This is a genomic window from Desulfohalovibrio reitneri (assembly GCF_000711295.1).
Taxonomy (GTDB): domain Bacteria; phylum Desulfobacterota; class Desulfovibrionia; order Desulfovibrionales; family Desulfovibrionaceae; genus Desulfohalovibrio; species Desulfohalovibrio reitneri.
In genome coordinates, this window is the sequence record NZ_JOMJ01000004.1 from 450,671 (window position 1) to 507,015 (window position 56,345).

Genomic DNA, 56,345 nt, shown 5'->3' on the forward strand with positions numbered 1-56,345 from the left:
TCAAGCGCACCACCTAGCGCGGCCTAAAGAGGCGGCGGGACGGCTTCCGGCTTGATGCCGAAGCCATCCTGCCGTATCCCAGGGCATCGCCAGGGGCGCGCCCGCCCCTGAAAACGGAGGGATGGCCGAGCTGGTCGAAGGCGGCTGTCTTGAAAACAGCTGGCCCGCAAGGGCCCGGGGGTTCGAATCCCTCTCCCTCCGCCAGATTTTGAAATGACAAAGCCCCCGGCTCATTGAGCCGGGGGCTTTGTCGTCCAAGAGAGATGTTGTCGCTGTCTTCACGCCGCCTCGAACGGCTCGACCACCCCGCCGAAGCCAGTGCGCGCCCGGGCGCGGTAGAGGGCGTCGTCTTCGGGGTGGTTGGGGCGGGTGTGTTTGTCGTAGTCCACTTCCAGCAAAATGCAGCCGGGGTTGTAGATGATCTGGTCCTGGGCTGTGGCGATGGCGGAGAGTTCGGTGTCGCCGAAGTGGCGCTGGTAGCCGGGGAAGAAGAGGCAGTTGCGGTAGAGGCCTTGCACCCAGAAGCGCCGCGCCAGGCCGAAAACCGCCAGGGTGCCGTGGAAGCGGCCGTCGCTGAAGGGCAGCAGGGACTTGCCGCTCTTCTCCAGCATGTCCACCCCGCATTTCAGCCAGCCGTCGCCGGGAAAGACGTCCTGGGCCAGGTAGCCGAAATACTTGGACGACGACTTGGCGAAGATCAGGTTGGCCACCTTGGTGAAGCCGATGCGTTCGGTGTCGTCCACCAGCACCAGCAACCCCGGATGCAGCGCCCGCCTTTGCAGCACCGGCGCCAGCCGGTCCACCTGTTCCCGGTCGATGTGCGGCAGCACCAGCACGGTTGATTCATGCTCGAAGCGGGTTTCCCCGCCGATGTCCGTGACGTCGAGATAGACGGTTTCCAGCATGGCGTCCCCGGTTTTGGGTTTCTCCACGCCGATTGGGATACATGCCCTCGCGCGGGCTGGCAACGCGGGGTGGAAGGGCGACCCGGCGGCCAGCATCGCCCCATTCCTCTCGAAACGAAAAAGCCCCGGCTCCTGGCGGAACCGGGGCCGTTTAAGCGCGGGCCGCCGCCTACAGCATCCGCATGAAGGCCACCAGTGCGGCCTTTTCCTCTTTGGTCAGATCGACTCCGGTGACCAGGTTGAAGAACTCCACGGTGTCCTCCAGGGTCAGGAGGCGGCCGTCGTGCAGGTACGGCGGGGAGTCCTTGATGCCCCGCAGGGTGAAGGTCTTGATGGGACCGGTGGCGTGCACGAACTGGCCGTTGATCATGTCCTCCTTGTGGTAACGCTCCACCTTGAGGTCGTGCATGGTCTGGTCCATGTAGTAGGGCGCGGGGTGGCAGTCGCCGCACTTGCCCTTCTCGAAGAAGACCTTTTGCCCCTTCAGTTCCTGCTCGGTGGCCTTGTCCTCGTCCAGCTTGCCGAAGACGTTCAGCTTGGGCGCGGGCGGGAAGTCGAACATGTTCTGCATCTGTGCCATGAGGGCCACCTGGCTGGTGCGGTCGGGCAGGTGCACGCCCTTCTTCTGGGCGGTGACCTGGTCGCCGTCGAAGTAGGCGGTGCGCTGCTCGAACTCGGTGAAGTCCTCGATGGAGCGCAGGGACCGCTTGGAGCCGTGGATTTGCTGGGCGAACATGCCGCGCAGGCTGACCGTGTCCAGGCGCAGCCGGGCGATGTGCGGCCGGATGTCCGGGTTGAGGTGGAAGGCGGCGTTGGTGTGCCCATTGGTGTGGCAGTCCAGGCAGCTCACGCCCAGGCTGGGTTCGTCCGACTTGCGATCGTCCGTCTGGTTGAACTGCTGCTGCGGGAATGGGGTCAGCAGCAGGCGCAGCCCTTCCATCTGCACCGGGGTGAGGATGCCGTCCATGATGTCGTGGTAGTTCTTGATGGACAGCACCTTGCCCTGGGACACGTCGCCCAGGTCGGGGCGGGATTGCAGGTAGATGGGCGGCGGGAACTCGGGGATGAGGTGCTTGGGCAGGTCGAACTCCACGTCGAACCGCTCAAGGTCCCTGTGCTCCATTTCCTTGATGGCCTTGATGTGGTCCTCGGGGAAGACTTGGCCGCCGGTTTCGTGCTTGACGTGCGGCAGCGGCAGGAACCCCCGGGGGAAGAGGCCCTTCTCCTTGATCTCCGAGGGCTTCATGGAGGCCAGCTCGTCCCAGGTAACGCCGTCCGGCAGCTTGACTCGCACCCCCTGCTGCACGGGCTTGCGCCCGGCGGACATCATCACGTCCGAGGGGGTGTCGGAGAGGTCGTAGCGGCGCTCGAGCAGATTTTGCTGGCGCTGCATAAACTTGTCCTTCTCCTTGACGTCCTTGGCCCGGATTTCCTCGAACTCCGGGGTGACCACGTTGATGTAGGTCTTGTGGATGGGGTCCACGCCTTCGGGGATGCCCATGCGCTCGTTTTCGGTCATCTCGTGCTGCATGGCGCCGGACAATGCGGGGCCGCCGAGCAGCAGGGCGGACACGGCCAGGACGGCTGCGGCCAGGCCCAGTCGAGCGTTTCTCTTGCCTCGTATCATGCCAACCTCCTCGGGTTGCGGAAGCTCTCGCCCTGAGCGGGGAGCGGCGGAGGCGCTTCTGGTTCATTCCGCCGGAATATGGGCAATTCCATGCTGGCAACCGGTGGAGCGAGAAAAAAGACGGGACGCGCCCGACCGGTTCATGGGGGTTCGCCCATGAAGGCAACAGTAAGTGAACGGTGTTCCGTGCGGCAAGTATCGGGCCGGGGAAGTTCCGGGTAAATATCGGCGGACCGGCTGAAGGCGGTCTCGGGGAAACGGTACGATTCGTTGAGCATCCCGCCGTGGCGGCGGCTCACCATCGGGTACGGGGGTTGTACGGAGGGCGGGAGGGAGCGCCGTCCTGCCGCGTCCATTTCCTCCTTGCCCTAGCCCGGTCATTTTGTGCTACATATTCTGTTGCATAAGATCGTTTCCCCGGAAGCGGCCACGGCCGTTCGCGGAAGCGGAACCGAATCAGGAGAGACCGCATGCCAGATATCGCCAGGCTGCAAGGCATGGCCCGACTGCTCAGATACTGGATTCTGACCGCCACCACGCAGGCGGGTTCGGGGCACCCCACCTCGTCCCTTTCCGCAGTGGAACTCATGGCCGGGCTGCTGTGGGGGGAGAAGGGCGGCCGCCGCTTCTTCCGCTTCGATCCCGAGGAGCGCGACCATCCGGCCAATGACAGGCTCATCTTTTCCAAGGGCCACGCCTCACCGCTTTTCTACTCCCTGTGGGCCGGGGCGGGGCAGGTGGATGAGGATGAACTCATGACCTACCGCCATTTCGGCAGCCGCATGGAGGGCCATCCAACGTCCTCATTCCCCTTCACCGAGGCGGCCACCGGCTCGCTTGGGCAGGGGCTGGCCGTGGGCCTGGGCATGGCCCTGGACGCCAAGCGGGTGGACGGACTGCCCGCCAATGTTTTCGTGTTGCTGGGCGACAGCGAGATGGCGGAGGGATCGCAGTGGGAGGCCATGCAGCTCGCGGCCCACTACGGGCTGGACAACCTTGTGGGTGTGCTGGACGTCAACCGGCTGGGCCAGCGCGGCGAGACCATGCACGGGCACGACCTGGCCGTGTATGAGCGCAAGGTCGGCGCCTTCGGCTGGGAGGCGGTCGTCGTGGAGGACGGCCACGACCTGGAGCAGGTGGCCGACGCCTACGCCCGCGCCCTGGAGGCCGACCGCCCGGCCATGCTCATCGCCCGCACTGTCAAGGGCAAGGGAGTGGCCGAGGCCGAGGACAAGAACGGCTGGCACGGCAAGGCCCTGGACCAGGAAGCCTGCGACCGGGCCGTGGCCGACCTGGGCGAGGTGGACCGGGACCTGCGGCTGGAGCTTGCTCCCCCCGAATACCGCCGCCCGAACCGCCGCTCTCCCGGCGGGATCGAGCCGCCCGAGTATGGGATGGGCGACAAGGTGCCCACCCGCAAGGCTTACGGCAACGCCCTCAAGCGCATTTTCCCCGCCCACCCGGAGATGGTGGTGCTGGACGGCGAGGTGAGTAACTCCACCAAGGCGGCCGCCTTCAAGGAAGCCCATCCGGAGCGCTTCTTCGAGATGTTCATCGCGGAGCAGGCCATGGCCGGGGCCGCCCTTGGTTTCGCCGCCAAGGGCAAGCGGCCCTTCGCCTCCACCTTCGCCGCCTTCTGGTCGCGGGCCAGCGATTTTATCCGCATGGCCCAGTATTCGGAGCCGTCCATGGTTTTCTGCGGCTCCCACGCCGGGGTGTCCATCGGCGAGGACGGGCCGTCCCAGATGGGGCTGGAGGACATGGCCTTCTTCCGAACTTTGCTTGGTTCTGCCGTGCTCTACCCCTCGGACGCCATGTCCTGCGAGCGGCTGGTGGAGGAGGCGGCCGGTTTTGAGGGCATGGCCTACATCCGCACCACGCGCGGCGGCACGCCGGTCATCTACGGACCGGAGGAAACTTTTCCCATAGGCGGCTGCAAGGTGCTGCGCCGCACCGCCGCGGACAAGGCCGCCCTGGTGGCCGCCGGGGTGACGCTGCACGAGGCCCTGGACGCGGCCGCCGAACTGGCGGAGGAGGGGATTTCCGTGCGGGTCATCGACCTGTACTCAGTCAAGCCCGTCGACCGGGACACCCTGCTGGAGACGGCCGGGGAGGTCGGGGCGATCATCACCATCGAGGACCATTACGCCGCCGGCGGGCTGGGCGAGGCGGTGCTCTCCGCCCTGGCCGGGCATCCCTGCCCGGTGCATTCGCTGGCGGTGACCAAAAAGGCGCGCAGCGGCCCCTCGCGGGAGCAGCTGGAGCACCAGGGGCTGTCCAAGGACGCCATCATCCGGAAAGTAAAGGAGGTCGCATGAGGCCGGAAGGACTGACAACGCAGATATTCGTGGACGGAGGCGACCCGGAGGAGACCCGCCGGGTGAAGGACAAACTGGGCTTTCTGGACGGCCAGACCACCAACCCCAGTTTCGTGGCCAAGAACCCGGAGGCCAAAAAGCGGCTGGAGAAAGGCGAGCGGTTCAGCGAGAAGGAACTGCTGGCCTTCTACCGCGACACCATCGTCAAGGAAATCGAGAAGGTCATCCCCGGCCGCTCCATCTCCATCGAGGTGCACGCCGACGACTCCACCCCGGCCGAGCGCATGCTGGAGCAGGCCAGGGAGATGGCCACCTGGACGCCCAACGCCCAAATCAAGTTCCCCACCACCACCACGGGCATCGAGGCGGCCGTGCGGGCGCTGCAGGAGGACATCCCCGTGAACATGACCCTGTGCTTCCAGCAGGCCCAGGCCGCCGCGGTGCATTCCGCCACGCGCGGGGCCAAGAAGGGGGACGTGTTCGTCTCGCCCTTTGTGGGGCGGCTGTACGACCGGGGCGAGAACGGCATGGACCTCATCGCCAACATCCGCCGCATGTACAACAAGGTGGACAGCCACGTGCTGCTGCTGGCCGCCAGCCTGCGCGACCTGGACCAGCTGCTGCAGTCCATCCTGCTGGGCGCGGATATCGCCACCTGCAAGCCGGAGACGCTCATGCAGTGGGCGGACGAAGGCATGCACATGCCTCCCCAGGATTTTTCCGTGGCCTATGAGGGGGCCAAGGCCATCCCCTACCAACACCTGGACCCGGAAAAGGACTGGCGGAGCTTCGACCTGAGCCACCCCAAGCTGGACGAAGGGCTGGAGAAGTTCAGCGCCGACTGGACCAAGCTGCTGAAATAGCCTGGACTCTTGCCGAGAACGAAAAAGGGGGCGCGGTTCAACCGCGCCCCCTTTTTCGTTGGCGGGAACGGCCGCGCCAAAAGGGATACCCCCTTTATCCCTTTTCCGTCCCCTTGGTCTCGACCGGGTTTCCTTTAACGGTGGCATGAGTGAAAAACTCTGGAGTTCCCATGACCCGAGGGACGGCTCTCATTCTCGTCTACATCCTTCTGGCTGTTCTGCCCGCCACCCTGGCCGTCTTTCTGGTGGAGCAGCCCTATCCCATCTTCCTGCGGGAGCTCGCCAAGATGCTGGCCCTGACCGGGGCGGCCATCCTCATGCTGCAACCCGTGCTGGCGGCCCGATTCCACTTTATCGAGCGGCCCTTCGGCCTGGACATGGTGCTGCGTTTCCACCGCAACATGGCCGTTCTGGCGCTGGCCATGCTGCTGGCGCATCCGGTGCTCATCGCCCTCAGCGGGGCTGGCTGGCGGCTGCTCTATTCCCTGGACCTGCCCTGGTACATCTGGACCGGCAAGATCGCGCTGGCCCTCCTGGTCCTCAACGGCTTGGCCAGCCTGCTTTTTTCCCGGCTGCCCCTGTCCTGGGAGAACTGGCGGCTTGTCCACGATCTTCTGGGCCCGGCCATCCTGCTGCTCGTCGTGCTGCACGCCCCCATCCTGGGCGCGGATTTCAACGAAACGCCCCAACAGGCCGTTGCCTGGCTCGTTTTCCTGACCGCGGCCGGGGTGTTCGTTTGGCACCGGTTCGTCCGGCCTTCCAGGCTGCGGTCCAGGCCGTGGAGCGTGACCTCGGTCACCGAGGAGACGCCGGACGTCTACACCGTGGAAGTATCCCCGCCCAATGGGGATGCTCCCCAGCCCCACGATCCCGGCCAGTTCCAGTTCGTCACCTTCCTGCGCGACCGTGGGCTGCCGCGCGAGGAACACCACTGGACAATCTCCTCCTCCCCGGAACGCCCCAACGCCCGCGCCTGCACCATCAAGAAGTCCGGGGACTTCACCGCCACCATCGACCAGATCCGCATCGGCGACAAGGCCATGGTGCACGGCCCCTTCGGCCGTTTCTCCCACGTCCATCACCAGGGGGAGAAGCTGGCCTTCGTGGCGGGCGGCATCGGCATCACGCCGCTGATGTCCATGCTGCGGGCCATGCGCGACCGGGGGGAGCGGCGGGACGTGGTGCTGCTCTACGCCAACAAGACCCTGCATGACGCGGTGTTCGCCGAGGAACTGGCGGCCATGGCCGGGGATGGACAGCAGCCCAGCCTGGAGTTGGTTCATGTCCTCTCCCGTCCCGACAAGGGGTGGGATGGTGAAAGCGGCCGCATCGATGCCGACATGCTCCGGCGGCGGGTGACTGACCATGCCGAGCGGCGCTGGTTCCTGTGCGGCCCCAAGGGGATGGTGGACGCGTTCGTTCCCGCGTTGCGCGCCATGGGCGTGCCGGATAGCAACATGCATCGAGAAATATTCACCTTCCTGGACTGACGGAGGCCGCCATGCGCAGCACCCTGCTCAAACGCACGTCCATTTTGACCGCCCTGGTCCTTGTCGTCTGGTGCCTTGTCCTGGCCCTGATCCGGGCTGGGTGAGGAGTACATGGAAATGAACCAAGCAACCTTCAAACCATTGGAGAGGCCGAAATGAAAATCACCCCAACCCGCCTGACCGCGTTGACGGCGCTGTTTCTGGCGATCCCCCTGCTCATGGGCATGTTCCACGGCGACCATGATAAAGACCTCATGCGCGAACTGGAACAGGGACGGGCCTACACCGCCTGGGAACTGTGGCCGGGAACCGAAAAGATGTACGAGGGGCAGCATCCGCACGGCGCGTATCTGACCACCTACGTCAACGACACCGCCATGCAGGCCATCAAGCGCATGGACGTCCCGCTGCCCGCAGGCTCCATCATCGTCAAGGAGAACTACAACAAGGACAAGAAGCTCATGGCTGTGACCGCCATGGAGAAGATGGACGGCTTCGCCCCGGACTCCGGCGACTGGTATTACATCAAGTACACCTCGGACGGGGAAATCCAGGCCTCCGGCGACGTGGAGTCCTGCCGCACCTGCCACGCCCAGGCCTCGCACCACGACTACCTTTTCTCCTTCGGCAAGATGGACATGAAAGAAATGAGTCACGACCAAATGGAGCACATGAAGGACAAGGGCGAAGAGATGCGGGAGGACATGATGGAGGTCAACGGCTTGGAGGAGTAGAGTCCGGAGTAAGCCGCGCATGATTGTCGGGCCGTGGGAATTCCCCACGGCCCGTTTTCATTGCGCCTCAGCCAGCCGCTTCCATCCTGGCTCGCAACCCGTGCAGAATTCGCTCAGCCTCGTCGTTTCCTTCGCCTTCATCGGCCAGGTGGCTGGATTCCAAGGCCGGGCCCAGGCGCAGGCTGACCTTGGCGGGCCGGATGAGCGCCGAGCCGGGCGGCATGGCCTGGTGCGTGCCGTGGATGCGTGCCGGGACCACCCGGGCGGGCTGGGCGGCCAGGATGCGGCCCAGTCCGGGCTGGAAGGGCTGCAGGCTGCCGTCGCGCGAGCGGATGCCCTCGGGGAACCAGACCAGGGCGCGGCCCCGGGCCAGCACACCCGCGCCCAATGCCAGGCTGACGCCGGGGCGGCGTGCCGGGTCCACGGGAAAGGTCTGCCCGGCCCGGGAAACGAAGCCGAATACCGGATTGGCGAAGGCCGCCCCGGTCCAGCCAGCGAAGTGGGTCCGCCGCAGTAGGGAAAATGGCAGGGCGGCGTCCAGCACGAAGGCGTCAAGGTAGCTGAGGTGGTTGGAGGCGATGACCAGCGGCCCCGAATCCGTGGGCAGGTTCTCCAGCCCTTTGACCTCCAGCCGGAAATAGGCCGTGAAGGCCGCCCGCAGCAGGCCGCGCCCGGCGCGGTGGAATCCCCGCTGCAATCCGTTGGCTGGCTGTATCCAGGCCAGTTCTTCCTCCGTGAGGTACTCAAGCGGCTCCCGCACCGGGTCCGCGCCGCGTCCCCCGCCTTTGGCGGAGGCCACTTCGCGCAACAGGTCGCGCACGGTCTCGAGCCGGGCGATGGCGTCCTCGTCCAGGCTGGTTCCGGTGCGCTGGGACAATTCCAGGGACAGGTCCAGCCAGGCCAGGGAGTCCAGCCCCAGTTCCCCGGCCAGGTCGGAGTCAGGGCGCAGGCCGCGCTTGGGGAATCGTTCGGCCAGCAGGTCCCAGGCGGCCCTGGCGCGGCCGTCCTCCAGCAATTCTCTGTCGGCCGGGTCCATGTCCGCGGGGTCCATGGGCGTCAGATCGGCCCCGGCGTCCTCCCGCCCGGCCTCCTCGAACCGTTCTTCCAGCTTGTGCCGCCGTATCTTGCCCAGCCGGGTGCGCTCCAGGGGGCGGGTGGTGACGCGGTACTCCGTGGGCCGGTGGTGGGAGGGCAGGTCGCGGGCGGCTTCCTGGGCCGAACTGCGGGCGATCTTCTCCAGGTCGGGGTCGCCGCCCTGGCGGATGGCGGGCGCGTCCGCCACCAGCAGCGCCTTGATGGCCCCTTCGTGCTCCAGGACGCCTGATTCCTTGATGAGGCGGTGACGGTCCAAAGCGGCCTCCACCGTCTCCGGCTGCACGTTCTCCCCGCCCGGCGTGACCAGCAGGGTGGAGGCCCGACCGGCAAGCGACAGCCAGCCGTCCTCCAGGCGTCCCAGGTCGCCGGTGCGGTACCAGCCGTCCCCGGTGAACGCCTCGCGCGTTTTGTCCGGCAGGTTGCGGTACCCGGAGAACACCCCCGGCCCTTTGGCCTGCACCTCGCCAGCGCCCTTCGGGGCGTCCGGCGCGCGGCCGATGCGCAGGGAGGTTTCCTCCAGGGGGCGGCCCACGGTGCGGAAGCGCCCCGCGCCCGGCGGGATGACGGTCAGGATGGGCGAGGTCTCGGTCAGGCCGTAGCCCACCACCACCTTCCAGCCCAGCCCCTCCAGCCGCCAGGCGGTTTCCTCCTCCAGCGGCGCGCCGCCCGAGGCGGCGATGGAAACGCCGGGGCCGATGCGCCGGTGCAGGGGGTAGAGCAGGGCCTTGCCCAGGCGCGGGCCGCCAGCCCGGCGCACGCGGGTGGAGAGGGACCACGCCCCGCGCAGCAGCCAGCCCACGGGAAAGGGCATGGCCGCCAGCCGGGAGTCCAGCCCGGAGAGCAGGGCCTGGTAGAGCCGGGGCACGCCGATGATGATGTTGGCCCCGCCCTCGCGCACGGCCCGCACCACCTCCTGCCCGGTCAGCCCGCCGGGCAGGATGACCGGTAGCCCCAGGGCCAGCGGGGTGAACACCCCCACCACGAAAGGATAGACGTGGTGCAGGGGCAGGGGCAGCAGCATGCGCAGGCCGGGCCGCACAAGCTGGGCCCGGATGAGGGCGCGCTGCTGGTAGGCGAGGTTGGCGTGGGTCAGCGGCACCCCTTTGGGCGGGCCGGTGGTGCCGGAAGTGTAGAAGAGGGCGGCCGTGTCCCCGGGCGAGACGCGGGGCAGGTCGCGCTCCGCCTCGCCGTCCCGCTCAAGCTCGGCCCAGGAGCCCTCGCCGCCGGTGTCCGTGCGCAGCGTTTCCGCCTCCGGCGCGGGGTCCAGGTCGGCCACGCGGGCGGCCTGGTCCTTGTTGGCCAGGATGAGGGAGGGCGCTCCGTCGCGCAGCACGTGGACCAGGGTGTCGCCGGAAAGCTGCGGGTCCACGGGCATGGCCACCGCCCCGCACAGCGTGGCCGCCAGGACCAGCAGCACCGTCTCGGGCGCGTTGTCCGCGAACAGGGCCAGCCTGTCGCCGGGCCCCATTCCCCGCGCGGCCAGTCCCCGGGCCAGCTTCTCGGCCCGTTGGAGGCCCTTGGCGCAGGACAGGGCGTTCTTGCCGTCCCGGTCGAACCAGACCAGCATGTCCCGCTCCCTGGCCTCGCCCAGGGCGCGCACAAGCTCCGGCAGCGTCTCGAAATCACGGCTCACGGGGCACCTCCATCCCGCAGGGTACGGCAAAACGGGCGGCGCGTACAGGAGGGCGCGGAAATACGGCTAGAGGTACTTGTCCAGCCGTTCGCGGTAGTAGTCCAGGGTGCGGGAGAGGCCTTCCTTGAGGTCCACCCTGGGCTCCCAGCCAAGCTCGTCGCGAATCCTCTCGAAGCTGGAGTAGTAGTCGCCGATGTCGATGCGCTTGCGCTCGGGCGGAAACTCCTTGATGGCGTACTCCGCACCGGAAAGCTCCGCCAGCATGTCCGCCAGCTCCCGCAGGCTGACCACGGGCTGCCCGCCCAGGTTGTAGACCTGTCCCCGCGCCTCGTCGCGCACGGCGCACAGCAGCATGGCCTCCACGCAGTCGTCCACGTAGGTGAAGTCGCGCAACTGCTCCCCGCCCCACACCTCGAAGGGCTTGCCCTCCAGGGCCAGGCGGATCCAGATGCCCACGAAGGTCTGCCGGGCGTCCTTGACCCGCATGCCGGGGCCGAAGGTGTTGGTCAGCCGCAAGGCGCAGGCCGGGATGTCGTACACGTTATTGTAGAGGATGTGGTACCATTCCCCGGCCATCTTGTTCACGCCGTTGACGTCCGTTGGGCGCAGGAGGTGCTTTTCGTCCACCGGCAGGTAGTCCGGGCGGCCGTATATCTGCCTGGTGGAGGCGAAGACCAGCCGCACCGAGGGATTGGCCCGGCGGCAGGCCTCCAGGATGGCCAGCTGGGCGCGGCAGTTGATGTCGAGGTCGGTGAAGGGGTCGGTCATGGAGTCCAGGTGGGAGGTCTGCCCGGCCAGGTTGAAGAGGTAGTCCTGCCCCTGCACCAGGTACTCCATGGCGTGCTCGTCGCGAACGTCGGCGATGTTCAGCCGCACCATCTCGCCCAGATCCTCGATGTTGGCCAGGTTGCCGCCGTACTCCGGAATGAGGCTGTCCACCAGGGTGACGTACGCACCCAGCCCGGCCAGCCGCCTGGCCAGGTTGGAGCCAATGAACCCCGCGCCGCCGGTGACCAGCACCCGCTTGCCCTGGAAATAAGGCCCGTATTCCATGCGTTCTCCTTTCCCCTTGCGCTCGGCCGGTCTTTCGGGTAGCCAGACCGACCCCGCTTGCTCTACACTTGCTTGCCCGCAAAGGCAAAGGACCCAAGATACCATGCCAGCCACAGTGGCCATAGTCGGACGCCCCAACGTGGGCAAGTCCACCCTCTTCAACCGCCTGCTGCGCCGCAGTGCGGCCATCACCCACGACCGCGCCGGGGTGACGCGCGACCGCCTGGCCTCCCTGGCCCGCCTGGAGGACCGCGAGGTGCTCTTCATCGACACCGGCGGCCTGGAGATGGAGGGCGGCGACGAGATCGACCAGGGCATCATGGCCCAGGCGCGCGAGGCCGTGACCGAGGCCCAGGCCATCCTCCTTGTGGTGGATGGCCGAGAGGGCCTGACAGGCCTGGACGAGCGGGTGGCCGAGCACATCCGCTCCTCCGGCAAGCCCACCCTCATTGCGGTGAACAAGGTGGACGGCCCGGAGAAGGAAGCCGAGCTGACCGCCGAGTTCCACGCCCTTGGCTTCGAACTGGCCCCGGTCTCCGCGGCCCACGGCTACGGCATGCGCGACCTGCGTTTCCGCCTGGTCAACGAGCTGCTGGCGGACATTCCCGGGGAAAAGGAGCCCGAGTACGAGCAGGGGCTCCGCCTAGCCATGCTGGGCCGCCCCAACGCGGGCAAGTCCAGCCTCATCAACCGCCTGGTGGGGGCCGACCGCCTCCTCGTCTCCGACCAGGCGGGCACCACCCGCGACGCCGTGGACGCCACGCTGGTGCGGGGGGAGAAACGGTACACCTTCGTGGACACGGCCGGGGTGCGCCGCCGCGCCAAGGTCACCGATTCCCTTGAGCGGTTCTCGGTCATGCGGGCGCTCAAGAGCGCCGCCCGGGCGAACGTTTCCGTGCTGGTGCTGGACGCCGGGCAGAGCTTCTCCCAGCAGGACAAGAAGCTGCTGGCCTATCTGGAGAAGGAGAAGGTTCCCCTGATCATGGCCGTGAACAAGACCGACCTGGTGCCCAAAAAGGAGCGCAAGCGATTCGAGCGGGCCGTGCGCGAGGAGTTGCGCATCGCCTCCCACGTGCCGGTGGTATTCACCTCCGCCCTGTCCGGCGAGGGGGTGGACCGCATCCTGCCCATGGCCGAGAAGATCATGGAGGAGACACGCATCCGCATCTCCACGGGTAAGCTGAACCGGGTCATGCACGAGGTGCTGACCCGCCACCAGCCGCCGCAGGTCAAGTACCGCCGGGCCAAGTTCTACTACCTGACCCAGACGGAGACCGAGCCGCCCACCTTCGTCTTCTTCGTCAACCAGCCCTCCCTGGTGAAGGAGTCCTACAAGCGGTACGTGGAGAACCAGCTCCGCAAGCAGTTCAACATCCCCCACGCGCCCATGCGCATCCACTACCGGGCCAGCCGCGACTCGCAGCAGAAATGGGGCTGAGCCTTGCCTTGACAGCCAAGGCGGTGCAAATTAGAGGGACTGTTCCTTCGTTCCGGGCAGGGGCGGATCGACATACGGAGAGATGGCCGAGTTAGGCTGAAGGCGCACGCCTGCTAAGCGTGTAACGGTTTACACCGTTCGAGGGTTCAAATCCCTCTCTCTCCGCCATTTTCCAGGGCCGGTTCCCGCACGGGAGCCGGCCCTTTCTCATTCCCTCTCCTTCTTTTCTTTTTCCCCATGGCACCCCCGGGCCGGGCGTGGTAGAGTTCGATATGTCCATACAAAGGAGCGCAGCCATGATTCGACGTTACCTCTCGTCCGCACTCGTCCTTGTGGTTCTGTTGCTGGCCGCCAGCGCCTGGGCGGGGTGGATGGACAAGCTCAAGGAGGCTGGCGAGGAAACCGGGCTCATCGAGAGCGCGGGACTGTCCACCGAGGAGACCGTGGAGGGGCTGAAGGAGGCCCTGCGGGTGGGAGTGGACAGGGCCGTGGGCTTTCTGGGGCAGCCCGGCGGCTACCTCAACCACGAGGACGTGCGCATCCCCATGCCGGACAGCCTGCAGAGCGCGGCCGACGTGGCCCGCACCATGGGCAAGGACGAGGTGGTGGACGAGTTCGTGGTGAGCATGAACCAGGCGGCCGAACGGGCCGTGCCCGAGGCGGTGGACGTCTTCACCGACGCCATCAAGCAGATGACCTTCGACGACGCCAAGAAGATTCTCAAAGGACCGGACGACGCGGCCACGCGCTACTTCGAGCGCACCTCCAGCGACGACTTGACCGCCCGCTTCCTGCCCATCGTGGACGAGGCCACGGATGAGGTGGGCGTGACGCGCAAGTACAAGAACTTCACTGAGAGCCTGGGCCCGGCCACCAGCCTCATGGACATGAAGGCCCTGGACCTGGACGGGTACGTCACGGAGAAGGGGCTGGACGGGCTGTTCCTGACCCTGGCCCGCGAGGAGAAGAAAATCCGCGAAAACCCGGCCGCCCGCACCACGGAGATTCTGAAGAAGGTCTTCGGCTCCAAGCAGTGAGCCGGTGTGGTCCGATTGGGGTAGGGGGATTGCGGGGCCGATTAAGCTAATATTCCGAAATTAATAGAACATCGGCAGTAATATGTTCTGAAAAATTGTGCGAAAAATGAGGACATCTGTGGATTAATGGGAAGTATACGTACAAATTAGTCAACGAATGATTTTGAGAGAAGCGTAGAGAGAAGCTTTTCAATCTCTTCATTTATCAATTTGTACTTGTTCAGGTGTCTTTGTTTCAAATTGTTTGAGTTCTTAATTAAGTCCCACGATCTTTTTATTTGGTCACAATTTTTTTCCTTGTTTTTGTTCAGTTCATCTAGTTTAGTCTTTTCTGATTGTATCGTGTCTTCAAGCCTCCCCATTTCAAATTTTAAAAAAGTAATTTGAGCAGTATATGCGTTCAACAGGTTTGCCTTGTCTTGTTGTTCCTTCTGTTCTTTTAGGGCAGTATATTGATCAATTTGGGCTTTGGTCGATTCTTTTAGTTCCTTTCCTTGTATCAAAACAGCTACTAATCCCAAGACAATTGCCAACGATGAGAACAATCCATCAATGATGGCAATTGAGTCGCCGAGTTCGCTTGTGCTCTCAGGAAGGGATAGCTCGCTGATATACTTAGTCGGCCCTGAAAAACATCTATGACACTGAAAAGAATTAACAAAGTGTAGCATTCAATGTATCATTCTCGACCAGGAACTGTAGTGATTCTGCAAGAAACCGGTCGCGCCGTCACCGGTTCGGGAGTGATGATGAAGGCCAAGCCAGCCAAAAGCGATCAGGGCAATTTCCTCTACGAGGACCTCATCGATCAGCTCAATCCCAAGGACCCGCTGCTCAAGCTTGCAGCGAACATCCCCTGGGAAAGGTTCGAGCAGGAGTTTTCTAGCCTCTATAGTGAGTATGGTCGTCCAGCAAAGCCCATCAGACTCATGGTCGGGCTCATGATCCTCAAGCAGCTTGAAAATCTGAGCGACGAGCGTGTCATTGAGGCTTGGGTCCGGAACCCCTACTATCAGGCCTTCTGCGGTGAGACGCATTTCCGGTGGAGGCTTCCTTGTGACCCCACGGACTTGGTTTATTTCCGCAAACGCATCGGCGAGGGTGGGGCGCGTTTGATCTTCGAGGTCTCGGTGGGTCTGCACGGCGACGACGCCATGGAGCGGGAGATCGCCGTGGACACCACGGTCCAGGAGAAGAACATCACCTTCCCCACTGACGTGAAGCTTCTGACCAAGGTCATCAAGCGATGCAGGGCCATCGCCGAGTTCGAAGGAATCAGCTTGCGCCGCAGTTTCCGCCGTGAATTGCCAGGCCTCCTGCGCCAGCGATTCAAGAGTCGCAAGATCATCAAACGCATTCGGACCATGGCTGGCGTCCTGATCCGCGAACTTGAGCGCAAACTGCCCAGGGATTCGTTGGCCAGGCACAGGGAAGCTATGCAGCTCTTCCGCCGGGTCCATGACCAGAAACGTACCGACAAGAACAAGATCTACAGCCTGCACGAACCGGACGTGCTTTGCATCGGCAAGGGCAAAGAGCACAAAAAGTACGAGTTCGGACGCAAGGCCTCCATCGCCTGGACCAAGACCACCGGTGTGATCGTAGGAGCCATGTCCTTCAAGGAGAACGTTTTCGACGGTCACACCCTGCCGGATGTTCTGGAGCAAGTTTCGCAAATCACGGAATCCTGCCCCGAGGCGGCCATCTGTGACCGGGGTTACAGGGGGCGCAAAAAAGTCGGTGACACGAGCATTCTGATTCCGGGCCGGCCGAAGAAAAGCGACACGCCCTACCAGAGACGAAAGGCCAGGCAACGTTTTCGCAGACGCGCTGGCATCGAGCCGGTGATCGGACATCTCAAACACGACTTCCGCATGGCCAAAAACTTCCTGAAAGGGGCCCTCGGTGATGCGATCAACCTGCTGATGGCCGCAGCCGCGTTCAACTTCAAGAAGTGGATGCGGGGACTGATATCCTGCCCCCAGTTTGAAACAGCCTTGATTTAAGTGGAAGTCCGTGGCTTCTCAACAGGCAGGAGGTTTGCCATGAAGCGACGGAAGTGGACCCCGGAGCAGAAGACTCGGGTCGTCCTCGAAGGCCTTCGAGGACGACCCGTGGGCGAAGTGTGCGCCGAGTACGCCATCTCGCAGAACCAGTACTACAAGTGGCGCGATCAATTCCTTGCCCAGGCGCACAAAGCGTTCGAGACCGAGCACGGCGCACAGCGTACGGCCAAGCTTGAGCGCGAGAACATGAAGCTCAAAAGCCTGATCGGTGAGTTGACCATTGAGCTAAAAAAAAGCGGGCCGTTCGGATGAAGCGTGGACCATATGCAAAGGTCGCCGAGCGCAACGCCGACCTCCTGGCCCGCATTCGCGGCATCAAGGCCGACCATCCGTTCTGGGGATACCGTCGGGTCTGGGCGTTTCTGCGCTTCGTGGACGGCGTAGTCGTCGGCAAAAATCGCGTCTACCGGCTCATGAGCGAGCATGACCTCACGGTGAAGCCCAACCTGCGACTCAAGGCCAAACGCAGGCCGACCGGCGTCAAGCCCCGGCCCACGCGACCCAACGAGTGGTGGGGTATCGACATGACCAAAATCAAGATTGACGGCTACGGCTGGCTGTACGTGGTCATTGTGCTTGATTGGCGCACCAAGAAGGTCGTCGGCCATTACGCCGGCGACCAGGCCAAGGCGTGGCATTGGCTCTCGGCGCTCAACGCGGCTGTCGGCAGGCAGTTCCCCGAAGGCGTGCGCGACGGCGGTCTTCATCTCATGGCCGACAACGGCTGCCAGCCGACCTCGGCGAGCTTCATGAAGGCTTGCCGCGTCATGGACATCAAACTCGCCTTCACCAGCTACAACAACCCAAAAGGCAATGCCGACACCGAGCGCTTCATGCGCACCATGAAGGAAGAGCTGGTCTGGATTAATGAATGGCGTAGCCCGACGGCCTTTTGCCAAGCCTTGGGCTCCTGGATCGAAGAATACAACCAAGGCTACCTGCACTCGGCGCTGGGGTATAAAACCCCGGTGACAACCGAGCAGGAACTGATCAACTCGCGGACTCTCTTAAAAAAGGCTTGCTAAACCGGGGGCAGTACACTGAAGCACTTTTTGTCTCTTTTCGCCCCTTGGCTCTGCTTCGGAACCTGGAGTCGGGGCAGACTAAAGTACGCCTGATTCAATCTGAAAGGCCTTTTTCAGGACCGACTAATATAGTCGTTTTCATGATGAATAATAATTTCCTGTGCAAGTTTTGGCAAAGAGGTACATTTTCAGATCATAATTCAGATGTCAATATAGACATCATGCGGCTATGCTTTCCAGCCGGTCGGCGATGTCTCTGGCCGTGGCCATGGAGGAGGTGAAGGCCGGGGAGATGGCGTTGAGCACGTGCAGGGAGGTCTCGGCCTCCTCCATGACGAAGTCCATGACCAGTTCGTTGGTGCGTGTGTCCACCAGTTGCGGGCGGATGCCAAACTTGGCGCTGGGTTCGACGTCCTCCGGCCGCAGGGACGGCACCAGCTTCTGGGCATCCCGCAGGAAGAAGCGGGTGAGGTACTTGCGCGGTTCGGCCAGGGCCACGGCCCGGAAGCGGGGATTGACCGCGAACAGCCTGGCTTCCCTGGCCAGGATGGAGACCGCCTCCGCGCCGGGGCTGCCCCCGGCCTCCCGCGTCAGGCAGGGCAGGGCGGTGGGGCCCAAATAGACGTCCCCGTCCACCGAGCGGGTGAAGTGCACGCCCAGGAAGGGGTTGCGGATGTCCGGCACCGGGTAGATGGAGGAGCGGCAGAACTTTTCCCGCCCGGAGCGCAGCTTGCGGTAGGTGCCCTTGAAGGGCAGCACCCGGTACTCCCGCCCCGCGCCGAAGAGGTGGGCCAGCTTCTCCGCAAAGGCCCCGGCGCAGTTGATGAGAAGGTCGAACCCCACCAGCTCTCCGTCGGCCAAGCGCAGGCCGGTGTCCCCCCGCCTGTCCGCCACCCTGGCCCCGTGGCGGATGCGCCCGCCCATGGCCTGGATGTCTCCGGCCAGGCTGTGCAGGATGGCCTTGGGCGAAACCACGGCCGTTTCGCGGGAGTGCAGGGCCCGGTCCGTTGTCACGGCGTGGGGCTCCAGTTCGGCCAGCTCCGCCTCGTCGATGGCGGCCACGTCCGCGCCGCAGGCCAGGGCGCGGCGGTGCAGTTCGTCCAGCACGTCCAGCTCGGCCTCGCCGGAGGCCACGATGACCTTGCCGGATTCCTCCAGCGGCAGCCCTTTCTCCCGGCAATACCGCTTCATCAGCCGGTTGCCGCGCAGGCAGGTGGACGCCTTGCGGGAGTCCGGGGCGTAGTAGATGCCCGCGTGCAGCACCCCGGAGTTGCGGCCCGAGGCGTGGACGCCGAGGCCGCCCTCTTTTTCCAGGACCAGCACGTCCCGGCCCCTGCCGAGCAGTTCCCGCGCCAGGGTCAGCCCCAGGATTCCCCCGCCGACGATGACGATTTCCGAGTTGCTCATGACAGGTGTTTGCAGTACACCCGGCCGCCTCGTCCGTCGAGTCCCCCGGGCCGCCCGGCGCGGTGTCCGCGTTGACGCCCGTTCGGGCATGGGATAGACCCGGGCGAGTCCTTGAGGAATCGGGTCCGCCAGCATGCAAGTCGAACCGACAGATGTACCCGGCCTGTTGCGGATTACCCCACGGGTATTCCGCGACGAACGGGGCTTTTTCCTGGAAAGCTACAACGCCGAGGCCTTCGCCGAGGCGGGCGTGGACGCTCGCTTCGTGCAGGACAACCACGCCAAGAGCGCCCCGGCCGGAGTGCTGCGCGGTTTCCATTTCCAGGCTCCGCCCAACGACCAGGCCAAACTGGTCTGGGTGGTGCGCGGGGCTGTCTTCGACACGGTGGTGGACCTGCGGGAAGGGTCGCCCACTTTCGGCCAATGGCGCGGCTTCGTCCTCTCGGAAGAAAACTTCCTGCGGCTTTTCATTCCCCGCGGCTTCGCCCACGGCTACCTCACCCTGCGGCCGGACACCGAATTCATGTACAAGGTGGACGCCACCTACGCCCCGAAAAGCGAGGGCGGCCTGCGCTGGAACGACCCCGACCTGGCCGTGGACTGGCCACTGAGCGAGTTGCCGGACGACGGCCCCATCCTCTCGGAAAAGGACGAGGGACTGCCCCTGTGGCGGGAGTTCGAAACGCCCTTCGGGTTCGCGGGCTGAAGGCCCTGAACCCCGGACATTTTTCCATTTGGAATCCATGAACGAACAGCACGACACCTGCTCCCCCGGCTACGCCATCATCCTGGCAGGCGGTTCGGGAACCCGCCTGTGGCCCCTGTCCCGCACCCTCATGCCCAAGCAGCTCATGCCCCTGGGCGGCGACCTCTCGCTTTTGCAGCAGACCGCCGCCAGGACGCTGGAGGCCTTTCCCTCGGAGCGGGTGCTGGTGGTGACCAACGAGGAACACGTCTTCGAGGTGCGCAAGCAGCTGGCCGAAGTGGACTCCGGTCTGCCTGACAACGTGCTGGCGGAGCCGCTTGGCCGCAATACCCTGCCCGCGGTGCTTCTCGCCCTGACCAGGGTTGACGAGCCCGGCGCCCTGGCAGCTGTCTTTCCCTCGGACCATCTGGTGGGGGACAACGGCGGCTGGAAGCATGGTCTGGGGAAAGCCTTCGATCTGGCCGAAAAGGGCTGGTTCGTCACCTTCGGCATCGAACCGAACACCCCGGAGACAGGGTACGGTTACATCCACCACGGCCGGGAGCTGGATGACGGGGCCTTCGAGGTGGAGGGCTTCCGCGAGAAACCGGACCTGGGCACGGCCAAGGAGTACTTGGCCTCGGGCGATTATTTCTGGAACTCCGGCATGTTCGTCTTCTCCAGGGAGACTTTTCTCGAGGCGGTCGCCGAGCACCAGCCGGAGCTGGCGGCGTGGTTCGAGTCCGTGGACCCTGCCAATCCCACCGAGGACTACGCCGCCCTGCCTGACATCAGCCTGGACTACGGCATAGCCGAGAAGATCGGCCGCCAGGCGGTGGTCAAGGCCCCGTTCAACTGGGACGACCTTGGCAACTGGGAGGCCATCTACCGCCTCTCGGACAAGGACGAGCAGGGCAACGCCACCAGCGGCGAGGTGCTGCAAAAGGGTTGCTCCGGCAGCATGCTCTTTTCCCGGGGCGGCATGCTGGCGGCCGTGGGCGTGGAGAACCTGATTGTCGTCCAGACGCGCGACGCCACCCTGGTCTGCTCCATGGACCAGGTGCAGCGCGTGCGCGAGGTGGTGGACGAACTCAAGGCGCGGGGCTCCCAGCTGGTGGAGGCGCACGTCACCGTGCACCGCCCCTGGGGCAGCTACACCGTGCTGGAGGAGCATCCCGGCTACAAGGTCAAGCGGCTGACCGTGCTGCCCGGCGCCAGGCTGTCCGAACAGATGCACCACCACCGCAGCGAGCACTGGGTGGTCATCCGGGGCACGGCCAAGGCCGAGGTGGACGGCGTGGAGCACCCGCTGGTGGAGAACCAGTCCATCGACATCCCCAAGGGCGGACGCCACCGGCTGTCCAATCCCGGGAAAATGGAGGTGGAGATCATCGAGGTGCAGTCCGGCCCGTACCTGGAAGAGGACGACATCGTCCGCTTCGACGACATCTACGGCCGCACCGGCAAGGACGATGGGGAGGGGGAAGGCGGGGCCTGAGACAGCGGCCCGGCTTTCCGACGGTGCGGATGTTTTTTTGGTTTCCGGCCGGAAAGAACTGCCTTTCCCTCCTTGCCAGGGGGGACAATGGGGAATAGAGCCGGGCGGGTAGGCGCGGGGACGCGAAACGGTCGCTGCCAGACCGGACGTTTCGCGCGACAGGGCCGCGCTTGACCTGCCAGGTCGCACCAGGGCGAATCCGACGATGAAGATTCTATTTCTCTCATTCTACTTTCCGCCGTTCACCGCGCCGGGCTCGGTCCGGGCGGGGAAGATGGCGGAGTATTTTCATCGTCGCGGCCACGACGTGCGGGTGGTTACGGTGAATTCCATTCCGCTGCGCCCATCCCTGTCCACGGACCTGCCCGAGGAGCGCTGCCTGCGTACGCCGTGGCTGGATGTCAACGCGCCCTACCATCTTTTTCGCCGGGATAGCGGCGCATCCGCCTCCGGCCCCGCGTTTGAGGGACGCGGTCTCCTGGGCCGCGTGGCCTCGGCCGGACTGGCCGCGTACAAGAAGCTGGTGCATTTTCCCGATGCCCAGGCAGGCTGGCTGCCGTGGCTTTTGAGCCGGGGCGGAGCGCTCATTGACTCCTTCCAGCCGGACTTGCTCTACGCCAGCTCTTCGCCGCCCACGTCGCTGCTGGCGGCCGCACGCCTGACCAGGGGCAGGAACCTGCCCTGGGTGGCGGAATACCGAGACCTGTGGACCGCCAGCCATTACCATGACCGCCCCTGGCCCCTGAGCGTCCTGGAGCGGCGCATGGAGGACCGCGCCGTGTCCACCGCCTCCGGGCTGGTCAGCGTGTCCGACGACCTCACCCGCTTTCTGGCGAATCGCTACGGCAAGCCGGCGGTGACGGTTATGAACGGTTTCAGCCGGGAGGACTACCCGGACCCCGCGCCCGAGGCCAGAGCCGGACCGGACACCCTGCGCATCGTCTACACCGGCATCATCTACCGCAACAAGCGCGACCCCTCGCCGCTGTTTGAGGCCATTAACCTGCTGGACGAAGACGAACGGAGCAGGGTGCGGGTGGATTTTTACGGCCACCGCCTGCCAGGGCTGCGGGAACTGGTCGAAAACCACGGACTGAACGGCCAGGTCTCCATCAACCAGCAGGTCTCCCACAGGGAGTCCCTGCGCATCCAGCGCGAGGCGGACGCGCTGCTGCTTTTGCTGTGGAATACCCCGGAGGAACGGGGCGTTTACACCTCCAAGCTGTTCGAGTACCTCGGCGCTCGCCGGCCCATTCTGCAAGTGGGACTGGAGCGGGGCGCGGCCGCGGACCTCATACGCGAGCGCGACGTGGGGGCGGTGAGTTCCGACCCCACGGCCATCGCGGACCTGCTGCGCGAGTGGCTGCACCGCAAGCGGGAGGGCGGCCTGCCGGACCTGCCTGAAGAGAAGGTGGCCGATTTTTCGCGGGAGAGCCAGTTCCACGTGCTGGAAGATTTTCTCGAGGGATTGCAGGGCTGATGCCCCAGGGCTTTTTGTCCAATACCTGTACTGGAAGCGAGGCCCGGGGGGTGTCCGGGGCCGTTCATCGCGATGCAGCGGCTGGGGACTGGCGGTCCCTGGCGCTGCTGCTTGCGCTGGCCCTGGGACTGCAGGTCCTCGTGACCCTGCCTGTGGGCCTCTCGGGTCTGCGTGTGGCGGCTTCCGACCTGGCGCTGCCGTTCGTGGCGGCAGCCTGCGCCACGTGGGCCTGGGCGTGGGGAAGGCCTTTGCCCCGCCTGGAAAGTCCGGCGATCTGGCGTTGGTTCATCGGCGCGGGGTGCGTGCTGACTCTTGGTCTGGTTATCTCCTGGTGGCGGCTGGATGAGTTGATCCCATGGGCGCTGTGGAACCGCTGGATCGGTTTCGGCGTGCTCGTGGTCTATTTTCTCGCCGGGGCCTGGATGGGCAACCTGTTCCAGCGGTCAACCCTGCGGAACGGCCTCCGCGTGCTTCTTCTCTTCGCGGCAGTTAGCGTGATTTGGTCCTCGGTGCCGTACGTGGCCTACATCTTGGAAATGAAGAATGGTCTTTTTAGAATGCAGGGTTGGCTGGTCAACCCAAACGCCTTCGGCTGCGCCCTGGCCTTCTTCGCCCTGCTGCATCTTGCTTTCCGGGGAAAGGAACGGCTGTTCCCCCGTTGGCTTGATTTCTCGGTTTCCGCCGTCCTGCTGACCGGCGTTGTCCTAAGCGGATCCAGGAGCGCCTGGCTTGGGCTGGCGGCCGGGGCGGTCTTCCTTCTCTGCGCGCGGTTTTCCGGCCGGATGCTGCTGCGGCTGGCCGTCTCGGGGCTGCTTGGCGGAATCCTGGTGCTGGGGCTGCACGTGGTTCCCAACATGGCGGGAAAACAGCAGCAGGATGATGACGCCGGCGGAAAGATGGGCATTTCCCGAAGCGACGGCAGGGCGGTCTACATCACCCGGGGCGGTATCGTTTTCGACGGCGGGGTGCGGCACAGGCTACGTCTCATGAGCAAGGCGATGAACTATTGGCGGAAAGCTCCGCTACTGGGCAATGGGCTGGGGTATTTTCTGGCCAGGGAGCGTCAAGGTCGGGACGACACCCCGAACACCCTGCACAACACAGCGCTTTGGCTGATCACTGAACTCGGGCTTGTGGGGCTGACGGTCTTTCTCGGTCTGTTCGTCCAGGTGGTGCGTGTGCTCCTGGCCAAGGGAAGGGAACCACCCAGCTTCGATTCCCATCTGGCGCTTGGCGCGGCCGCCGCCGTGGTGTGCATGGCCGCGGCCAGCGCAGGCACCGACCTGCTTTACCAGCGCCATTTGTGGTGGCTGGCCGGGCTGGCCCTGGCCGTTCCGGCCGCGAGGCTTTCCACCAGGCCGGAAATCGGCTAGTCGGCTGCCGAGGGGCGGATCGCAGGCCCCGCAGCGAGTCCGTACATGTTTCGCATAATGCGCTTCGCCCAGCAGCAGATCGCCGCCCTGCCTTTCGGCACCATGCCGGTGCTGCTCTGCACCATGGGGGCGCAAGCCCTGCTGCTGCTGGGCACGCCGCTTCTTACCCGTCTCTACACCCCGGCTGAATACGGCGGCTTCGCCATCTTCCTCTCCCTGACCGGCGTTCTGGGCGTGGCCTCCTGCCTGCGCCTGGAGCAGGCGGTCATGCTGCCCCGCTCTCCGCGAAGGCTTCGCGGCCTCACGGCCGCCTCGTCGGTCCTTTGCCTGGCCGTCGCTTGCCTGGTGCTGGCCGGGGTGGCGTTGCTGACTGTTGCTGCCGAGTGGCGAACCTGGTTTTGGCTACTGCCGGCCGGGGTGCTGCTGCGTGGGCTGACGCAACTGCTGCAAGTCATGGCCAATCGCCGCAGGCTGGTTCGCCTGATGGGCATTTCCCGCATGGGCATGGCTGTCGCAACCCTGGGGTCCCAGGCTGTGTTGGCCTTGACGGGGCTGGGCGCGATGGGCTTGGCGGGAGGGTATGTTGCAGGGCAGGCCCTCGGCGTCGGGGTGCTCTGCCTGGGGGTGGGCGGGGAACTCATCCGCGCCCTGGCGGCCTCGAACCGGCTCGGCATGCTGGCGGCGGTGCGGCGCTACCGCCGCTTCGCGCTCCTGGAGGCACCTGGCGCGCTTCTGAACGCCGCGGCCGTGGAGATCCCAGTCATCCTGGCGGCGGCCTTCTTCGGCGATTCCCAGGCCGGTCAATACGCCCTGGCCGCGCGCGCATCCACTTTCCCCGCGGGCCTGCTTTCCATGAGCGCCGGGCAGATGTTCTACCGCGAGGCGGTGGCGGACGTCAGGCGCATGGGGCGCATCGGCCAGCCTCTCTTCCGCATGGTGCGGTTCAGTCTTGTGGTCGGCGTTCCCGGCTATCTGCTGCTCGCCTTGCTGGCTCCGTGGCTGTTCGGCCCGGTCTTTGGGGCGGAATGGACCGAAGCGGGGCGGGTCACGGCAGTGCTGGCCCCGGCCTGTCTGCTGATGTTCGTGGCCGGTCCAGTATCCACCAGTTTCGCCGCTTTTGAGCGGCAGGACCTGCTGCTGCGCTACCATGGGGCGGCAGTACTGGTCGCCCTTGTTGGTTTCGGGGCGGGACAGTACATGGGCGGACTGCTTTGGGCCACGGCCCTGTTTTCCGCGTTCCAGGCCATGCGCTACGCGGCCATGCTGGTTTCCATCCGCAGTCTTAACCGAACCGGAGCGAACGAAGAAAGGAAAGTGGGATGAGCGGAGAGAAATCACAAGGGCAGGGGTGCCTGAAGCTTTTTTTCACCGACCCCGGGGGCGCGGCGCGTCCGGCCGCCTTTCTGGATCGCGACGGCGTGCTCAATGAGGACACCGGCTACGTGCACCGCCCCGAGGACTTCCAGTGGAAACCGGGGGCGCGGGAGGCGGTCCGCCTGCTCAACCAGCGCGGCTACTGGGTGCTGCTGGTGACCAACCAGTCCGGCATCGCCAGGGGGTATTACGGGCCTGAAGAATTGATCGAGTTAAGCCGCTGGATGCAGGATGAGCTGGCCGCGGCCGGGGCCCGCCTGGACGCTGTCTACGCCTGCCCGCACCACCCTGAAAAGGGCAGGGGAGACTATGGCCGGGTGTGTTCCTGCCGCAAACCGGGTCCAGGGCTTCTGCGGGAAGCGATGACCGATTATCCTATCGATCCCACGGGAAGCTTCCTGGTGGGGGACTCCGAGCGCGACCTTGAGGCGGCGCGAAACGCCGGAGTGGCGGGCTTCTTGTATGAAGGGGGGGACGTGGAGAGTCTTGTGCTGGCCTGCCTGTCAAGCGTATGACGGCCTTGCGCGCGGGACCGGTCAGGGGGCTGTTTTCGGCCAATATACCATACCGTTTTTTTTGGAAATACACCCTCGCCGCACAGCCTGTGAAAAATTTCCTAAGACCTTGACACCCTTTTCGCCTTGAGGATAAGAGGGTCCTGGTTTTACGCGGATGGACCTCCTGGATTTCACGTTCGACAACGAGGCGAGGGTATGGACCGTTCAAGACGATCTGAGCAGGGGGGAATCGCCTTCCTCCTCCTGGGGCTGTTGCTGGGCCTGGGATTCGGCTGGTTCGTCTTCCCGCAACTGCTGTTTAGCGAGGAGACGCAGCCGGTCCAATTCAGTCACCGTGTCCACATGGAAGATGTGGGCATGGCGTGCGACGAGTGCCACTATTACCGGGAGGACGGCTCCTTCAACGGGTACCCCTCCAACGAAGAGTGCGCCATGTGCCACTTCGCGCCCACTGGTGGCGACAGAGAGGCCGATAAGGCCATCGACCACTTCGTCACCGAGTACTACGAAAAAGGCGTCGAGGTGCCCTGGGTCACCTACCAGGAACAGCCAGACAATGTGTACTTCTCGCACATCGCCCATGACGGCTGGGACTGCGCCGAGTGCCACCCGGACATAGGCAACGCGGACGATTCCCCGAAGGCCTACCGCAATCGGCTGACCGGCTACACCAAGACCACCATGAAGATGTGGGAGTGCGAACGCTGCCACGCCCGTAGCGGCGTCAGCAACGCCTGCTACGTCTGCCACAAATAGGGGGCTGCACCATGAGCGTTACTCGCAGAGCCATCCTCTTCGCGCTGGGCGCTGGGGCGGGCGTGACCTTCAGCCCCCTTGCCTGGAAGCTGACCGACGACATCTCCATCTGGACCCAGAACTGGCCCTGGATCCCCCGCCTGCAATACGGCCCCATCGGAGAGAAACCCGCCCTGTCCAAGCTGATCCAGTCCGGCGCGCCCATCAAGGTGGCCACTGCCGGGGAGCGGCCCATTACGGTCAAGGGCAACCCCGACAATCCGCTTTCCAAGGGAAGCATTCCCTCGCTGCCCGCCTCCGAGGTGCAGATGCTCTACAAGCCCGCCCGCGTGCAGGGGCCGTTGAAAAAGAGCGGCGAGGGCTTCGAGTCCATCTCCTGGGACGAGGCGGAGAAGCTCCTGGCCGACAGGATGCGCAAGGCCGGGGCTTCCACGGCCATGATCTCCGGCGACGAAACCGGCACGGCCAACGAGGTCTTTTCCTCGGTGGTGCGCGGGTTGGGCTCGGACGACTACTACGTCATGCCCAGCGAGCATCACTTGGCGGCCGTGGCTTGGCACAGGCACATGGGAGGGCGGGGACACCCCGGCTTCGACATCGACAACGCCGACCACGTCCTCTTCCTGGGGCCCGACGCCCTGGAGTGCTGGGGCACCCCGACCCGCACCGCCAGCGCCTTTGAATCGAGCCATCCCACCGCGCACAAGCCCACCGCCGCGTGGGCCTACTGCGGTCCGGTCAAGAACCGCACCGCTTCGGTCTGCGATGCCTACCACCCCGCGCCTCCGGGAGCCGAGGCCGCCGTGGCCATGGGCATCGCCTATCATCTCATGGAGATGGGCCGCAGTGTGGACGCCCCCGACTTCGGCGCCTTCCGCTCCCTGGTCATGAGCAAGTTCACACCCAGCCAGGTGGAACGCTCCACCGGGGTCTCCGCCGACACCCTCAAGAAGGCCGCGCAGTCCCTGGCCCGCGCCCGCAGGCCCCTGGTGGTCATGGGCAGCGTCACCGGCCAAGGCGGCGAACCCGCGGCCTTCGTGGCCGGCATGGCCGTGAACCTGCTGCTCGGCAACCTGGGCAAGCCCGGCGGCCTGCGGCCTGTGCCGGAACAGCCCGCGGTGGTGCCCGGCGGCATGACCCGCTCCGAGTTGATGGCCACAGACGTGGTGGCTTGGCTGAAACGGGTGGGCAAGGGCGAGAAGCCCGCGCCGGAGTTGCTGCTGGTCTACGAGGCCAACCCCCGTTACGCCCTGCCCGAGGCCGAGGCCATGGGCGAGGCGCTGGACAAGGCGGGCTTCACCGTCAGCTTCTCCTCCTTCATGGACGAGACCGCGGCCAAGGCGGACCTCATTCTGCCCAACCCCATGTCCCTGGAGCGTCAGGACGACCTGATGACCCCTTACGGTTCGGCCTTCGCCTCCTACACCCTTGGCCGTCCCGTGACCGCTCCGGTGAAGGATGCCAAGCCGACCACCGACCTCTTCCTCTCCCTGGCCGGCAAGTTGGGGCAGAATCCCGGGTTCAAGGACTTCGCCGCCGTTCTCGCGGGCAGGGCCGAATCCCTGGGCGCCATGGGCGGCTACATCTCCGGCGGGAAAGACCCGGCCGAGGCCATCATGGCCGGTTCCCAGCCCTCCGGCGGCGATCTGGCCAAGGGGCTGGAAGCGGGAAGGGCCTGGCTGCACACGGCCCCGGTCGCCCAAACCGGCCTCTCCCTGGCGACTGACGTTCTGGCCGAGGGCGCGGCCTACACCAAACCCTCTGGCGGTTCGCTGGCCCTGGCTCCGCAGAAGCACCTCAACGTGGGCACCGGTTCCATGGCCATCCCCGGATTCAACCTGCCCACCCTCCGCGATGAAGAGTTGCAGAACGGCAAAATGGCCGTCTTCATGTGTTCGGAAACGGCCAAGCTGGCCGGCGTCACCAAGGGCGACCCCGTCACCCTGTCCAACGACGCCGGCTCCGTCAGCGGCTACGCGCTCATAGACGAAACGGTCATGCCCGGCGTGGTCTCCGCCCCCTTGGGCTTCGGCCACACCCACTGGGACGAGTTCTCCGCTGGCCGCGGCGACAACGTGAACAAGGTGCTCACGGTGTCGGAGGCCAACGGTCTGACCTCCTGGAACCGGGTGTCGGTCAAGGTTGCGAAAAGCTAAGCAAGGACAGGGCAGAACATGGCTACCAAACGAGACTTCTCCATCCTCTGGGGGATGGCCATCGACCTGGACAAATGCACCGGCTGCGGCGCCTGCGTGGTGGCCTGCCAAGTCGAGAACAACAACGCCCCCGACAAGAACAATCCCGACAAACTGCACACCACGCAGTGGCTGAGCGTTTACCGCCTGGAAAACGGCAAGAAGTTCCCCGACGCGGACGTTGCCTATCTTCCCAGGCCCTGCATGCAGTGCGGCAACCCCTCCTGTGTGCCGGTCTGTCCGGTCGTGGCCACGGAGAAGGGCGAGGAGGGAGGCATCGTCTCCCAGATCTACCCTCGCTGCATCGGCTGCCGGTACTGCGCGGCCGCTTGCCCCTACCACGTGCGGGTATTCAACTGGTTCGACCCAGTCTGGCCCGAGGGCATGGAAAAGACCCTCACGCCCTTCACCTCCACCCGGCCCCGCGGCGTGATCGAGAAGTGCCACTTCTGCCACCACCGCTGGAACATGGCCAGGGAGCAGGCGCGGGCCAACAACGAGGACCCCTACGAGTTGCCCGAGGATGCTTACCAGCCCGCCTGCGTGGAGCTCTGCCCCACCGGCGCCCTGGTCTTCGGCGACCTGAAGAACCCCGACCACAAGGTCCACAAGCTGGCCAAGAGCCCGCATGCCAAGCGGCTCCTGGAAAAGCTGGGCGGCGATCCCCAGGTCTACTACCTGAGCCGCCGCCAGTGGGTGCTGCAGCAGCTGGACAACCACCTGCCCGGTGAGGAAGCCCACGGGCACGGAAACACCAACGCCCATGGAGGAAGCCATGGCTAAGGCGCAGCCCATCGACCATCCACTGTTCCCCGAGGGGGCCGAGCGCTGCTCCCTCTTCCAGTTCGTGCTCTGGCTCGGCTTCTGGGGCGCGCTGTTCCTGGCCGGCGTCTATGCCGCCTACGTGGTGTTCGCCAACGGCCTGGGCGTGACCGGCCTGAACAACTACTTCGCCTTCGGGCTGTACATCACCTTCGATCTGGCGATCATCGCCTTGGGCGCGGGGGCCTTCTTCTCCGGCCTGTTGAAGTACATCCTCAAGGTGGACGAGCTGAAGAACATCATCAACCTGGCCGTCATAGGCGGTTTCTTCTGCTACTCGGGCGCCATGCTCATTCTGACCATGGAACTCGGCCAGCCGCTGCGCTCCTGGTTCGGCTTCTGGCACCCCAACGTCCACTCCATGCTTACGGAAGTCATCTTCTGCATCAGTTGCTACCTCCTGGTCCTGACCATCGAGGTACTGCCCATGGTCATGGAGCAGAAGCAGCTGAACAGGATTCCCTTCCTGCATCACTTCGCCCACAACATGCACGTGTTCATGCCGCTCTTCGCGGGCATCGGCGCGTTCCTGTCCACCTTCCACCAGGGCTCCCTGGGCGGCATGTACGGCGTCATGTTCGCCCGCCCCTTCGCCTTCCGCGAGGGTTTCTTCATCTGGCCGTGGACCTTCTTCCTCTTCGTCATGTCAGCCGCCGCCTCCGGGCCCTGCTTCACCCTGCTCATGTGCAAGATCATCGAGAAGCTTTCCGGGCGGAAAATGACCACCTGGAAGACCAAGCAGGTCTTCGGCAAGATCGCCGGAGCCATGCTCTCGCTGTATCTCTTCTTCAAGATTATGGACACCTTCGCCTGGGGCACCTGGACCCTGCCCTCCCTTGGGCAGACCTTCTCGGAGATGTTCTCCGGCCCGGCCATCTACGGCCTGTGGCAGTTCATCTTCGAGATCGGCGTCTTTGGCATCATCCCGGCGGTCATCCTGCTGTCCAAGCCGCTCAGGAACAACGAGCCGCTCTTCTGGACGGCCTGCATATTCAACTGCCTGGGCATCTCCTTGAATCGCTACGTCATGACCGTGCATTCCCTGGCCGCGCCGGTCATGCCCTTCGATACCTGGGAAATCTACGTGCCCGCCTGGACCGAGATACTGCCCTCCATCATGGTCATCGCCTACGGCGTCATCGTGGTCTCCCTGGCCTACCGCTATCTGCCCCTGTTCCCGCAGGAGAAGGAACTCAACTCCTAGGAACCACGGGCAAACCCTGTCCCTCCAGCCCGGCGGCCTCTGGCCGCCGGGCTTTTTTTGTTCCGGGGGGATGTGTGTCTTTGCTGAATAAGACCTGCCGCAAACCGGGCGTGTGGAACTGTTCGAGCCGAACTTTTAATCAGAAGGAGTGGTGGAGGACTTGCCTTGGCGCAGCTTAGGCCGAATCCCTCTCCTGCGAGTTGTCGCCGTGCGGAGTCCACACCCGGGAGCGGCGTGAAGAATACAGCCTGAGAGTCTCTACGCGCAAAGTTCCCCGGCTTTTCCTCAAGCCGGGTTGATCTGGCTGCGCCATCGGGGTGACCGCTCCACGGGACGAAGTCCGGGGGAAGTACATCCCACAGACGGTACAAGGCGAATGTTTGGATGCGTGAGCGAAAAAGAAGTTTCGTGATGAGGGAAGGGGAGAGTGACTTGCCCGGGGCCCGCCGGTTCAGCCCCTGGTGAAGGGCACCTTGCGGCGGGCGCAGCGGATTTCCGCGGACAGCAGACCGGCAAGGCAGACGGCCGCTGCGGCGAGGGCACCGGGCGCATTCCAGGCGGAAGCAAGGCTGCCGCAGAGGGCGGTCAGCAGGATGTAGAGGGAGCTGACCCGTCGGTGGGGCAGGCCGGAGCGCATCAGGCGCTGGTAGATGTGGCTGTGGTGGGCTCGGAAGATGTTTTCCAGGCGCAGGGTGCGCCGAATAAGGGTGTATACCGCGTCGCCATACAAGGGGAGCAGGGGGATGAGGTGGTGGGCCTGGAGGCTGCCATTGTCCAGTCCCAGAAGCAGGGCGCAGGCCAGCAGCAGTCCCAGTGGAGTGGAGCCCGCGTCGCCCATGAAAATCTTGGCAGGTGGCCAGTTCCAAAAGAGGAATCCGGCCAGGGCCGCCGCCAGGAACCACCACGCGGGCTGGCCGCACCACACGGCCAGGAAAGCGAAGCAGACGGCGCAGACCCCGCCCACAAAGCCGTCCATGCCGTCCATGAAATTGGTGAAGTTGATGAGGGCGGTGACGGCCACCACCAGTCCGGCCGCACCCGCCAGCAGCCAGGCCAGCGGCCAAGCGGCCCATTGCTGCGGCAGCCCCGCCCACCACAGCAGCCCGGCGCTGCACAGCACCTGCACCGCGTAGCGGGGGAGAGCCCCTAGTCCCTTGCGGTCGTCCAGATAGCCCGTTCCGGCCAGGGGGAGGCACAGCACGAGCAGCAGCCCGGGCGAGGCGCGGCCCAGATCGGGGAGCAGATACACCGAGGGCCAGGCGACGAGGAAGAAGGCGGCCAGGAATCCCAGCCCGCCCCCCGTGGGAGTGGCCCGGGTGTGGGAACTGCGGGCGTTGGGCTCGTCCAGCAGTCCCAGACCGTCAGCGTTGCGAAGCACCTTGCCGGTGAGGACGAGGGAGAGAAGAAACGCTGCCAGGGCGATCCCGGCGGTGGCCCAGCCCATGTCAGCCTCCGTGGCGGGGCGCGGCCTGGGGCCGCGGGGTGGTGTGAGAAGGAGCGGGCATGCGGCCCGCGTATCCCGGCTGGCCGAATGGATAGCCAAAGCGCGTGGGGCAGTCAAACGAAAGGGCAGTTTGGGAAAGGGTTTGGACTTCCCCCGGCGGAGAAGGTACAACCAAGAGGCCGAAAAGACCGGGTGATATGAGCGCCCGTTCCACAAACCGCCCCGGCCGGGCGTGACGCGAGCGACCGCATGGCCTCAGATTCAGAAACGCCAGTCACCAAGCGCTCACTCTACTCCTGGGTCAAGCAGAGCGACATGCGCCTGCAGATCCTTTTGCTGGTTGTCATCATCATCACCGTGGGAGCGCGGGTGCTTCCGCTTGAGCTGCAGAAGCTCATTATCAACCAGGCCATCTCCCAGCGCAAGATCGACCTGCTCTTCATGTACTGCGGCTACTACCTGGCGGCCGTGGTGCTCGCCGGCGGGCTGAAATACGTCATCAACATCATCCAAACCATGCTCGGCCAGCGGGCCCTGGCGCAGATTCGCCGCTCCCTGTACGCCCACGTGCTCACCCTTCCCCTGTCCTACTTCCGCAAGACGCAGGCGGGCATGGTTGTTTCCTCCCTGGTCACGGAAATCGCCCCGGCCGGCGAGTTCGTGGGCATGGCCCTGGCCGTGCCGGTGACAAACCTCCTGACGCTTTTCGCCTTCGCCGGATACCTGTTCTACCTCAACTGGGTCATGGCCTGCGTCACCCTGGCCATCTATCCCATCATCGTCATCATCGTGCCCAAGCTGCAGCGGCGCACCAACCGGGCCAACAAGAAGCGGGTGGACGCCACCCGCGAGATGTCCTCCAAAGTGGCCGAAGCGGTTACGGGCGTGCACGAAATCCACGCCAACGGCGCCTACTCCATCGAGAACGCCAAGTTCGGCGAACTGGTGGACAAGCTGATGCGCATCCGCATCGTCTGGAATCTCTACAAGCTCGGGGTCAAGGCGCTGAACAACTTCATCGTCAACCTCGCGCCCTTCGTGCTCTTCCTGGTGGGCGGCTACCTCATCATCCAGGGCCAGTTCAACCTGGGCGCGCTGGTGGCCTTCCTCTCGGCCCAGGAGAAGCTCTTCGAGCCCTGGAAGGAACTCATGGAGTTCTACCAAGTCTACCAGGACTCCACCGTGCGCTACTCCCGCACCATGGAGTACTTCGACTTCGCCCCGGAGCACCGGCTGGTGGTCGAGGGGCGCGACCCACTGCGGTTGGAACCCCGGGTCGAAATCGAGAACATGGGCTTCACCGTGGAGGGGAACATCCAGCTTCTGCGCAACATAAACCTGGAGCTGGGACCCGGGGAGCATCTTGCGCTGGTGGGCTTCTCCGGCAGCGGCAAGTCCACCCTGGCCCTGTGCCTTGGGCAACTCTACAAGTACACCACAGGCCACGTGAAGCTGGGCGGCGAGGAGGTGGCCGACCTGTCCAAACAGGACATTGTGGAAAACATCGGCTTCGTCTCCCAGGCGCCGTTCATTTTCACCGGCACAATTCGCGAGAATCTGCTCTACGCCTGCCGGGCCGCACTGCACGGGGCGGAGCCGGTGGAGGGCGGGAACATGCCCACCCTGGACGACCAGATCGCCGTGCTGCAGCAGTCGGGCATCTTCGTGGATGTGTTGCGCTTCGGCCTCAACGCGGTGCTGGACGACGACGGGCAGCACGACCTGCGCCAGCGCATCGTCCGGGTGCGGGCCAGCTTCCAGAAGGAGTTCGGGGACGATCTGGCCGAATACGTGGAGTTCTTCAACCCGGATTCCTACCTGCGCCACTCCAGCGTGGCCGCCAACCTCACCTTCGGCAGCCCCAACCTGGAGGAGTGGAGGACGGAGAACCTGCCGTCCAATCACAGGTTCCGCGAGTTTCTCGACGAAATGCAACTGACCAGGCCGCTTTTGACCCTGGGCGCGGAGATCACGCGCTCCACCGTGGACATCCTGGGCAACATGCCCAGGGACGCAGTTTTCTTCGAGCAAAGCCCCATCCCGGCGGACGAGTTCGAGGAGTACGTCGACCTGGCCCGCCGACTGGAGCAGCACAAGGTGGGCGAGCTGCGCCGGGAAGAACGGGAGAAGCTGCTGCGGCTGGCCCTCAATTTCATTCCCGGCCGTCACAAGATGGTCGGCTTGCCGCAGGTGCTCGAGGAGATGCTCCTGGAGGCCAGGAGCAGATTCCGCCGGCGCATCGAGAAGGACAACCCGGAGGCTTTCTCCTTCTACAGGGCCGACGAGTACATCTTCTCCCAGACAATCCTGGACAATATTCTCTTCGGCAAGGCCAAGAGCGAATCCCCGCAGGCGCAGGAGAAGATTTCCCAGTCCATCATCCAGCTCCTCATCGAGGAGGACCTGCTGGAGTCCATTGTGGGCATCGGACTGGAGTTCGACGTGGGAAGCAAGGGGGACAAGCTCTCCGGCGGCCAGCGCCAGAAGCTGGCCATCGCCCGTTGCTTCCTCAAGGACCCCAGGCTGCTTCTCATGGACGAGGCCACCAGCGCCTTGGACAACAAGTCCCAGACCAGGGTGCAAAACGTTCTGGAAAGCCACTTCCGGGGCCGCTCCACGCTCATTGCGGTGGTGCACCGCCTTGACATCATCAAGAACTACGACAAGGTGGCTGTAATGAAGGCGGGCAAGATCATAGAGATCGGGGGCTACCAGGAACTCATGGACAAGAAGGGGGCATTGCATGAGCTCGTCCACGGAAAACAATGAGGCCGAGGCCTGCCGGAGCCCGAACTGCGAGTTCCAGCAGAATCTCGACAACCTCCGCCACATTTCCATTTTCTCCAGCCTGCCGCTGGAGTCGCTGAAGGTGCTGGCCTATTTAGCGGTGCGGGAAACGTACCACGCAGGAGACCTGCTCTTCCACCAGGGCGAGTCGGACGGCCAGGCCTTCTCGATCCTCTCCGGGCGGGCCACGCTGCTGCGCGAGCATAACGGCGTGGAAACGGAGCTGAATTCCTACGAGGCCGGCGACTTCCTGGGAGGGCTGTGCCTGCTCGGCGAAATGCGCCGCCTCTTTTCGCTGCGCGCGGATATCGAGGTGGAGGCACTGGTGTTGACGCGCGAAAAGTTCGTCAAGACCGTGGAGCAGTTCCCTGACGTCCTGCCGCGCATCATGGAGGCCGTGGTGGACGAGGTGCGCAAGTGGGAAAAACGGTTTTTCTTCGAGCACGCCGAAAGTTGCGACGCCTGCGTGCGCAAGGTCGGCGTGAGCCTGGTATGAAGGAGGAGGCCATGCGAAAGCCCCTTATTCTTTTCTTCCTGCTGCTGGCATTCTCGCCGGTGTGCGCCCTTGCCGCGGACAACGGGCCGCGGACCATCGCCGGCATCACCCTCGGCGAGGACATTTCCACAGCCAAGGACAAGGTCAACATGGCCTCGGCTTCCAGCACTTGGTCCCACCCCTACCTCACCCGGGTGGAGGTGCCGGACTTGCCGGGCTTCAAGTGGGGCTACATCACGTACGGCAACTGCGCCAAGCCCGGGCGTATCGTGCGTATCAAGCTCAAGTACGAGAACGAGTCCCTGGATTTCTTCAAGCGGTTGCTGGCTGCCTACAAGAAACGGTTCGGCGGCAGCCCGCAATGGCGCGGCAACGCATTCGGCACCTTGCGAACCTGGAAGTGGGGCTTCGATGACGGCGATATGGGTGACATCAGCCTGATCCTGCAGCACTACTCCGGGGACGACGATACGTATTCCGACGGCAACACCGTGCGCCTGGCCGCGCGAGACCGCATGGTCGAGGAGCGGGAGTGCTGGCTGAAGAAGCAGAAGGAAGCGGGCGGCCGCGGGGACCATGAGGCCGGGGAATGGACCGGCGACATCGAGGACCTCCTGCCCCGGTAGCCGGAAATGGACGAGTTCGTCTTCACCCTGGAAAACCGCCTCTCCGAGTTGGAGACGCTCAGGCACAGGCTGGAGGAGTTCGCGGCCATGCACGGCTTGACCTGCTCCTGCCTGTTCCGGGTCAATCTCGCCCTGGACGAGGTGGTGACGAACATCGTCAGCTACGGCTTCGAGGAGGAGGGCGGACACCTCGTCGAGGTGCGCCTGCGTCTGGAGGGGGGCGTCCTCACGGTGGAGATACGGGACGACGCCCCGCCTTTCGATCCCACCACGGCTCCGATGCCCAAGCTGGAGCTGCCCCCGGAGGATCGCCCCGTGGGGGGGCTGGGCCTGCACCTGGTGCGCAACGTGATGGATGGCGTGGAATACGTCCGGCGCGACGGAATCAACGTGCTGATACTGACCAAGACACTCAGCGAGGAAGGGAGTTCGTAATGCAGGTCAACGAGTCCACTCAAGGGGACGTGGCCGTCCTGGCCGTCTCGGGCAGGCTGGATTCCAACACGGCCCCGGAGTTCGAAAAGCAGCTCATGGGCATGATAAAGGACGGCAAGACCAGAATCGTGCTGGACTTCGGCCCCCTGGAGTATATCTCCAGCGCCGGGCTGCGGGTGCTGCTCAAGGCCACGCGGGAACTGAAGAACAGCGACGGCAAGCTGGTCATCTGCTCGGTCAAGGACTACATCCAGGAGGTATTCGACCTCTCCGGCTTCTCCAGCGTATTCCCCATGGCGACAGACACCGAGGCGGCCATGGAAAAGTTCGACTAGCCGCCAGCCGCCTCCGCCGCATCGGCGACGGATCGCGGCGGCTTGCTCCCGGCGGGTTCGCCGGGAGGGGGGAAACGGCCCCGGCGCGCCTGGAGCGTGCCGGGGCCGTTTGCGCGTCGGGCCGCGTTTTCTAGCGGCTTATGTCCACCACGTCGTAATAGATGATGCCCAGCACGGCGCTCCAGCCAACGCCGTGGAAGAGGATGTTGCCGGTGGCGTCCAGGGAGGTCTCGATGGTGTTGAGCACGGCGCTGATGAGGAATACCGAGCTGGCCAGCAGCACAACGGCCAGCAGGTGGCAGGCCCAGTACATGGGCGCGTTCTTTTGCTCGCGGTAGCTGATGGATGTCCACATCTGCATCATGGTGGCCCAGATGATGGGGATGGCCACGAAGAATAGCAGCAGGTTGTTCTCGCCGGGCAGCCTGAAATCGAGATGGAACTCGAAGTACCAGGTCCCAACGATGAAGATGAGTAGATCCCTGACCAGGACGAACAGGGGCATGCGGTTGCCCCCGGACGACCTGGGGGACTCGTTCGCTCCGGGTTTACGGCCCATGCTTCGCCTCAGCTCCGTCCGCCCAGCCGCCGCAGGGCCCAGCCAAGCATGTCGTGTCCCGGCTCAACCAGCAGCCCGGAGGCGGCTGCAGCGTCCTCGGTGAAGGCCTCCGCGCCGGGGCCCTCCAGCCCCGGACTCCACAGGAGAAAGGGGACCGGGTCGGGGTGGTGGGTGCGCAGGGTCAACGGGGTGAGGTGGTCGCAGGTCACCAGGAAAGCCGTGTCGTCCAGGGATTCCATCAGCGGCGCGACGATCCGCTTGTCGAAGCGGCGCACGGCCTCGCGCTTGTCCTCGGCCACGCCGGAGTGGCCGCACTCGTCCGGGGCCTCCACGTGCAGATAGACGAACTCCCCCCCCCGGTTCAGAAAATCCAGGGCCGCGTCCACTTTGCCCTGGTAGTTGGTGTCCAGCAGGCCGGTGGCGCCCGGCACCTCCAGCACCTCCATGGAGCAGGCGCGGCCCAGCCCGCGCACCAGGTCAACGGCGGAGATGACCGCCCCGCGCAGACCGAAGGCCTCGGCGAAGGGGGGCAGCGCCAGGGGACGTCCCTGGCCCCAGGGCCAGACCGCGTTGGCCGCGACGCCCGCACCGCGCATGATCTCATTGGCTCGTTCGACGAACCGGAGCATTTCCGGCGCCTTGGCCCATTCCTCAAGGTCCGGGCCGATGGGCTGGTCGGTGATGTCGTGGGGAGGCCGGGCATCCACGTTCGCGGCCGGGGTGGAGGCTCCCCCACGCTGCACCAGCAGGTGGCGGTACTGCACCCCTGGCACGGGCTCCAGGCCCAGCCCCTCGGCCGCTTCGGCCAGCCGCCGCACCAGTGGCGCGGCCTCCGCGGTGGAGATGTGCCCTCCGGCGTAGTCGCGCATGATTCCGTCCGGGCCGAAATTGTCGGCGCGCACCAAGTTCATGCGCCAGATGAGGTCGTCCGGTCCGGCCTCGATGCCCTGGGCGGCCGCCTCGATAGGGCCGCGCCCGGTGTGATGGACGGACGGGTCGAAGCCAAGCAGGGCCATGTTGGCCACGTCCGAGCCGGGCGGCATACCCTTGGGGACCGTGCGGCACAGTCCAAGCGTCCCCCGCGCGGCCAGCCGGTCCATGACAGGTGTTTCCGCCGCTGCCAGCGGGGTTTTGCCGCCCAGTTCCTCCACGGGCCAGTCGCCCATGCCATCGGCTACCAGCACCACCAAACGCATGTATCCCCCTTTGGTTTCACGACCAGATAGCACCGGCTTGGCTGGAGGGGAAGAGCCGAGGGTTTCTCGCTCGGATGTGGCGAGGTTTTTTCCGTTCCGTGCCAAAGACCCAAGATGACTCAAAATCCATAATTCTGAAAGGGCCCTTTTTTCTTGACCTGAACATGGGTTCGGTTCATCCTCGGCCCGGAGGAGGGTGCAGTGTCCGATCGGGTTGAAAACGGGGCCGGAACGGCCTCTCTTTCCCGAGCGCTCAGCCGCCTGGACGCCGAAGGGCTCGGGAGACGCTTCATGGAGGTGCTGGACGGGTTGCCGGTGCATGTGGCCGTGCTGAACCCGAAGGGCGTCGTCGAGGAGGCGAACGCGGCCTGGCGCGGCTTCGAGGAGCCCGGATGGAACGGTGTTCCCACCCGCCCGAGGGTGGGGGAACCCTTCCGGGGCGTGGGCGTGCGTGACGCCTCGGGCGAATTCTGGCTGGGCGAGGCGGAAACCGGGGAGGTGCTGTCCGGCGGCCGCGACTGCTTCCAGGCCGAGTACTGCCTGCACCTGCCCGGGGGGCGCCGCTGGTTCACCATGCGCGTGGAGCGGCTGCCCGAGGGCGGGGCCGTGGTCTGCCACCAGGAGGTCTCCCGCACCAAGGAACTGGAAGAACAGATCAACCACAACGCTCTGCACGATCGCCTCACTGGCTTGCCCAACCGGGCACTCCTTCTCGACCATCTGTCCATGGCCCTCAAGCGGGCCAAGCGCAATCCCGGCTATTCCTTCGCCCTCATCTACATCGACATCGACCGCTTCAACATGTTCAACGAGAGTCTGGGGCACGTGGCGGGAGACCACCTGCTCATGGCCATCGCCAACCGGCTTTACGGCCAAGTGCGCGACGTGGACACCCTGTCCCGCTTCGGCGGTGACGAATTCGTGCTGCTTCTGGACGACTGCTGCGGCGAGGAGGAGGCCATCCGCGTGGCCGAGCGCATCACCGAGGAGATGGCCCGCGCCTTCCGCATTCGCCGCCGCGAGGTCTATCTCAATCTCTCCCTGGGCATCGTGGTGGGTTCGGGCGACTACAACAACGCCGGCGAGGTGCTGCGCGACGCGGATACTGTGCTGCACCGGGCCAAGACGCGGGGCGGCAACAGCTATGAGTTGTTCTCCGCGGCCATGCGTGCCCTGGCCCGCAAGCGGTTGCGTCTGGAGATGGACCTGCGCAAGGCGGTGGCGGAAAATTCCCTGGAACTGCACTACCAGCCCATCGTTTCCCTGGCCTCGGGGGAAATCAAGGGCTTCGAGGCCCTGGCCCGCTGGCGGCACGAGGAACTTGGCATGGTCTCGCCCATGGAGTTCATCCCAGTGGCCGAGGAGACGGGCCTGATCATCCCCTTGGGAAGCTGGGTGCTGCGCAAAGCGGCGGAGAAGCTGGCCGCCATGCAGCGCAACCATCCCGGCTTCGAGGGCGCCACAATGAGCGTCAATATTTCCGGGGCACAGTTCATGCGGCCCGGCTTCGTGGACGAGGTGGACCACCTGCTGCGCTCCACCGGTGCGGAGCCCGGGAGGCTGACCCTGGAACTGACCGAGAGCGTCATCATGTCCGACGCGGAGCGGGCGGTGGAGGTCATCAGCCAACTTCGTGACCGGGGGCTGCGGGTGGTCATCGACGACTTCGGCACGGGATATTCCTCGCTCTCCTACCTGCAACGCTTCCCGGTGCACAGCCTCAAGGTGGACCGCAGCTTCGTGCTGAACATGGACGGCGCCTTCGAGAACAAGGAGATAGTCAAGACCATCATCAAGATGGCTCATTCCCTGGGACTGGAAGTGGTGGCCGAAGGCGTGGAGCAGCATTCCCACATGACGGCCCTGGCCAACCTCCGTTGCGAGTCCGGCCAGGGGTTCCTCTTTTCAAAACCCCTCGCGGAAAGCGAACTGGACAGGCTGGTGGCGGACAGCGCCACCGGGTACACGGTTTCCCCGGCCTGCTGACCTTTGCCAAAACGCTGGTCACGAGCTAGCATGGCCCCGGCGATATCCTGGATGGAGAAGCCGTGAAGCAGTCCGTCCGCAAGTACGTCTACGTCTCATTGGCCGCGTCCCTGCTGGGCCTCGGGCTCAAAGTGGCCGCCTGGCTGCTGACCGATTCCGTGGGGCTGTTTTCCGACGCCGCGGAAACCGTGGTCAATCTCTCCGCCGCGCTCATGGCCTTGTGGGCCGTGAGCGTGGCCTTCACGCCGCCGGACAAGCGGCATCCCTTCGGCCACGGCAAAGCCGAGTATTTCTCCAGCGGCATGGAGGGAGTGCTCGTCCTGGTCGCCTCGGTTGGCATCGCCTGGGCCGGGGTGGCCCGCTTCCTCGATCCGCGCCCGCTGTCCTCGCTGGGGTTGGGCCTGGGCGCCGCCCTGACCGCGGCGGCCATCAACTGGGGAGCCGCCAAGGTCATGCTTCGGGCGGCTAGGGAGTACGATTCCATCACCCTGGAGGCGGACGCCAAGCATCTGCTTACCGACGTCTGGACATCGGGCGGCATCGTGGCCGGATTGACCATCCAGCATTTTCTGCCGCCCGCCTTCACCATTCTCGACCCCCTCATGGCCCTGGCCATGGCCGTGAACATCGCCTTCACCGGCGCTGGCCTGCTCAAACGTTCGGTGGGCGGCCTCATGGACCGCTCCCTGCCGGAGGAGGAGGTCGACGCCTTGACCGAAGCGGTCAACCGCGTGGCTCCGGATGCCAGCGCCATCCACGCCCTGCGTACCCGCAAATCAGGCAACCGCCGTTTCGCGGAGTTCCATCTGCTGTTGCCGGGGAGCACCTCGGTGAAGGAAGCGCACGACGTGACCCTGCGCATGCAGGAGTGCGTGGCCGAGGAGCTGCCGCGAATGAGCCTGCTCATTCATGTGGAGCCGCTGGAGGAGCAGGACGGCGAACGCCACGGTGACCCGAACAGGGCGCGCAAGGGCTGCCGCGAGGATGGGGACTAGGCGGACTCCGCCGGGGGGATGATGTCCAGGTCGCGCAGCCGGCGCAGCAGCGTGTCCACCCGGATGGGCTTGGCGAAGTAGCCGGTGGCCAGGCCGTCGAAGTGGGCCCGCCAGATGTTGTCCGGGTCGTCCAGGGCCGTGGTCATGAAGGCCGTGGCCCGCTTGTCGTGCACCAGGCCCAGTTCTTCCTCGACATCTCGTATGGCCTTGAGGGCCTCCTGTCCGTCCATGATCGGCATCATGATGTCCATGAGCAAGAGGGCGTGCGGGGCGCCGTCCTCGGCCCGGTCGCGAAAGAGGCTCACAGCTTCCCTGCCCGTGACCACCCGGTCACAGGTTCCGTATCTGGAAAGCGCCCTGGACAGGTAGAGGGCGGCGTCGTCGTCGTCTTCGGCGATGAGGATTCGCATGGTCATGGATATGTTTGCCCGGACTCTATGATGATTTCGCGGAGAAGGAAAGTCGTGGGCGGGGAATCGTACTGAATGCGTCTCAATACGCTTTTTTCTAAGGAAAAAGGCGCAGGGAGCCGAAAAGATGCAGCAGGAAGGCTGCAAAAAGGGGGGATTGATGAAATTCGCCAGTATAAACGGCCGATTGCTCACGGTGGTGACTCCGGTCATCGTGCTCAGCATGGCCGGGATCCTGATCTACGTGCAAGGAACGTCCAGCCGCATGGCCCTGGAGATGCAAAAGGACGCCATCGAGCAATTGGGCCAAAACACGGCCCAGTCACTGGACAATTATCTCGAGGGCGCGGTCAGCTTGGCCACCTCCCTCTCCAAACAGCGCAACGTCAAAAACGTTTTTTATGGCGGGCTTTCCCGTAAGCCGCACCCAGCGGGTTTTCGAAGATTTTCTGGAAGCCTACCCCGATTACTGGGCCATGTTCGTTTTCGACCGCACCGGCAAGGTCTTGGCCGGGGGGAACGCCAAGGGCACCGACCTGACCGGGGCGGACCGGGCGGGACGCAACTACGTCCAGGCCATCGTGGAAGGCGCGGACACCTTCGTCACGCCAACTGTGCTCAAGAGCAAGAGCGGCGGGGGCATCCATATCCTCGGCGCGGCCGCGGCGGTCAAGGACACATCCGGCTCAAACATGGGCGGGGTGGCCGTGTTTCCCAAGTGGGACATCTTCACCGAGCGCTTTATTGATCCAATCACCATAGGCGAGACCGGCTACGCCTTCGTTTTCAACTCAAAAGGCAGGCTCATGGCCCACAGCCGCGACCGGGACCTGGTGCTGGAGGATCTCGGCGACCTTGGATTCGTGCGGGAGGCCCTGGAAAAGAAAGACGGTTTCGTGGACTACCTCTGGGAGGGGCGCGAGAAGATCATGGGCGTCACCCGGGAGGAACGCACCGGCTGACTGGTCTGCGTCTCGGCCTACGTCTCGGAGCTTGAGGCCACGGCCAACGAGCAGTTCAACCGGCTGTTGGTGGCCGGTGTGCTCGCTGTTCTGCTGGCCGCCGGAGCCATCGGCTGGATCAGCCGCCGCATGATCACCAAGCCCGTGGAACAGATCGAGGACTTTTCCCGCAGGGTGGCGGGGGGCGATTACTCCACGCGCCTCGAGGGAAGCTTCAAGTTCGAGCTCGGGCAGCTGGCCGATCATCTGCGAGACATGGTCGAGGCCTTCAAGCGCGGGTTGGGCTTTTCCCGGGGCTTGCAGAGCAGCCTGACCACGGCCTGCCTGTTCATGGACCGCCACGAGAAGCTGACCTTCGTCAACCAGGAGTACCTGGATCTGTTCGGCAAGCCGGGCAAGCCCGAGGACTACCAGGGCATGACTCTGGCGGAGCTGTTCTACGGCGACGCGAACAAGGAAACGGTGGCGGGCAAGGCCATGAGCCGGAACCGCTCCTTCCGCGACATGGAGATGGAAACGAAAGCCCAGGATGGATCCGAGGTCTTCGTGCGCTACGACGTCGCCCCCTGCAGGATCTGGACGGCAACCTCATCGGCGCTTTCGCCATGCTCTACGACCTGACCACGGTGAAGGCCAATGAAAAAGCCCTGGCCGAGAAGAACGAGGTCATTGCCGAAGCGGCCAAGCGGGTGGACGATGTCTCCAACCAGATTGTCTCCGGGGCGGAGGAGTTGGGCAGGCTCCTGCAGGAGGCATCGGAAGGTGCCGAGAACCAGCGCGGCCTGGCCGACTCCACGGCCACGGCCATGGAGGATATGAACGCCACGGTCATGGAGGTCGCCAAGAACGCCTCAGGCGCGTCCGAGCTGGCCCAGAGCGCCATGGACAAGGCAAGGAACGGATCGGACGTGGTTTCCCAGGTCGTCTCCGAGATCAAGGAGCTCAACACCAGTTCCAAGGAGCTTGCCCGCGAGATGGGCGAGTTGGGCGAGCAGGCCGAGGGCATCGGCCAGATCATCGACGTCATCAACGACATCGCCGACCAGACCAACCTGCTGGCGCTCAACGCGGCCATCGAGGCGGCCCGCGCGGGGGATGCCGGGCGCGGCTTCGCCGTGGTGGCCGACGAGGTGCGCAAGCTGGCCGAAAAGACCATGGACTCCACCAAGCAGGTGGCGGAGTACATCCAGGCCATCCAGAACAGCGCCAAGCGCAACATCCAGGCCACCGAGTCGGCCATCCAGCGCATCGAGGGCGCGGCGGACAAGGCGGACGAGTCCGGCAAGTCCCTGGAGGAGATCGTGGACATGGTGGAGCGCACGGCCGACCAGATTCAGGCCATCGCCGCCTCTTCGGAACAGCAGTCCGCGGCTTCCGAGGAGATCAACCGCTCCACGGACGAAGTCAACCGCATCGCCGGAGAGACGGCCGAGTCCATGAACCGGGCGCGGCAGTCGGTGGAGGACCTGGAACGAGTGGCCACGGAGTTGCGCGAGGCCATGGACTCCATACGGTCCTGACGGACTGTGTCGCGGCAAGCACAAAGAAAAGGCCGGGGGGCGAACCCTCCGGCCTTTTTTCATGGTCGATACGGGAAAGGGGATCAGAGTATGCGGTAGCGCACCGTGGGGGCGTTGATGAACTCCATGGCGTCGATGTCCGCCAGGGCCGCCCGCACGTCCGCGCCGCGCGCTTGGTGGGTGATGATGACCAGGGAAACGTCCTCATCCGCCTCGGCACCCTTCTGGTTGGCCTGGGCGATGGAGATGCCCCGCTCGGCCATGACGCGGGTGATGGCCGCCATGACCCCCACCTGGTCGCGCACCTTGAAGCGGAAGTACCACTGGCTGCGCGATTCGTCCGGGGGCAGGATGTCCGCCACCGGGAGGGGGCATTCGGGGTACCCGGTGTTGTTGGGCGCGCTGCCCTCTTTGGCGATGGCCATGATGTCGGCCAGCACGGCCGAGCCGGTGGGCAGGTCGCCCGCTCCCTGGCCGTGCAGCATGATGGGCCCGCAGGCGTTGCCCTCCACGCGCACGGCGTTGTAGTTGCCGCCCACGCGGGCCAGCAGGTAGGTGTACTTGACCAGCGCCGGAAAGACCCCGGCCTCCAGTCCGCCGTCCACCTCGCGCACCTGGCCGATGAGCTTGACCCGGTAGCCGAACTCGCGGGCGAACTCGATGTCCGCCACCTCCACGTGGCGGATGCCCTGCACGGCCAGCTTTTCCAAAGGATAGTGGCGTCCGTAGGCCAGCCGGGTGAGCAGCACCAGCTTGTGGGCCGCGTCGATGCCGTCCACGTCGAAGGAGGGATCGGCCTCGGCGTAGCCCAGGTCGGTGGCCTCGGCCAGGGCGTCGTCAAAGGACATGCCTTCGGTGGACATGCGGGAGAGGATGAAGTTGGCCGTGCCGTTGAGGATGCCGGTGAGCTTGAGGATGCGGTTGGCGGCCAGGGACTCCTTGAGGGTCTGGATGACCGGCACCCCGCCCACGCAGGAGGCCTCGTAGTAGAGGGCCCTGCCCGCTTCCTCGGCCAGGCTGAATAACTCTTGGCCCCGCTCGGCGAGGAGGTGCTTGTTGGCCGTGACCACGTGTTTGCCCGAGGACAGCGCGCGGGAGACCAGCTCGAAGGCGGTGTCCAGCCCGCCCATGAGCTCCACCACCATGGAGATGTCCGGGTCCTCCACCAGATCGGACCACTTGGTGGTCAGCTCCGCGCCCGGGGGCAGGGGGGCCTGCCGCGTCTTTTCCGGGTCGCGCACCAGTACTTTCTTGACGCGGATGTCCCGGCCGATGCGGCGGCGAATCCACTCCTCGTTGTCGGTCAGGATGCGGGACAGGCCGGTGCCCACGGTGCCGTAGCCGGCCAGCCCGATGACTATGGGCTCGCTCACCCTAGCCTCCGAGAATGCTCTTGATGCCGCGCACGGCTTGATTGATGCGGTGGCGGTTCTCCACCAGGGCGAAGCGAACGTGGTCGTCGCCATAGTGGCCGAAGCCCAGGCCGGGGGCCACCGCCACCCGCGCCTTCTTAAGCAGCATCTTGGAAAACTCCACCGAGCCCATGTCCTTGAATTGCTCCGGAATCTTGGCCCAGACGAATTGCGTGGCCGTCGGCTTCTCGATCTCCCAGCCCACCCGGTTGAGGCCGTCGCACAGGGCGTCGCGGCGGTCCTGGTAGGTGTCCATGATCTCCCGCACGCACTCCTGGGGACCGTTCAGCGCCACGGTGGCGGCGATCTGGATGGGCTGGAAAATGCCGTAGTCCAGGTAGGACTTGATGCGGGTCAGGGCCTGGACCATGGCCTCGTTGCCGCAGCAGAATCCCACCCGCCAGCCGGGCATGGAGTAGGACTTGGACAGGGAGAAGAACTCCACGCCCACGTCCTTGGCGCCCTTGGCCTGGAGGAAGGAGGGGCAGGTGTAGCCGTCGAAGGTGAAGTCGGCGTATGCCAGGTCGTGGATGACCCAGACGCCGTTCTCCTTGGCCCAGTCCACGATGGCCTGGAAGAAGTCCAGGTCTGCCAGCTCGGTGGTGGGGTTGTGCGGGTAGTTGATGACCAGCAGCTTGGGCTTGGGCCAGGTCTGGTGGGTGGCCACGGCCAAGTCCTTGAAGAAGTCGCGGTCCTTGCCGATGGGGATACGGCGGACGTCCGCCCCCGCGATGATGGCGGCGTAGGGGTGGATGGGGTAGGCCGGGTCCGGGGTGAATACCACGTCGCCAGGGGAGAGCATGACCAGCATGAGGTGGGACATGCCCTCCTTGGCCCCCATGGTGACCACGCACTCCTGATCGGAATCCAGCTCCACGCCGTACCGGTTGAGGTACCAGTTGGCGATGGCCAGCCGCAGGCCCTTGATGCCCTTGGAAGCGGAGTAGCGGTGGTTGACCCCTTTGTGGGTGGCCTCGCAGAGCTTGTCCACGATGTGCTGGGGGGTGGGAATATCCGGGTTGCCCATGCCGAGGTCGACGATGTCTTCGCCTTGACGGCGCATGCGCATCTTCAGGTCGTTGACCTGGGCGAAAACGTAGGGGGGGAGCCGATGCACCCTGGCGAACTGTTCCACAGCCTGCTCCTGCTGGGACTTGAAAGTGAATTTGGTCGAGGGAATGTAGCCCTTGCCTCCGGCAACGTCAAAGGACTTGCTCTTTTCTCCGGATTGGTACATGGAGCCACCCATATCGACCATGCGAGGTAAAACGTGACCAACGCTCCCGTACCAGGCGGATTCAGCCTGTCCGTGCTGGAAAAGTACCTGCTGCGCCGGGGCTTCGCCGTGCGCGACCGCTGCCTGCGCGACGGAACCGTGCTCAGCATCGCCGCCCACTCGTTCCTGGGCGAGGTGGTCTATCCCAACCCCTTCTATCACTACCTGGAACGCGACCGCGCCGAGGACACCCGGCGAGCCGCGGAGGAAGCGGCCGTTCTGCTGGACATGGAAGCGGGAGAACTGCGCGGGGCCGCCCTGGCCGGGTATGCCCGCACCCCGGCTGGTTTCGCCTGCCGCCGCTGCGGGGGGTGCTGCTCCATGGCCGACGCCGTGCACGGCAGATTGACCCTGGAAGAGGTGGAGTACTGGAGGGAAGCGGGACAGGAACGCATCTTGCGGCTGGTCGTACCGGAACGACGCGCCAGCTACGTGCTCTATACAGCTTGGCGCAATCCACGCACCGGAAAACACTTCGCGGGGTGCCCCTGGCTGCATCGCGGCAACGGAGGGGAAACCACCTGCTCGATTCATGCGCATCGACCGCTCAAGTGCCGCAGCTTCCCCATAAACCGCGAACACGGCGAACGTGGGCGGTGCGCTGGCTTTCACACCGTGCCGGAAAGTCTGTCCAGACCGCGCGGACACGACCCCGCCGCATGATTTTTGCCCAAATGTAACTTGCCCGCCTCTGCGAAAGCTGTCATCCTGCATGCAGTTCCGGGCAATCATGCAGAGCCCGGGGGGAGAACACCATGCGCGCTCCTTCCTGGTGCAGTGTCGCTTTCCGCAACACTGGTCTTCACGCGGGAGTAAGGCAGGCGATCTTTCTGGCGGTGCTGGCGATGTTGTTCGCCGCGCCCGCTCCGGCGGCGGGGAAGGATTCCCCATGGGACGGCCTGGTTGACAGGCTGGTGGCGGATGGCTTCGACCGCCAGGCCATGCGCCGGGTTTTCGACCATCCACAGACCGCTTACGACCCGGACGTCATGGGGCGCAAGATGCGCGTCCTGTACCACACCAAATACGCTTGGCTCATGGTCAAGGGCGTGCAGCGCCACCTCAACCGCCTGGGCTATCCGGCGGGGCCGGTGGACGGCCGCGTGGGTCCCCGCACCCGCCGGGCCGTGCGCGGCTTCGAGCACGCTTCGGGGCTGCGGGTCACCGGACAGGTCACCTGGGACATCTTCGACAAGCTGGCCGTCTGCAGCCAGCCCGCCCCTGCCGACTGCCGCTTCCCCGAGCCTTCCCCGGATGAGGATGGGCCCGGCGTGTACACCTCGGTCATGACCGAGGGCCGCCTCAAGCGCGCCACCGACTTCTTCGACGAGCACGCCGACTTGCTGCTCAACGTCAACCGAGACTACGGACCGCCCGGAGAGGTTCTGGTGGGAATCCTCACCGTGGAGACCAACCTGGGCAGCTATCTGGGCGAGAAAAAGGCCCTCTCCAACTTGGCCTCCATGGCCGTCAGCCGCCACTATGCGCAGGTCGAGCCCTACATGAAGGACCGCTACGTCACCAAAGGGCAGAAACGCTGGGTGGAACGCCGCATGCGCCAAAAAGCGGACTGGGCCTACGAAGAGCTTGCCTCCTTGCTGCGCTACGCCCGGGCGGCGGGGTACGACCCACTGCACATGCCCGGCTCCATTTACGGGGCCATCGGTCTGGCCCAGTTCATGCCCTCCAACGCCCTGGAGTTCGGCGTGGATGGCGACGGCGACGGCAAGGTGGACCTCTTCGCCGTGGAAGACGCCCTGCCCAGCATGGGCAACTTCCTCCGCGCCAACGGCTGGAAAAACTCCATGCACTCCCGCTGGCGCCAAAAACGTGTCCTCTACCGCTACAACCAGTCCAGCCGCTACGTGAACACCGTGCTGGCCGTGGCGGACCATTTACGCGGGAGCTAGCAGGCAGTCCATAAAGCACCTTCCGCTTCGCTGTCGCGAAAAATGATGCCCCTCGCGTCTTTTACAGTGCTCGGGGCGCGTTTTCCGGCGCCTCACATCCGGTGCTGTTTTGAACAGCCTGCGGGCGTGTAGTGGGGGAAGAATGCACTACTGGCATTAATAGCCCCGCAATCGCATCTTCGCCGGGGCGCTCCCTGTTCGCGCGCCACCGACCTCAATCCCGCGAATGTACATGCAAAGTTACTTTGCCGCGGGTCCAGGGCCGCGCAGGCCCTGGTCGCCCGAAGGGCGAAATCTTCCCTTCTTCCCACGAAAAAAAAGCAAGGCCCGCGCGTTTCCGCGCGGGCCTTGCCTGATTTGTATTTACCTGAAGCGCCTAGAGGTCGAGGATGCGCTTGGCGGTCTCGTCCATGACGTCGGTGATGAAGGGGACGCCGGTTTCGCATTCCGTTTCGCGGTTGGCGGAAGCGATGTCGTTGCGCGAGATGTCCTGCAGGGAGAACTTGCGGGCGCCGCACAGCAGTTGCTGCAGCCCGGCGGAGAGCTTGTCCACCAGGCACCAGATGGCCACGGCGCCGAGGGGCACGTTCTTCATCTCGTCCTTGCCGACCTTGGCCTTCACGTCCTGGTAGCAGGTGAAGATCTCCTCGGCCGTGCCGCCGTAGGCGGCTACCGCGGCGGGGAGCTTGTCCCAGTTGCCGTTGAGTTGCGCGCGGCGTTCGGGGTGCAGGACGCCCTCGATGTTGGCGCCGAGGAACCCGGGGATCATCATGGCGCGGCCCATGCAGATCAGCTTGGTGAAGGGAGCGCCCAGGGCCATGGCCTTGAAGATGTTGCTGCCTTTGGCGAAGCCGCCGGCGAAGGACATGTCCACCACCGGGCGGCCCCTGGCGGCCAGATGGGATGCGTATTCGTGGGCCTTGGCATGCAGCAGGATGGACGGGACGCCCCAGCTTTCCATCATGTTCCAGGGGCTCATGCCGGTGCCGCCGCCGGAGCCGTCCATGGTCAGCAGGTCAAGCTCCATTTCCGAGGCGAACTTGATGGCCATGGCCAGCGCTTCCATGCCGTAGGAGCCGGTCTTGAGGGAGATGCGCTTGAAGCCGAGTTTCCGCAGGTAGTTCACGGTGTCGTAGAACTCGTCGCGCACCTGCTCGTAGGTGGAGAGGTTGGTGTAGCCCAGACGGCTGTGGCGGGCGAAATGCTTGATGGCGCCCTGGCGGAAGCCTTCCTGGACCTCGGGCTTCTCCGGGTCGGGGTCGACGAGGTAGCCGCGCTTTTTCAGGAACAGCGCGTAGTCCAGGCTGGAGACCTCGATTTCGCCGCCGATGTTCTTGGCCCCCTGGCCCCATTTGAGCTCGACGATGACCTTGTCGCCGTAGTTGTCGGCCAGGTACTCGGCCACTCCGTTGCGGGTGTCCTCGACGTTCAACTGCACGATGATGGCGCCGTAGCCGTCGTAGTAGCGCATGTAGGTGTCGATGCGGCGTTCCAGCTCCGGGGCCTTGACGATGCGGCCGTTGCTGAGCTCGGCTTCCCGGTCCACGCCGACGACGTTTTCGCCGACGACGATGGGGGCGCCCACCAGCGCGCAGCCGGCGGCGAAGGCGTCCCAGTATTTGGCGGCGATGAAGGTGGAGCCGAGGGCGCCGGTCATGAAGGGGACGCGGCACTTGGTCTCTTCGCTGGCGCCAAAGGAGGTTTCGAGGCTCACGTCGGTGAAGAGGAGGTCCTCGTCCGTCTTGGCGGACCCCATGGCGCCGTAGTTCAGGCCCTGGATGCGCAGAGAGTTGTAGGAAACGCCCACATGGGTGGTGTTGCCGCTGCCGGCTGTGACCAGTCCGAAATCGCGGGGATACAGGACTTCGCGTCCGCGCATGGAGGACAGCCACGTCTCGCACTTTCCTTGGCAATCGGCCCTGCACAGAGTGCACAGCCCTGATTCGATGGCGTTGCCGCGATTGACGCTTCCGAGCACGTCATTGTTTTTCGGCCAGTTCATCTCGTATCTCCTTCCGTTGGATAGTATAAGGGGGGAAGCGCGAATAACAGCAACTGCCCGGCCTGTCATCCCGATCCACAGAATGCCTGGCGGGTTAGGTGGTTGAATTTGTAAAAGAGGTACGGAAATGGCGTGCAGTGGGTGTCCGCTGATAACGCGAAAAGAAAATGCTTTGGGTTTGACTTGTTTGGCGGCCGATGATTACTACAAATGTGGTAAAAACCATTCGATGAGTGGTTTTGTTTCCATGGAGATTGGGCCGCAACAAGGCATATTCGCTCTCACCCGTCTAGCCAGGGGCATTTTGTCGGAATGGGTTTTTCAGGTGGGCTGAAAGCGAGGCATTTTCCACAAGATTGTTTTTTCGTGTGCGGCGCACCAGCCGCCTTGCCCAAAACACGCCCCGCAGCGGTTATAGTTTCACTGCGTGAGCAGGCGATCAGTAAGAGGTTTTGTTCGCTAAAGTGTTTCTCCGTTTGCGCCTTCGCCGGGGCGCTCCCTGTTCGCACGCCACCGACCCCAATTCCGCGAATACAAATGCAAAATTATTTTGCCGCAGGGTCCAGGAGGCGCGCAGCCCCTGGTCGCCCGAAGGGCGAAATCTTCCTTTTTTCCAAAAAAAGCGGGAGTGTGCGCGGCATATATGCCGCGCACACTCCCGCCAGGAACGTCCGTCTGGTCTATCTTACAACCAGGACGGGGCAGGGGGAGGTTTGCAGGACGCGGTGGGTGACGCTGCCGAGGACGAGTCCTTCCAGGTTGGACTTGCCGCGTGTGCCCATGATGACGAGGTCGCATTCCTCGGCTTCGGCGACTTCCACGATGACGGAGGCGGTGGGGCCGCCGATGACCTTGTCCTGGTATTCGATGCCCGAGTCCTCCAGCATTTCGCGGAAGGGGGCCAGGAGGTCGTTGGCCTCGCGGGAGTAGTACTCGGTCATTTCCTGGAAGTTGGGCTGCCCCAGGGCCAGGGGCACGGGCTTGTGGCAGTGCAGGAGGATGATGGAGGCCTTGTTGGCCCGGGCCTGCTCGATGGCCATCTCGCAGGCCTTGCGGGAGTGGGTGGAGCCGTCGACCGGCAGGAGAATCTTGTTTACGCGCATGAGTATGTGCTCCTTGGATTATTTGTGGATACCCCAGGTCGGGGGGTGGAGGCAATCGGGTCGGCCGCCCCGATTTGGGTTGGTGCGAGGTGTTGGGCGCCGACAGTCTTGACCCGGGCTCAAGGCTTGGGGTAGCAAGCTTGAATTCCCCTGCGGCACGGGGCTGGCGGGGGTGTCCGGCAACCTTTCAAGGAGCGATTCATGGCCATCAAGGCGGACAAGATCTGGTTCGACGGCAAGCTGGTGGACTGGGACGAGGCCAACGTCCACGTGCTGACCCATACCCTGCACTACGGGCTGGGCGCGTTCGAGGGCATTCGGGCCTACAAGACCAGCGACGGCCGTTCCGCCGTATTCCGCCTGAAGGAGCACACCAGGCGGCTGTTCGACTCGGCCAAGATTCTGGGCATGGAGATCCCCTTCACCGAGGAGGAGATCAACAACGCCATTATCGAGACGCTCAAGGCCAACAAGCTGGAAGAGGGCTACATCCGGCCGCTGGTCTTCGTGGGAGCGGGCGCCATGGGCGTGCATCCGGGCACAAACCCCATCCGCGTGGCCATCGCCACCTGGCCGTGGGGGGCGTACCTGGGCGACGACGCCCTGCTCAAGGGCATCCGGGTCAAGACCTCCACCTTCACCCGCCACCACGTGAACATCATGATGACCAAGGCCAAGGCCTGCGGCAACTACGTCAACTCCGTGCTGGCCAAGACCGAGGCCGTGGCCGACGGCTACGACGAGGCCGTGCTGCTGGACACGGAAGGCTACGTGGCCGAGGGCAGCGGCGAGAACATCTTCATCGTGCGCAACGGCATCATCAAGACCACACCGCTGACCTCCATCCTGGCCGGGCTGACCCGCAACTCGGTCATCGAGCTGGCCCGCGACCTGGGCTATACCGTGGTGGAGGAACGCTTCACCCGCGACAAGCTCTACATCGCCGAGGAGGCCTTCTTCACCGGCACGGCCGCGGAGTTGACCCCCATCCGCGAGGCGGACCGCCGCACCATCGGCGAGGGGCAGGCCGGGCCCGTGGCCCGCAAGCTGCAGGAGGAGTTCTTCAAGGTGGTCAAGGGCGAGAACCCCAAGTACGAGCACTGGCTCGACTACTACACCATCTAGCCTCCACTGTTCATAAGGCGGCGGCCCGGTTTTCCCCTGGACCGGGCCGCCGCCATGTCCTATCTTCCCTTCCCGAATGTCCAGCCAGAGCCTGACCGCAAAATACCGCCCGCAGACCTTCGCCGACGTGGTCGGCCAGGAGGCCGTGCGCAACGTGCTTTCCCGGGCAACGGCCGCCGACGCCGTGGCTCCGGCCTATCTTTTCTCCGGCACGCGCGGGGTGGGCAAGACCACCCTGGCCCGCATCCTGGCCAAGGCGCTCAACTGCCAGACCGCCCCCACCGCCGAGCCGTGCAACCAGTGCTCCCACTGCAGGCAGGTCATGGCCGGTTCGGCCGTGGACGTGGTGGAGATCGACGCCGCCTCCAACCGGGGCATCGAGGACGCCCGCAGGCTGAAGGAGGACATCGGCTACGCCCCCATCCAGGGCCGCTACAAGGTCTTCATCGTGGACGAGGCCCACATGCTGACAAACGAGGCCTTCAACTCCCTGCTCAAGACCCTGGAGGAGCCGCCGCCTCACGCCTGCTTCGTGCTGGCCACCACCGAGCCGCACAAGTTCCCGGCCACCATCATTTCCCGTTGCCAGCACTTCACCTTCAAGCGGCTGCTCCAGGGCGCGCTGGAGGAGCATTTGTCCGGGCTCCTGTCCCGCGAGGGCGTGGAGTACGAGGAGGAGGCGGTGCGCCTCATCGCCAGGCGCGGCGCGGGCAGCGTGCGCGACGCCATGTCGCTGCTCTCCCAAGGGCTGGCCCTGGGCGGGGAGCGGCTGACGGCCGCCGACATCCGGGGCGTATTAGGGCTGGCGGGCAAGGAGGTATTCTTCGCCGTGGTGGACGCCGTGGCCAAGGGGGACTGCCCCGCCCTGGCCGGGCTGCTGCGGCAGGTGCTGGACCAGGGGCTGGACCTGGGATTTTTCCTGCGCGAGCTGGCCTCCTGCTGGCGCGACATGTTTCTTTTGGGGCAGGGTGGCGACCAGGCAGCCGAGCTGCTGGACATGCCGGCCGAGGAGCTGGAGGAATGGAAGAAGCGGGCGGCCGCGCTGTCGCCCGGCCATGTGCACGCCTGCTGGCAGCTGACCCTGGAGGGGCAGCGGCGGGTGCTGACCTCCCTGGAGCCAGCCCAGGCCCTGGAACTGCTGCTGTTCAACATGGCCTCCATGCCCCGCCTGCTGGACCTTTCCGGTCCCGGCGCGGGAGAGCGGGGCCCGGACCGGGTGGCGGGCAAGGCCCGGGGCAGGGCGGACAGCCGCCGTCCGGTGGGCAATCCGCCGGGCAGGCGGACTCCGGCGCTTCAGGCGCTTCCGCCGCACCTTCGGAGGCGGCCGGGCAACAGGCTTCCCGCCCGGAGGCAGCCCCCAAGGCAGCCCCCAAGCCCGCGCCGGAACCGCCCAAGCCTTCGGAACCCCAGCGTCTCCGCGCCGGGGCGCGGCCCCAGCCCCCGCGCGAGGAGCCTCCCGCGCCGCCGCCCTACATGGACGAGGAGCCGCCCTTGGCTCCCCCTCCGGGCGAGGAGGAGCGGGCGGCCTCGCCGCCGCCTCCGCCGCCATCGTCGGGGCCGGAAGGGACGGGAGGCGGGCAGCCGGCCAGAAAGACCAACCGGGAGCTTCATGAGGAAATCAAGGAGCATCCCACCATCAAGCACGTCGTGAACACCTTGGGCGCGCGGATCATCGAGATCCGTCCCGACCGCGGCCAGGGCTAGGCACGGAACAGACGGAGGAAAACACCATGCGCGGCATGAACGATTTGATGCGCCAGGCCCAGCAGATGCACAAGAAGATGGAGAAGGTGCAGGAGGAACTGGCCCAAAAGACCGTGGAGGCCCAGGCCGGCGGCGGCATGGTCACGGCCACGGCCAACGGCCAGGGCGACCTCGTGGGCCTGAAGATCGACCCCTCGGTGGTGGACCCCGAGGACGTGGAAATGCTGCAGGATCTGGTCCTGGCCGCCTGCAAGGAGGCCCAGAAGAAAGGCAAGCAGATGCAGGAGGACGAGATGGGCGAGCTGACCGGCGGCATGAACTTCCCGGGCATGTTCTAGCATGGACAGCCTGCCCGGTCCGCTGCGCGATCTCAGCGAGCGGCTGGCCAAGCTCCCCGGCCTGGGGCCCAAGTCCGCCCTGCGCATCGCCCTGACCCTGCTCAAGTGGCCGCGCGAACGGGCCGACGCCCTGGGGGAGGCCATCCTCACCCTGCGGGAGTCGCTGTGCTTCTGCTCGCGCTGCCACGCCCTGGCGGAAAACGACCCCTGCCCCATCTGCGCCGACCCGGGCCGCGACGACAGCCAATTGTGCCTGGTGGGGGAGTGGGACAGCCTGCTGAGCATGGAGGAGGGCGGCTTCTTCACCGGCCGCTACATGGTGCTTGGTGGCCTGCTGGCCCCGCTGGAGGGCGCGGACGCCTCGCAGCTGGAGATCGACGCCCTGCGCGAGCGGCTGGCCGAAGGGAACGTGCGGGAACTCATCCTGGCCCTGGGCACCACCATGGAGGCGGAGGCCACGGCCTCCTACGTCAAGAACATGGTGGAGAAGGATTTCCCGGCCGTGGGGCTGACCCGGCTGGCCCAGGGCATTCCTCTGGGCTCGGAGGTCAAGTACGTGGACAGGGAGACCCTGCGTCAGTCGCTTCTGCATCGACAGAAATTGTAAAGCGTCCGCTCCTGGGGTATAGGGTAGTCGAGGAACCAACCAGCACGGGAGAGTGAGGCCATGCTTGAGATTCGCATCCACGGACGTGGCGGCCAGGGCGGCGTGACCAGCGCCGAGCTGCTGGCCAAGGCGGTCATCGACCAGGGGCGGTTCGCCCAGGCGTTCCCCAGTTTCGGCCCGGAGCGGCGCGGCGCGCCGGTGGTGGCCTTCGTACGCGTCAGTGGCGAGCAGATCCGCCTGCGGGAAAAGATCTACAAGCCGGACGTCGTGCTGGTGCTGGACCCGTCCCTGTTGGACATAGTGGACGTGGCCGAGGGGCTGGCCGAGGACGGCGTGGTGGTGGTCAACACCAACCGCTCCGCCGAGGAGCTGAAGCGAAAGTACGGCTGGCCGCGCGTGGCCACGGTGGACGCCCAGAAGGTGGCCCTGGAGGAGCTGGGGGTGCCCATCACCAACACCACCATGCTCGGGGCGCTTTTGCGGGCCGTGGATATCCTCCCGGCCGAGGCCATGGAGGATTC

At 64.9% G+C, this 56,345-nt stretch carries 51 protein-coding genes and 2 tRNA genes (2 of these 53 running past the window's edge); 39 read left to right on the forward strand and 14 right to left on the reverse strand.

All coding sequences use genetic code 11. From position 1 onward, the window contains the following. Together mtnA and N911_RS0114685 are read left to right on the forward strand one after the other, a co-directional pair. Nucleotides 1-17: the 3' portion of an S-methyl-5-thioribose-1-phosphate isomerase gene (mtnA, locus tag N911_RS0114680; protein ID WP_029898453.1), read on the forward strand. The gene continues 1,045 nt to the left of window position 1, outside the view; the window shows 17 of its 1,062 coding nt (coding positions 1,046-1,062); the start codon falls outside the window, past its left edge; it ends in the stop codon at nt 15-17. A 98-nt stretch (nt 18-115) separates the two neighbouring features. Beyond that, nucleotides 116-204, forward strand: a tRNA-Ser gene (locus tag N911_RS0114685). Between the two features lie 74 nt (nt 205-278). Here N911_RS0114685 and N911_RS18540 read toward each other — a convergent pair. Together N911_RS18540 and N911_RS0114695 are read right to left on the reverse strand one after the other, a co-directional pair. Then, entirely contained in the window at nt 279-932 is a 654-nt protein-coding gene (locus N911_RS18540) for a hypothetical protein (RefSeq protein WP_161781642.1), read from the reverse strand. 142 nt (nt 933-1,074) lie between these two features. After that, the gene (locus N911_RS0114695) at nt 1,075-2,532 is read right to left on the reverse strand and encodes a cytochrome B6 (RefSeq protein WP_237559986.1); all 1,458 of its coding nucleotides are present in this window, start codon (nt 2,530-2,532) and stop codon (nt 1,075-1,077) included. A gap of 470 nt (nt 2,533-3,002) precedes the next feature. Here N911_RS0114695 and N911_RS0114700 point away from each other — a divergent pair, with 470 nt between their 5' ends. The 4 genes from N911_RS0114700 to N911_RS17740 all read left to right on the forward strand — a co-directional run bounded on the left by N911_RS0114700 (nt 3,003) and on the right by N911_RS17740 (nt 7,937). Beyond that, nucleotides 3,003-4,850 carry a transketolase gene (locus N911_RS0114700; RefSeq protein ID WP_029898459.1) on the forward strand — a complete coding sequence of 616 codons (1,848 nt, stop codon included), beginning with the start codon at nt 3,003-3,005 and terminating at the stop codon, nt 4,848-4,850. Beyond that, on the forward strand, nt 4,847-5,713 hold the full coding sequence (locus N911_RS0114705) for a transaldolase family protein (RefSeq protein ID WP_029898461.1): 867 nt from the start codon (nt 4,847-4,849) through the stop codon (nt 5,711-5,713). The genes N911_RS0114700 and N911_RS0114705 overlap by 4 nt, the downstream gene beginning before the upstream one ends. A 170-nt stretch (nt 5,714-5,883) precedes the next feature. After that, on the forward strand, nt 5,884-7,203 hold the full coding sequence (locus N911_RS0114710; RefSeq protein ID WP_029898462.1) for a ferredoxin reductase family protein: 1,320 nt from the start codon (nt 5,884-5,886) through the stop codon (nt 7,201-7,203). A 155-nt stretch (nt 7,204-7,358) separates the two neighbouring features. After that, the gene (locus tag N911_RS17740) at nt 7,359-7,937 is read left to right on the forward strand and encodes a cytochrome P460 family protein (RefSeq protein ID WP_051694461.1); all 579 of its coding nucleotides are present in this window, start codon (nt 7,359-7,361) and stop codon (nt 7,935-7,937) included. 67 nt (nt 7,938-8,004) lie between these two features. Here the strand turns inward: N911_RS17740 and N911_RS0114725 are convergent, their stop codons facing one another. Both N911_RS0114725 and N911_RS0114730 read right to left on the reverse strand, forming a co-directional pair. Next, a complete protein-coding gene (locus tag N911_RS0114725; RefSeq protein WP_029898465.1) occupies nt 8,005-10,665 on the reverse strand; it encodes an AMP-binding protein in 2,661 nt (886 codons plus the stop codon). A gap of 66 nt (nt 10,666-10,731) precedes the next feature. Further along, on the reverse strand, nt 10,732-11,718 hold the full coding sequence (locus tag N911_RS0114730; protein WP_029898467.1) for an NAD-dependent epimerase/dehydratase family protein: 987 nt from the start codon (nt 11,716-11,718) through the stop codon (nt 10,732-10,734). Nucleotides 11,719-11,821: 103 nt separating this feature from the next. Between N911_RS0114730 and der the strand changes: the two genes are divergently transcribed. The 3 genes from der to N911_RS0114745 all read left to right on the forward strand — a co-directional run bounded on the left by der (nt 11,822) and on the right by N911_RS0114745 (nt 14,193). After that, entirely contained in the window at nt 11,822-13,156 is a 1,335-nt protein-coding gene (gene der / locus N911_RS0114735) for a ribosome biogenesis GTPase Der (RefSeq protein ID WP_029898469.1), read from the forward strand. 76 nt (nt 13,157-13,232) lie between these two features. Then, nucleotides 13,233-13,324: transfer RNA gene (locus N911_RS0114740), tRNA-Ser, on the forward strand. 128 nt (nt 13,325-13,452) lie between these two features. Beyond that, nucleotides 13,453-14,193: a DUF4197 domain-containing protein gene (locus N911_RS0114745; RefSeq protein ID WP_029898471.1), complete on the forward strand. Its 741-nt coding sequence runs from the start codon at nt 13,453-13,455 to the stop codon at nt 14,191-14,193. A 146-nt stretch (nt 14,194-14,339) separates the two neighbouring features. On the opposite strand, the gene N911_RS18355 is transcribed toward N911_RS0114745, so the two are convergent. After that, a complete protein-coding gene (locus N911_RS18355) occupies nt 14,340-14,864 on the reverse strand; it encodes a hypothetical protein (RefSeq protein ID WP_138774436.1) in 525 nt (174 codons plus the stop codon). A 78-nt stretch (nt 14,865-14,942) separates the two neighbouring features. Here N911_RS18355 and N911_RS0114750 point away from each other — a divergent pair, with 78 nt between their 5' ends. The 3 genes from N911_RS0114750 to N911_RS0114760 are packed head-to-tail and all read left to right on the forward strand — an operon-like array spanning nt 14,943 to nt 17,284. Then, nucleotides 14,943-16,199: an IS5 family transposase gene (locus N911_RS0114750; RefSeq protein WP_029898473.1), complete on the forward strand. Its 1,257-nt coding sequence runs from the start codon at nt 14,943-14,945 to the stop codon at nt 16,197-16,199. A gap of 39 nt (nt 16,200-16,238) precedes the next feature. Next, entirely contained in the window at nt 16,239-16,511 is a 273-nt protein-coding gene (locus tag N911_RS0114755) for a transposase (RefSeq protein ID WP_029895442.1), read from the forward strand. Further along, nucleotides 16,508-17,284: an IS3 family transposase gene (locus tag N911_RS0114760; RefSeq protein WP_051693969.1), complete on the forward strand. Its 777-nt coding sequence runs from the start codon at nt 16,508-16,510 to the stop codon at nt 17,282-17,284. The genes N911_RS0114755 and N911_RS0114760 overlap by 4 nt, the downstream gene beginning before the upstream one ends. Nucleotides 17,285-17,503: 219 nt before the next feature. Here N911_RS0114760 and lhgO read toward each other — a convergent pair whose 3' ends face one another. Continuing rightward, nucleotides 17,504-18,691, reverse strand: a complete 1,188-nt coding sequence (gene lhgO, locus N911_RS0114765; protein ID WP_029898475.1) for an L-2-hydroxyglutarate oxidase — start codon at nt 18,689-18,691, stop codon at nt 17,504-17,506. A 133-nt stretch (nt 18,692-18,824) separates the two neighbouring features. On the opposite strand from lhgO, the gene rfbC reads away from it, so the two are divergent. The 10 genes from rfbC to qrcD all read left to right on the forward strand — a co-directional run bounded on the left by rfbC (nt 18,825) and on the right by qrcD (nt 30,596). Further along, on the forward strand, nt 18,825-19,397 hold the full coding sequence (gene rfbC, locus N911_RS0114770) for a dTDP-4-dehydrorhamnose 3,5-epimerase (RefSeq protein WP_029898477.1): 573 nt from the start codon (nt 18,825-18,827) through the stop codon (nt 19,395-19,397). Between the two features lie 37 nt (nt 19,398-19,434). Then, nucleotides 19,435-20,874 (forward strand): mannose-1-phosphate guanylyltransferase/mannose-6-phosphate isomerase, encoded by a 1,440-nt coding sequence (locus tag N911_RS0114775; RefSeq protein ID WP_029898479.1) that lies wholly within the window; start codon nt 19,435-19,437, stop codon nt 20,872-20,874. 205 nt (nt 20,875-21,079) lie between these two features. Next, nucleotides 21,080-22,354, forward strand: a complete 1,275-nt coding sequence (locus tag N911_RS0114780; RefSeq protein ID WP_029898481.1) for a glycosyltransferase — start codon at nt 21,080-21,082, stop codon at nt 22,352-22,354. 50 nt (nt 22,355-22,404) lie between these two features. Then, nucleotides 22,405-23,727 carry an O-antigen ligase family protein gene (locus tag N911_RS0114785; RefSeq protein WP_029898483.1) on the forward strand — a complete coding sequence of 441 codons (1,323 nt, stop codon included), beginning with the start codon at nt 22,405-22,407 and terminating at the stop codon, nt 23,725-23,727. Nucleotides 23,728-23,772: 45 nt separating this feature from the next. Continuing rightward, entirely contained in the window at nt 23,773-25,050 is a 1,278-nt protein-coding gene (locus N911_RS0114790) for a lipopolysaccharide biosynthesis protein (protein ID WP_029898485.1), read from the forward strand. Beyond that, entirely contained in the window at nt 25,047-25,616 is a 570-nt protein-coding gene (locus N911_RS0114795; protein WP_081859272.1) for a D-glycero-alpha-D-manno-heptose-1,7-bisphosphate 7-phosphatase, read from the forward strand. Before N911_RS0114790 ends, N911_RS0114795 begins: the two co-directional genes overlap by 4 nt. 198 nt (nt 25,617-25,814) lie before the next feature. Then, nucleotides 25,815-26,375 (forward strand): menaquinone reductase multiheme cytochrome c subunit QrcA, encoded by a 561-nt coding sequence (gene qrcA / locus N911_RS0114800; protein WP_029898488.1) that lies wholly within the window; start codon nt 25,815-25,817, stop codon nt 26,373-26,375. 11 nt (nt 26,376-26,386) lie between these two features. After that, a complete protein-coding gene (gene qrcB / locus N911_RS0114805; RefSeq protein WP_029898490.1) occupies nt 26,387-28,531 on the forward strand; it encodes a menaquinone reductase molybdopterin-binding-like subunit QrcB in 2,145 nt (714 codons plus the stop codon). Between the two features lie 18 nt (nt 28,532-28,549). Then, nucleotides 28,550-29,353, forward strand: coding sequence for a menaquinone reductase iron-sulfur cluster-binding subunit QrcC (qrcC, locus tag N911_RS0114810; protein ID WP_029898492.1), 804 nt, complete (start codon nt 28,550-28,552; stop codon nt 29,351-29,353). Then, the gene (gene qrcD / locus N911_RS0114815) at nt 29,346-30,596 is read left to right on the forward strand and encodes a menaquinone reductase integral membrane subunit QrcD (protein ID WP_029898494.1); all 1,251 of its coding nucleotides are present in this window, start codon (nt 29,346-29,348) and stop codon (nt 30,594-30,596) included. The genes qrcC and qrcD overlap by 8 nt, the downstream gene beginning before the upstream one ends. Nucleotides 30,597-31,047: 451 nt before the next feature. Here qrcD and N911_RS0114820 read toward each other — a convergent pair whose 3' ends face one another. Further along, nucleotides 31,048-32,040, reverse strand: coding sequence for an MraY family glycosyltransferase (locus tag N911_RS0114820; protein WP_029898496.1), 993 nt, complete (start codon nt 32,038-32,040; stop codon nt 31,048-31,050). 249 nt (nt 32,041-32,289) lie between these two features. Between N911_RS0114820 and N911_RS0114825 the strand changes: the two genes are divergently transcribed. The 5 genes from N911_RS0114825 to N911_RS0114845 are packed head-to-tail and all read left to right on the forward strand — an operon-like array spanning nt 32,290 to nt 36,719. Next, nucleotides 32,290-34,809 (forward strand): ABC transporter ATP-binding protein/permease, encoded by a 2,520-nt coding sequence (locus N911_RS0114825; protein WP_029898498.1) that lies wholly within the window; start codon nt 32,290-32,292, stop codon nt 34,807-34,809. Beyond that, the gene (locus tag N911_RS0114830) at nt 34,784-35,323 is read left to right on the forward strand and encodes a Crp/Fnr family transcriptional regulator (RefSeq protein ID WP_029898500.1); all 540 of its coding nucleotides are present in this window, start codon (nt 34,784-34,786) and stop codon (nt 35,321-35,323) included. Before N911_RS0114825 ends, N911_RS0114830 begins: the two co-directional genes overlap by 26 nt. Before the next feature lie 11 nt (nt 35,324-35,334). Then, nucleotides 35,335-35,949: a hypothetical protein gene (locus tag N911_RS0114835; protein WP_138774437.1), complete on the forward strand. Its 615-nt coding sequence runs from the start codon at nt 35,335-35,337 to the stop codon at nt 35,947-35,949. A 6-nt stretch (nt 35,950-35,955) separates the two neighbouring features. After that, nucleotides 35,956-36,384 carry an ATP-binding protein gene (locus N911_RS0114840; RefSeq protein ID WP_029898504.1) on the forward strand — a complete coding sequence of 143 codons (429 nt, stop codon included), beginning with the start codon at nt 35,956-35,958 and terminating at the stop codon, nt 36,382-36,384. Then, the gene (locus N911_RS0114845) at nt 36,384-36,719 is read left to right on the forward strand and encodes an STAS domain-containing protein (RefSeq protein ID WP_029898506.1); all 336 of its coding nucleotides are present in this window, start codon (nt 36,384-36,386) and stop codon (nt 36,717-36,719) included. Before N911_RS0114840 ends, N911_RS0114845 begins: the two co-directional genes overlap by 1 nt. Before the next feature lie 130 nt (nt 36,720-36,849). Here the strand turns inward: N911_RS0114845 and N911_RS0114850 are convergent, their stop codons facing one another. Beyond that, entirely contained in the window at nt 36,850-37,278 is a 429-nt protein-coding gene (locus N911_RS0114850; RefSeq protein WP_237559987.1) for a hypothetical protein, read from the reverse strand. A gap of 8 nt (nt 37,279-37,286) precedes the next feature. Further along, nucleotides 37,287-38,474, reverse strand: a complete 1,188-nt coding sequence (gene apgM, locus N911_RS0114855) for a 2,3-bisphosphoglycerate-independent phosphoglycerate mutase (RefSeq protein WP_029898508.1) — start codon at nt 38,472-38,474, stop codon at nt 37,287-37,289. Nucleotides 38,475-38,675: 201 nt separating this feature from the next. Here apgM and N911_RS0114860 point away from each other — a divergent pair, with 201 nt between their 5' ends. Together N911_RS0114860 and N911_RS0114865 are read left to right on the forward strand one after the other, a co-directional pair. Beyond that, nucleotides 38,676-40,460 (forward strand): putative bifunctional diguanylate cyclase/phosphodiesterase, encoded by a 1,785-nt coding sequence (locus N911_RS0114860; protein WP_051694464.1) that lies wholly within the window; start codon nt 38,676-38,678, stop codon nt 40,458-40,460. Between the two features lie 62 nt (nt 40,461-40,522). After that, on the forward strand, nt 40,523-41,455 hold the full coding sequence (locus N911_RS0114865; RefSeq protein ID WP_035105591.1) for a cation diffusion facilitator family transporter: 933 nt from the start codon (nt 40,523-40,525) through the stop codon (nt 41,453-41,455). Here N911_RS0114865 and N911_RS18545 read toward each other — a convergent pair. Continuing rightward, complete coding sequence (locus N911_RS18545) at nt 41,452-41,865, reverse strand: response regulator (protein WP_029898511.1); 414 nt, start codon at nt 41,863-41,865, stop codon at nt 41,452-41,454. The two genes, N911_RS0114865 and N911_RS18545, sit on opposite strands and share 4 nt — an antisense overlap. 401 nt (nt 41,866-42,266) lie before the next feature. Here N911_RS18545 and N911_RS17745 point away from each other — a divergent pair, with 401 nt between their 5' ends. From N911_RS17745 to N911_RS17755, 3 genes are all read left to right on the forward strand, one after another. Further along, nucleotides 42,267-42,827 carry a PDC sensor domain-containing protein gene (locus tag N911_RS17745; protein ID WP_051694468.1) on the forward strand — a complete coding sequence of 187 codons (561 nt, stop codon included), beginning with the start codon at nt 42,267-42,269 and terminating at the stop codon, nt 42,825-42,827. A gap of 69 nt (nt 42,828-42,896) precedes the next feature. Further along, nucleotides 42,897-43,448 (forward strand): HAMP domain-containing protein, encoded by a 552-nt coding sequence (locus N911_RS17750; RefSeq protein WP_138774438.1) that lies wholly within the window; start codon nt 42,897-42,899, stop codon nt 43,446-43,448. Continuing rightward, entirely contained in the window at nt 43,433-44,347 is a 915-nt protein-coding gene (locus tag N911_RS17755) for a methyl-accepting chemotaxis protein (protein ID WP_051694470.1), read from the forward strand. Before N911_RS17750 ends, N911_RS17755 begins: the two co-directional genes overlap by 16 nt. Before the next feature lie 83 nt (nt 44,348-44,430). Here the strand turns inward: N911_RS17755 and N911_RS0114880 are convergent, their stop codons facing one another. Both N911_RS0114880 and N911_RS0114885 read right to left on the reverse strand, forming a co-directional pair. Continuing rightward, complete coding sequence (locus N911_RS0114880) at nt 44,431-45,720, reverse strand: homoserine dehydrogenase (protein WP_029898512.1); 1,290 nt, start codon at nt 45,718-45,720, stop codon at nt 44,431-44,433. 1 nt (nt 45,721) lies between these two features. Further along, complete coding sequence (locus N911_RS0114885) at nt 45,722-46,894, reverse strand: aminotransferase class I/II-fold pyridoxal phosphate-dependent enzyme (RefSeq protein ID WP_029898513.1); 1,173 nt, start codon at nt 46,892-46,894, stop codon at nt 45,722-45,724. A 135-nt stretch (nt 46,895-47,029) separates the two neighbouring features. On the opposite strand from N911_RS0114885, the gene N911_RS0114890 reads away from it, so the two are divergent. Both N911_RS0114890 and N911_RS17760 read left to right on the forward strand, forming a co-directional pair. Next, nucleotides 47,030-47,698 carry a YkgJ family cysteine cluster protein gene (locus tag N911_RS0114890; RefSeq protein ID WP_051694473.1) on the forward strand — a complete coding sequence of 223 codons (669 nt, stop codon included), beginning with the start codon at nt 47,030-47,032 and terminating at the stop codon, nt 47,696-47,698. 92 nt (nt 47,699-47,790) lie between these two features. Further along, nucleotides 47,791-48,945, forward strand: coding sequence for a lytic murein transglycosylase (locus tag N911_RS17760; protein ID WP_081859276.1), 1,155 nt, complete (start codon nt 47,791-47,793; stop codon nt 48,943-48,945). Nucleotides 48,946-49,321: 376 nt separating this feature from the next. Here N911_RS17760 and N911_RS0114900 read toward each other — a convergent pair whose 3' ends face one another. Beyond that, entirely contained in the window at nt 49,322-50,947 is a 1,626-nt protein-coding gene (locus N911_RS0114900; protein WP_029898518.1) for a glutamate synthase-related protein, read from the reverse strand. Nucleotides 50,948-51,627: 680 nt separating this feature from the next. After that, complete coding sequence (locus N911_RS0114905; protein WP_029898520.1) at nt 51,628-52,050, reverse strand: universal stress protein; 423 nt, start codon at nt 52,048-52,050, stop codon at nt 51,628-51,630. Nucleotides 52,051-52,251: 201 nt separating this feature from the next. Between N911_RS0114905 and N911_RS0114910 the strand changes: the two genes are divergently transcribed. From N911_RS0114910 to N911_RS0114930, 5 genes are all read left to right on the forward strand, one after another. Further along, nucleotides 52,252-53,175, forward strand: coding sequence for a branched-chain amino acid transaminase (locus N911_RS0114910; RefSeq protein WP_029898522.1), 924 nt, complete (start codon nt 52,252-52,254; stop codon nt 53,173-53,175). Nucleotides 53,176-53,251: 76 nt separating this feature from the next. After that, nucleotides 53,252-54,826, forward strand: a complete 1,575-nt coding sequence (gene dnaX / locus N911_RS0114915) for a DNA polymerase III subunit gamma/tau (protein WP_237559988.1) — start codon at nt 53,252-53,254, stop codon at nt 54,824-54,826. Between the two features lie 79 nt (nt 54,827-54,905). Next, entirely contained in the window at nt 54,906-55,217 is a 312-nt protein-coding gene (locus N911_RS0114920) for a YbaB/EbfC family nucleoid-associated protein (RefSeq protein ID WP_029898526.1), read from the forward strand. A 1-nt stretch (nt 55,218) separates the two neighbouring features. Continuing rightward, nucleotides 55,219-55,824 carry a recombination mediator RecR gene (gene recR, locus N911_RS0114925; protein WP_029898527.1) on the forward strand — a complete coding sequence of 202 codons (606 nt, stop codon included), beginning with the start codon at nt 55,219-55,221 and terminating at the stop codon, nt 55,822-55,824. Nucleotides 55,825-55,884: 60 nt separating this feature from the next. Then, on the forward strand, nt 55,885-56,345 hold the 5' portion of the coding sequence (locus N911_RS0114930; protein ID WP_029898529.1) for a pyruvate ferredoxin oxidoreductase subunit gamma. Its footprint extends 85 nt past the window's final position; the window shows 461 of its 546 coding nt (coding positions 1-461); it begins with the start codon at nt 55,885-55,887; its stop codon lies beyond the right edge, outside the window.

What these genes read in the sequence shown, in the direction of transcription:
- N911_RS0114825 (WP_029898498.1), top strand. Translation starts at nt 32,290, where the DNA reads ATGGCCTCAGATTCAGAAACGCCAGTCACCAAGCGCTCACTCTACTCC.
- N911_RS17745 (WP_051694468.1), top strand. Translation starts at nt 42,267, where the DNA reads ATGGCGGGCTTTCCCGTAAGCCGCACCCAGCGGGTTTTCGAAGATTTT.
- N911_RS0114775 (WP_029898479.1), top strand. Translation starts at nt 19,435, where the DNA reads ATGAACGAACAGCACGACACCTGCTCCCCCGGCTACGCCATCATCCTG.
- N911_RS0114790 (WP_029898485.1), top strand. Translation starts at nt 23,773, where the DNA reads ATGTTTCGCATAATGCGCTTCGCCCAGCAGCAGATCGCCGCCCTGCCT.
- N911_RS0114830 (WP_029898500.1), top strand. Translation starts at nt 34,784, where the DNA reads ATGAGCTCGTCCACGGAAAACAATGAGGCCGAGGCCTGCCGGAGCCCG.
- N911_RS0114850 (WP_237559987.1), bottom strand. Translation starts at nt 37,278, where the DNA reads ATGGGCCGTAAACCCGGAGCGAACGAGTCCCCCAGGTCGTCCGGGGGC.
- N911_RS17740 (WP_051694461.1), top strand. Translation starts at nt 7,359, where the DNA reads ATGAAAATCACCCCAACCCGCCTGACCGCGTTGACGGCGCTGTTTCTG.
- N911_RS17755 (WP_051694470.1), top strand. Translation starts at nt 43,433, where the DNA reads ATGCTCTACGACCTGACCACGGTGAAGGCCAATGAAAAAGCCCTGGCC.
- N911_RS0114840 (WP_029898504.1), top strand. Translation starts at nt 35,956, where the DNA reads ATGGACGAGTTCGTCTTCACCCTGGAAAACCGCCTCTCCGAGTTGGAG.
- N911_RS0114695 (WP_237559986.1), bottom strand. Translation starts at nt 2,532, where the DNA reads ATGATACGAGGCAAGAGAAACGCTCGACTGGGCCTGGCCGCAGCCGTC.
- qrcC (WP_029898492.1), top strand. Translation starts at nt 28,550, where the DNA reads ATGGCTACCAAACGAGACTTCTCCATCCTCTGGGGGATGGCCATCGAC.
- N911_RS18355 (WP_138774436.1), bottom strand. Translation starts at nt 14,864, where the DNA reads ATGCTACACTTTGTTAATTCTTTTCAGTGTCATAGATGTTTTTCAGGG.
- N911_RS0114745 (WP_029898471.1), top strand. Translation starts at nt 13,453, where the DNA reads ATGATTCGACGTTACCTCTCGTCCGCACTCGTCCTTGTGGTTCTGTTG.
- N911_RS0114845 (WP_029898506.1), top strand. Translation starts at nt 36,384, where the DNA reads ATGCAGGTCAACGAGTCCACTCAAGGGGACGTGGCCGTCCTGGCCGTC.
- N911_RS0114760 (WP_051693969.1), top strand. Translation starts at nt 16,508, where the DNA reads ATGAAGCGTGGACCATATGCAAAGGTCGCCGAGCGCAACGCCGACCTC.
- qrcA (WP_029898488.1), top strand. Translation starts at nt 25,815, where the DNA reads ATGGACCGTTCAAGACGATCTGAGCAGGGGGGAATCGCCTTCCTCCTC.
- N911_RS0114795 (WP_081859272.1), top strand. Translation starts at nt 25,047, where the DNA reads ATGAGCGGAGAGAAATCACAAGGGCAGGGGTGCCTGAAGCTTTTTTTC.
- qrcB (WP_029898490.1), top strand. Translation starts at nt 26,387, where the DNA reads ATGAGCGTTACTCGCAGAGCCATCCTCTTCGCGCTGGGCGCTGGGGCG.
- recR (WP_029898527.1), top strand. Translation starts at nt 55,219, where the DNA reads ATGGACAGCCTGCCCGGTCCGCTGCGCGATCTCAGCGAGCGGCTGGCC.
- N911_RS0114905 (WP_029898520.1), bottom strand. Translation starts at nt 52,050, where the DNA reads ATGCGCGTAAACAAGATTCTCCTGCCGGTCGACGGCTCCACCCACTCC.
- N911_RS0114755 (WP_029895442.1), top strand. Translation starts at nt 16,239, where the DNA reads ATGAAGCGACGGAAGTGGACCCCGGAGCAGAAGACTCGGGTCGTCCTC.
- qrcD (WP_029898494.1), top strand. Translation starts at nt 29,346, where the DNA reads ATGGCTAAGGCGCAGCCCATCGACCATCCACTGTTCCCCGAGGGGGCC.
- rfbC (WP_029898477.1), top strand. Translation starts at nt 18,825, where the DNA reads ATGCAAGTCGAACCGACAGATGTACCCGGCCTGTTGCGGATTACCCCA.
- N911_RS0114820 (WP_029898496.1), bottom strand. Translation starts at nt 32,040, where the DNA reads ATGGGCTGGGCCACCGCCGGGATCGCCCTGGCAGCGTTTCTTCTCTCC.
- N911_RS0114730 (WP_029898467.1), bottom strand. Translation starts at nt 11,718, where the DNA reads ATGGAATACGGGCCTTATTTCCAGGGCAAGCGGGTGCTGGTCACCGGC.
- dnaX (WP_237559988.1), top strand. Translation starts at nt 53,252, where the DNA reads ATGTCCAGCCAGAGCCTGACCGCAAAATACCGCCCGCAGACCTTCGCC.
- N911_RS0114780 (WP_029898481.1), top strand. Translation starts at nt 21,080, where the DNA reads ATGAAGATTCTATTTCTCTCATTCTACTTTCCGCCGTTCACCGCGCCG.
- der (WP_029898469.1), top strand. Translation starts at nt 11,822, where the DNA reads ATGCCAGCCACAGTGGCCATAGTCGGACGCCCCAACGTGGGCAAGTCC.
- apgM (WP_029898508.1), bottom strand. Translation starts at nt 38,474, where the DNA reads ATGCGTTTGGTGGTGCTGGTAGCCGATGGCATGGGCGACTGGCCCGTG.
- N911_RS0114710 (WP_029898462.1), top strand. Translation starts at nt 5,884, where the DNA reads ATGACCCGAGGGACGGCTCTCATTCTCGTCTACATCCTTCTGGCTGTT.
- lhgO (WP_029898475.1), bottom strand. Translation starts at nt 18,691, where the DNA reads ATGAGCAACTCGGAAATCGTCATCGTCGGCGGGGGAATCCTGGGGCTG.
- N911_RS18545 (WP_029898511.1), bottom strand. Translation starts at nt 41,865, where the DNA reads ATGCGAATCCTCATCGCCGAAGACGACGACGACGCCGCCCTCTACCTG.
- N911_RS0114835 (WP_138774437.1), top strand. Translation starts at nt 35,335, where the DNA reads ATGCGAAAGCCCCTTATTCTTTTCTTCCTGCTGCTGGCATTCTCGCCG.
- N911_RS17760 (WP_081859276.1), top strand. Translation starts at nt 47,791, where the DNA reads ATGCGCGCTCCTTCCTGGTGCAGTGTCGCTTTCCGCAACACTGGTCTT.
- N911_RS0114705 (WP_029898461.1), top strand. Translation starts at nt 4,847, where the DNA reads ATGAGGCCGGAAGGACTGACAACGCAGATATTCGTGGACGGAGGCGAC.
- N911_RS0114700 (WP_029898459.1), top strand. Translation starts at nt 3,003, where the DNA reads ATGCCAGATATCGCCAGGCTGCAAGGCATGGCCCGACTGCTCAGATAC.
- N911_RS0114900 (WP_029898518.1), bottom strand. Translation starts at nt 50,947, where the DNA reads ATGAACTGGCCGAAAAACAATGACGTGCTCGGAAGCGTCAATCGCGGC.
- N911_RS0114910 (WP_029898522.1), top strand. Translation starts at nt 52,252, where the DNA reads ATGGCCATCAAGGCGGACAAGATCTGGTTCGACGGCAAGCTGGTGGAC.
- N911_RS0114920 (WP_029898526.1), top strand. Translation starts at nt 54,906, where the DNA reads ATGCGCGGCATGAACGATTTGATGCGCCAGGCCCAGCAGATGCACAAG.
- N911_RS0114750 (WP_029898473.1), top strand. Translation starts at nt 14,943, where the DNA reads ATGAAGGCCAAGCCAGCCAAAAGCGATCAGGGCAATTTCCTCTACGAG.